The sequence below is a fragment of the Streptomyces sp. NPDC087420 genome (genome assembly GCF_044744165.1).
In the GTDB taxonomy this organism is placed as follows: Bacteria; Actinomycetota; Actinomycetes; order Streptomycetales; family Streptomycetaceae; genus Streptomyces.
Genome location: NZ_JBIUXU010000006.1, coordinates 397916 through 455586, shown reverse-complemented (window position 1 = coordinate 455586; position 57671 = coordinate 397916). Strand labels below are relative to the sequence as shown.

The following is a 57671-nucleotide window of genomic DNA, read 5'->3' as shown; positions in this document are numbered from 1 at the left end:
TGTCCCCGACCCGTCCACGGTGGACGGCCGGATGCGCAGCTCGGCCCGTGCCTTCCTGCTCAAACAGGGCGTCACTCAGGACGAGTTGGTCACCGAGCTGAGGGACTCGCTCGCACGCCGGCCCGAACGTGAGTTCCTCACCGACCGCGTCAGTGAGGTCGTCCTCACGGAAGTGTGGATCGTCTCGTACCTGCTCGGCTTCCTCGCCGCGGAGCTGGAGGGACAACGCGGCGCCTCCCTGGATCTCACCGGGCCGGTGGCCACCGCCGCGCTGGCCACGCTGGGGCCGGGCGCGATCCGCCGGGTCGTACCGTCCCGCTGGCTGCCGGCCGTGGGGGCGGTGCTCACGCCGCTGCTGCTCGACGCCGTACGCGCGGGAATGGCGCGGGCACCACTCGTACCGGCGGCATAAGGCCTGCCCGTACGGGAGAGGATGAAAGCGCAGGAGCGGCGGGCCGTGGGGACGGCCCGCCGCTCTCTGGTTCCCGGAGTGTCAGCGGTAGCTACGCGCTTGCAGGGAGAACAGATCCGCGTAGAGGCCCTCCAGGGCGAGGAGTTCGGCGTGGGCTCCGCTCTGCACGACCGATCCGCCTTCCAGGACAACGATCTGATCGGCCATCAGAACAGTGGAGAAACGGTGCGACACGAACAGCGTGACGCCTCCCCGGCTGCCCACCTCCCGCGCCGAACCGGCGTACCGCTCGAACACGGCGTGTTCGGCTGTCGCGTCGAGGGCGGAGGCCGGTTCGTCGAGGACCTGGAGCAGCGGGTGCTCACGCAGCGCCGCGCGTGCCAGGCCGAGCGACTGCCACTGGCCGCCGGAGAGTTCGGCGCCGTCGGTGTAGCCGCGCCCGAGCGGTCCGTCGAGCCCGTCGGGGACCCGCCGCAGGACACCTCCGGCCCCGGCCTTCTCCACGGCCGACAGGAGCGCCCCGTCGTCGTCGAGCCGTGCGAGGTCGCCCACGCCCACGTTCTCGCGCAGGGTCAACTCGAAGCGCGCGAAGTCCTGGAACAGCGTCGACACCCTCGCCTTCCACTCCCGCGGGGACACGTCCTTGAGGTCCACGCCGTCGACCAGGATGCGGCCGGAGGTCGGCTGGTACAGCCCGCACAGCAGCTTGACGAGGGTGCTCTTGCCCGCGCCGTTCTCGCCGACCAGCGCGACGGTGCGGCCGGCCGGCAGGTCGAGAGTGATGTCCCGCAGCACCGGCCGGTCGGTCCCTGGATAGGTGAACGTGACCCCTTCGAGCCGGATGCCGCGGTGCAAGCGCTCGGGCACGGAGGCGGTGACGGGGCGGCTCACGGACGAACGGGTCGGCCAGGACCGCAGGGCTTCGAGGCGGCGTACGGTATGGCCCGCGGTCTGGAGGGTGGAGAGCATGCTCAGGGCGGCCGCGACCTGCCCGTTGATCTGTACGGCGACGGTGATCACCAGGACCACGTCACCGATGGTGACGGCGCCGTCGGCCGCTCTGCGGAGGACGAGGTAGATGGCGGCGAAACAGGTGAGGGTGAAGGCGATCTGGCCGAGGGCGCGCAGCGCGGCGCCGGACAGCTGGCCGCGCCCGATGCGTGCCGTGGCCTGCTCCCAACTGCGGTCGTGCAGCCGGACCAGGGCGTCCTCCGCGCCGAACAGCCGCGCCTCCTTGGCGGATTGGGACGAGGTGGCGACGTGCAGGAGGTGGCGGGCCCGGCGGTTGTGCTCGGCCGCCACCGCCTTCCCGTGGTCGACCCTCCGTTGTGCGTACCGGCCCATGACGACGGGGGCCAGGGCGCCGACGGGCAGCAACAGCAGCCATGGTTCGAGGGAGCCCAGGATCGCGGTGGTCAGGGCGAGTTGCACCGTGAGTGCGGCGATCTGGAGCAGGGCCTCGATGTAGGCCCGCATCTTCTGGATCTCCTCGCGTACGAGGATCATGGTGTCGGCGAACTCGGAGCTGTCGAGGTGCTCCACGCCGTCGGTGCCGTTGGTGTGGCTGATCAGTTCCGAGTTGATCCGCCACTCGGCCTGTTCGCCGAGTTCGAAGTAGTAGAGGTGGGCGAAGTGCCCCATCATCAGTTCGGCGACGAGCGCCAGGGCGACCACGCCGCCGATGACGAGCGCGGTGGACAGGTCGTCGGCGAGGAGGTGGTCGGTGAACGCGCGCAGGCTGAGCGCGATGGCCGGGGGCGCGAGATAGCCGATCGACAGCAGGACGACCGCTTTGAGGAACCGGCGGCGGTCGGTGCTCCAGGCGATCGTGAGCAGCCAGCGAGCGGTATGGGTGAGGTTTCTCATGGGGCCACGTCCGTCATCGTCTTCGGTGCCGGGGTCTCGTTCTCGTCGGTGAACCGCTCCGCCTGGAGGCGGAACATCTCGGCGTACCGCCCGCCGGCCGCGACCAGTTGGTCGTGGGTGCCGCGCTCCGCGACGCGCCCGTGTTCGAGGACGACGATCTGGTCGGCGCGGCGCACGGTCGAGAAACGGTGCGAGATGATCACGGTGGTCAGGTCACGGGTGAGATCGAGGAACTGGTCGAAGAACTCGACTTCGGCGCGTACGTCGAGCTGCGCGGTCGGTTCGTCGAGGACCATCACCGAGGCGCCCGCCCGCACGGCGTACAGGGCCCGTGCGAGGCCGATCCTCTGCCACTGCCCGCCGGAGAGGTCGTACCCTCCGCTGTACTGGCGTGACAGGACCGTGCGCAGACCGTCGGGAAGGCGGTCCAGGACGTCCTCGGCGCTCGCGCGCCGGGCGGCCTCACGGATCGCCTCGTCGGTGGCCTCCATCCGGGGTGCGCCCAGGGAGATGTTGTCCGCGGCGCTGAGTTCGTAGCGTACGTAGTCCTGGAAGATCACGGCGAGCCGCTGTTGCCAGTCACGCACCTCGATGTCCGTCAGGGGGTGGCCGTCGACCGTGATCCTGCCTTCGGTGGGGTCGTACAGCCGGGTGAGGAGCTTGACCAGGGTGGTCTTGCCCGCGCCGTTGAGGCCGACCACGGCGGTGGACCTGCCGACGGGCAGTTCCAGGTCGAGGCCGTCGATGACGGCGGGACCGCCGGGGTGGTAGCGGAAGCCGACGTTCTCGAACCGGATGGAGCGGCGGGGCAGTTCGCCGGCCGGGAGCGACCGGCTCGGCGCGAGGGCGGGCAGCGAGCGCGCGCCGTCGCGGAAGGCCCGCATCGAGTCGAGCGCGATCAGCCCGTACTGCGTCTGCACGTCGCTCTCGGGGAAGTACACGCCGAAGCGCATCAGGATGAGGACGGCCTGGAGGGCGATCCCCAGGTCCAGCAGGTTCAGCCCGCCGCCCGCGCCGGCGAAGGCCGTCCGCGTGACGACGACGGACGCGCCGGCCAGGCCGACGAGGGCGAGCACGACAAACGGCCGGCCCAGCAGCCGCCGTCTGCCCTGCCACATGGCTTCCAGGTACGCCATGGTGTCGCGCCGGTGCCGGGCGCGCATCCAGTCGATCAGTCCGAGCAGCCGGATCTCCTTGGCCGCGTGGGTGCCGGTCGCGAGGTCCCTGATGTACGTCGCCTTGCGCTTCCCGGCGGTGAGTCCGTCGTAGAAGTCGCCGAACGTGCCGAGGGAGCCTCGCTGGCCGAACCGGATGACCATGGCCGTCGCGCCGATCACGACGGCGGCGGCCGGGCCCAGCGCGTAGCCCACCAGCGCCACGGCGCCGATGAGTTGGATGTACCGCGCGACCAGGGCCAGACCGCCCGCCGCCGCGTCGCCCGGTGAGGCGGACGCGCGGTCGAAGGCCTCGCGCGCCACGTCGAGCCGGTCCAGCAGACGCTGGTCGTCGAGCGCCATGGCAGGCGCGTCCGCCAGGGCCGCGCGCATCAGCTCGCCGCGGCAGCGCTGGTCGACCTGGCGGACGACCAGCTCACCGGCCGCCGCCTGGAAGGGCAGCAGGGCCTGCTGTACACCGAAGGCGACACCCGCGATGACCAGGACGGTCAGCAGAGCGGCCCAGGAGCCGGCGTCCTCGCCGCCGACCGCGCGCGGCACCCGTTCGAGCAGCACGCTCATGGCGACCACGAACGTGATCGGCAGCAGACCGAGCACGACGTTGAGCGACAGCGTCAACGCCCGGGTGCCCGGGGGTACATGGCGCAGCAGTCCCACGATGGCCAGCCAGCGCCGCGTACGCCGGCGCGCCTCTCCGATCAGTCTTGTCACAGGATCGTCCCTCGGGTGGCCGGATCAGAAAGCCCCTCGGACGGCCTGGACGGCATCGACAACGGGGGGCGTCTCAGATGTTGCCATTCCTGGCAACATTTGGCAACCTTTGGGCGTTGTCGGTGTCGGGTAGGTCGGCGTCGTCCGCCCGCGGTGCCTTCCCGCCCAGTTCCTCGAGTTGCCGGCGGCCTTCCTTCTCGTACCCCTCCACGATCAGCAGCCGGCCGTCGAGGATGCCCGCCCGGAGCCGGTCCCGGTGGGTCAGCCGCATCTCGTCCCGGTGCAGTTCGTCCAGGTGCGCGCGTGCGTCCGCGAACCGTGCCTCCTCGAAGGCGAGATGAGCCCTCAGCGTCAGCAACTCCTGGTTGAGCAGCGGCGTCCCCACATAGCCCAGCGCGGATTCCGCCTCCTTCAGGCGCGCGGCGGCCGGACCGGTCAGCGGCGGGCCGCTCTGGAGGTACAGCGAGGCGGCGGCCAGCCGCAGGCGTGCCCACAGGGTCACGTCGGCACGGCTGTCGAGCCCTTGGACCGCCCGCTCGATGTGATCCCGCGCCGCTTCCTGGTGGCCCTGGCGGAACCGTACGGTCGCCGCCGACCAGAGCGCCTCGGCCCTGAGCGTGGTGCCACCGCACTCCCCGACCAGCCCGACCAACTCGTCCACGTGTGCGCGGGCTTCGGGCAGCCGCCCCTCCTCGGCCTCCGCGGACACGAGCGCCATCAGGGCGGCGGCGGTGTCCGGCAGGGACAGCCCGGCCTCCCGCGCCAGCCGGACGGCCTCGCCCGCCACGTCGACCGCCCGGCCCGTCTCACCCGTGGAGCGCAGACATCGTGCGAGAGAGGCCCAGACCCGGCACCGCAGCTCGGGTAACCCCAAGGTGTCGGCGAGCCGGTCCAGCTCCTCCAGGCAGGCGAGTTCCTCGGCGGTGTCGCCGCGCTTCCGCCAGCTGCGGGCGATCAGCCACAGCGCCCGCCAGCGCAGCAGCGGGTCCCCGCCGTCGGGCTTGCCGAGGGCGGCCAGGAGACCCTCCACGGCCTCGTCGCCGTCCGTGGAGGACGCGATGCTCAACGCCCGAGCCAGTGCCGTACCGCTCGGCGGCGCCTCAAGGACACGCCGGTCGACTCCCAGCCGCCGCGCCACGTAGGCGATGACGCGCTCGGTGGGCTGCCGCGCCCCTGATTCCAGGCGGGACAGATATCCGGTGGAGAGCTCGTCGCCCGCGAGAGCGGCTTGAGAAAGTCCACGCGCACGTCTCAGTTCTCTGACGCGGCGGCCGAAGAGCGGTTGTTCCATCATCTGCATCCCAATATTCAGGGTGCGCGACGGCGTTGACCCCATCAGATGAGAATTCCCGCGGCACCAAGGGGCACGATCCCGCCGGGAGCATAGCCAAGGTCCCATATGGCAGGCAACCACTTGCCCACGCTCCCACCTGGCAAGGAGTCTTTCTGGATCCCGGAACGAGCAGTTTCGGTTGCCAGGGAATGACAAGCAGTTGCCATCAGTGTCCCGCACCCCTTACCGTGACAGTCGTCCCACGACCGGCCGCCCGCCGCACGGAGCGGGCCCACCCGCAGGAGCTGAGCTGTTCTTGGCAACCGAGGAAATCGCGGACACCCTGCCCGCGATCAATGCCGCGCTGGTGAGGGACCTGGTCGACACGCAGTTCCCGCAATGGGCCGCGCTGCCGCTGGAGTTGCTCGATCCGGCCGGCTCGGACCATGTGATCCACCGGCTGGGTGAGGAGCTGTCCGTACGGCTCCCCCGCCACGCGGGGGCCATCGGGCAGGCCAGGAAGGAGTCGGAGTGGCTGCCCCGGCTCGCTCCGCGCCTGCCGCTGGCCGTTCCGGTGCCGGTGGCCGTCGGACAGCCCGGCTTCGGCTATCCGTGGCCGTGGGCGGTGTCCCGCTGGCTGGACGGCGAGGTCGCGACGGTCGGGGCGCTGGCCGACTCGTCGGCGGCCGCCGTCGAACTGGCGGGGTTCCTGACCGCCCTTCAGCAGTTCGCACCCCGCCCCGACCTGGTCGAAGGCTCCCGCGACGGCCTCACCGGCCGGCCGCTGGCCGACCGGGACCGCGCGACGCGGACCGCCATCGCGCGGGTCGGCGACACGTTCGACACCACTGCCACGACCGCGCTGTGGGACGCGGCGCTGAACGCCCCGGCATGGGACCGCCCCCCGGTCTGGTTCCACGGCGACTTCCACACCGGCAACCTGCTGACCGTCGGCGGCCGCCTCAGCGCGGTCATCGACTTCGGCGAACTCGGCATCGGCGACCCGGCCCGCGACCTGACCATCGCCTTCACCCTGATGTCGGCGGACAGCCGGGCCGCCTTCCGCGCCGCCCTCGACGTGGACGACGCCACCTGGACCCGGGGCCGCGGCTGGGCCCTGGCCACCGGGCTGAACGCGTACACCTCCTACGCGGCCACCCACCCCCGGATCGCGGCGCAGACCACCCGCCAGATCACGGCGGCACTGATCGGCTAGGGCGTGTCCGGCGGCACCAATCGGCCGGCAAGGCTCCCCCCGGGGGCGAGCACCGGCTCCGCCTGGCCGGAACGTACGTATGTTGTATTGTCCCTCAAATTGTGGTGCCCCCTCCCGGGGGCTGGGGAGTGGGGGGGCGGGTGACTGGGTTCGTTCTGTTCCGGATCAGGGCGCACCGGCTGCTGCTCGCCGCGGCGTTTCTGGCCGTCCTGCTCACCACGTGCGTACTGACCGCCCTCGTGGCGCTGTCCGGTTCCGTCGGTGACGCCTCGCTGCGGCACGCTCTGGCCCGCGACCAGGGGGCGTCGACCGCGCTGGTCGTCACCGCCCATCTGCCCGGGGAGAAGCTGGACGCGGCGCAGGCGGCCGTGGTCCGCGGGGCGCGGCAGACCTTCGACGGACTGCCGACGACGGTGCGCAGGCTGGAGCGGTCGGGTGCGTACGCCCTGCCCCGCGCCCTCCAGGATCCGGCCGCGGACTCCACGTACCCCGATCTGACCCACTTCGCGGCGCTCGACCCGTCCAAGGTCGAGCTGACGGCCGGGACGCTGCCCGGTCCCACGACAGGGACCGCCTCCACGGCACGCGGTGGTGAACCACTGCCCGTCGCTCTCCCCCAGCTCGCCGCCCAGCAGTTGGGACTGCGGCCGGGCGCGCTGCTGACGCTCACCGACCGGGTGTCCGACAAACCCCTGACCGTACGGCTCACCGGCCTGTACCGGCCCCTCGACCAGGGCGATCCGTACTGGACGCTGGACAGCCTCGACGGTCGCGGCGTGAGCCACCTCGTCTTCACCACGTACGGACCGCTCCTCGCCGATCCCTCGGTGCTGGCGTCAGGGCGCACCAGCCGCGGCGACACGGGCTGGCTCGTGACCGCCGACTTCGCCGGGACGGGCGTCGGGGAGATCGGCGCGCTGCGTAGGGCGGCCACCGACGGGATCGCGGCGCTCGGCAAGGATCCCGCGCTCGTCGGTTCGGTGGACGTACGCGGCGACCTGGCCACGGTCCTCACGCGGGCCGAGCGCGCGCTGCTGGTCTCCCGCTCCACCCTGATGATCGTCGCGCTCCAGCTCGTCCTGCTGGCCGCGTACGCCCTGCTCCTGGTGGCCCGGCTCCTGACCACGGAACGGACCGCCGAGACCCAACTCCTGCGGGCCCGGGGGGCGTCCAGGGGGCGGCTGGCGGGCCTCGCGTCGCTGGAGGCGCTGCTGCTCTCCCTCCCCGCGGCGGTGGGCGCGCCGCTGCTGGCGGGTCCGCTGGTGCGGCTGATGACCCGGGGGTCCGTCCTCGGCCGGCTGGACCTGACGCTCGGCGGTGTCCCGCGAGCGGACGTCTGGCTCACGGCGGTTCTGGTCGCGGCGTGCTGCGCGGCGGCGGTGCTGGTGCCCGCGCTCGCCGGTTCGGCAGGTGCCCTGGGCCGGGCCGCCTCGCTGCCCGCGCCGGTGCGCGCGGGCGCCGACGTGGGCCTGCTGCTGGTGGCGGCCGTGGCGCTCTGGCAGCTGGCCCGGCGGACGGGCGGCGCTCTCACCGGCGACCAGGACGGCAACCTCGGTATCGATCCACTGCTGGTGGCGGCGCCGGCGCTGGCGCTGCTGGCCGGAACCGTCCTCACCCTGCGGCTGCTGCCGCCCGCCGCACGCCTGGCGGAGCGGCTCGCGGCACGCGGGCGGGGGCTGTCGGCGGCGCTGGCGGGGTGGCAGTTCAGCCGCCGGCTGCTGGGCAGCGCGGGGTCGGTGCTGCTGCTGGTCCTGGCGGTGGCGACCGGGATGCTGGCCATCGGCCAGAACGCCTCCTGGGAGCGGTCGCAGAACGACCAGGCGGACTTCGGCGCGGGGACGTCGGTCCGGGTCCTGTCCCACCAGGTCGTCACGCCCGGGGAGGCCGGACGCTACGCCGAGCTGCCGGGCGTACGGGCGGCGGCTCCCGCCCACCGTACGACCACGGCCCTGTCGGACGGCCGCACCGCCACCGTACTGGCGCTGGACACCGAGGACGCGCGGGACCGGTTGCTCCTTCGGGAGGACCTGGCGGAGAAGCAGGCTGACCGGCTGCTCACACCGCTCCGGCCCCGGGACACACCGCGCCCCGGCATCCCCCTGCCCGTGGACACACGCCGGCTCACCCTCGACGTCAGGATCGGCCAGGACGCCACCGGCAGGGACAGTGCCCGGGCGCACTTCGCGCCCAGGGTCACGGTCCTCGTCGAGGACGGGTACGGCCTCCTCTACAGCCTGCCCGCCGGGGAGGTGCCCGCCGACGGACGCGTCCGTTCCCTCTCCCTCGACCTGGACACCGGCCCCGAACGCGGCTCCTTTCACGGCGCGTTGACCCTCACCGGTCTGCACGCGGACGGACCGGTGCCCCCCGGCGCGCGGAGCGGTCAGCGGCTGGATGTCGTACGGGTCGGAGTCACGGACCGGGCGGGCGCGGCCCGAACCGTCCCCGTACCGGGGGGACTTCGCTGGCGCGGTGCCGCGACGACAACCCAGGACGCGGTGCCGGGGAAGCCGGCGGCACTGCGGCCCACCGCGACCGGTGAGGCGCCCATGTCCGTGCCGTACCGCCTCCGTTCGAGCGTGGGCGCGGACACCCCGTACCCGCCGGCCGAAAGCCTGGAGCTGCGCGTCGACGCCGTACGGTCACCCGTCCCCCAGCTGGTTCCGGGGATCGCCACGGACGGGTTCCTGCGCGCCACCGGGGCCGAGGAGGGGCAGCGCGTCGACGTGACCCTGGCGGGTGAGCGGATACAGGTCACCCTCATCCGCGCGGTGCGACAGCTCCCCACCACCGCTCCGGACGACACGGTGACGGCGGGAGCGGCCTCTGCGGCGAAGGGGCCGCCGGAAGCCGGGAACAGCGCGGACGGTGGGGCGTTGCTGCTCGATCTCCGTACCGTCAACAAGGTGCTCGCGCAGCGGGACGGCGGTTCGCTCGTGCCGAACGAGTGGTGGCTGAGCACGGACCCCGGCGCCGCCGGTCAGGTCGCGAAGGCCCTCCGCGCCGGTCCCGACGTCGACCCGGCGGATGTGCTGGTACGTGACGAGGCCGCCGACGAGCTGTTCAACGACCCGCTGGGCGCCGGACCCTACTCCGCGCTGCTGGCCGTCGCCGTGGCCGCCGCCGCGCTCGCCGCGGTGGGATTCGCCGTCACGGTGGTGGGCACACTGCGGGAGCGTTCGGCGGAACTGGCCGTCCTGCACGCCCTGGGCACACCGCGGCGCAAGCTGGTGGTGGCGGTCGCCGCCGAGCACAGTGTGCTGGTGGGCATCGCCCTGCTGGTGGGGCTCGCCCTGGGCGCCGCCCTGACCAGGACGGTCGTCCCGCTCATCGTTCTGACGAGCCGCGCCACCGCCCCCCTGCCGCCCGTGCTGGTCCAACTGCCGCTCCCGCAGGTGGCTCTGCTGATCGCCGGGGTCGCCGCCCTCCCCCTGCTGACCGTCGCCGTCGTCGCCGCCCGCGCGGCCGACCCCGCCGTGACACTGCGCCACCGAGGGGCGAACTGACATGACCAGCCGTACAGGCGGCACAAAGCACGAGAAACGCCAGGAGGGACGGGCCGGGCGCCGCCGTGAGCGCCCCGTCGCCCCCTGGGTCAGGACCCGGCTGCGCACCGCGCCGGGAACGGCCCTTGTCCTCGCCCTTCTTGTTGTCCTGACCGCGTTCCTCGCCGCCGCCTTCCCCCGCACCGTCGACACGTACGAGACCCGGGGGCTGCGCGACGCCGTCGCCGAGGCGTCGCCCGAGCGCCGGGTGCTGAACTTCCACTCGCCCGAGCGTTCTTTCCAACTCCCCCTGTCCGCACGGGAGGAGAAGCTGCGGCCGAGCGGTGTGGACGCCGTACAGCGCGAGGTGTCCGGCCTGCTCGCCGATCCGCTCCGCGCGGACACGGGCCAGTCCGCCCGGGGGGTGAGGACCGGCAGGACCCTGACCGGGATCGACCCCTGGCTGCCGCGCCACGACGGACTGCTCCCGGAGTTCGCCCTGGCCGCGCAGGCCGGTCTGGCGGGCCACTCCACCGTCAGAGGCGGCCGGCTGCCGACCACCGACGGGCGGGTGACAGCGGCGACGAGGAACGTGGAGGCGGCGGTGTCGTCCGCCACGGCGACCACACTGCACCTCTCCGTCGGCACGGTGCTGCACGTCGGCAGGGCGGGCAGCCCGACCCTCACCGTCCGGATCACCGGCATCGTCGACCCGGTCCGGCCGTCGGGGAGCTACTGGACGGCGGACAGCCTGCTGCGGACGCCTCACCTCAGCAGCACCGGCGCCAAACCACCGCAGTTCTACTGGGAGGCGGCGCTGCTGCTCGCCCCCGGGGCGGCACCGGCCCTGCTGGGTACGGCGGGTGAGCCCGAGCGCTACTGGCGGGTCGCACCGGACACGAGCCGCCTCACCGGACCGGAGGTGAGCGCGCTGTCGGAGCGCATCGCCTCGCTCCAGGACGGACCGGCCCTGTCGCGCCTGAGGTCGGCCGCCGGGGCCAACGCCTCCCTGGACACCGATCTGGACGAGATCCTCCACGCGTACGAGTCGCTGCGCTCGGCGATCACCCCCGTGGTCGCCGTCGCGGCCATCGGGATCGGTACGGTCGCCGTGGTGGTCCTGGCGCTGGCCGGCGGCCTGTCCGCGAGCCGCCGCCACACCGAACTGGTGCTGGTACGGGCCCGGGGCGGCTCCCTCGGGGGCATCGGCGGCCGACTGCTGGCGGAGACGGCCGTGGTCACCCTGCCCGCCGCCGTGCTCGGGCTGCTGGTGGCCGTCCTCCTCGTGCCCGGGGGCCGGACGGGCCCGGCCGTGCTCGCCGCGACGGCGGTCGCCGTGGTGGCCTGCGCCGCGCTCCCCCTCCGCGCGGTGCTGACCCACCGCACGCCGCAGGTGTACGGGGAGCGCGACGACCTCGTGCGCGGCCGGCCGAGCAGGCGCCGTACCGTCGCCGAACTGACCTTGCTGGTCCTGGCCGTGGGCGCGGTCACGGCGCTGCGGCAGCGCGGCACCACCGACTCCGGGGACCATCTCGTCAGCGCCGCGCCCGTGCTGATCGGGCTGATCACGGCGACCGTGCTCGTCCGGCTGTACCCGCTGCCGCTGCGCCTGGCCGCGCGCCCGGCGACACGCTTGCGCGGCCCGGTCGGGTTCCTGTCGCTGGCGCGGGCCGGCCGCGCGCCGGCGACGGGGACGCTGACCCTGCTCGTCCTCATCATCGCGCTCAGCACGGCCGCCTTCGGGCAGGCGGTCCTCGCGGGCACGGCGGACGCGCGGGACCGGGCGGCGCTGCTCGCCGTCCGCGCCGACGCGCGGATCTCCTCGCCCAACGACACACTCGTGGTGCCTGCCGGTACGGAGCGTGCGGTCCGGGACGTTCCCGGAGTGCGGTCGGTGATCGCCGTACGCATGGAGCACCAGGTGAACGTGGGGGCGCGGTCCGGCAGTTCGAACCCCCTCCACGCGACCCTGGCCGGCGTGGATCCCGATCCGTACGCGGGGCTGGCGCGCGACACGGACCTGGGCGGCTTCCCCGCGGGTGTGCTGGGCGCGGACACACCGTCCGGGCCGTCCGGGGGCGGGGTCCTGCCGGTGGTCGTCTCGCCGGGAGTCGCCGACGCCCTCGGCCGTACCCCACGGAAGATCACCACCCTCGCGGGTGTTCTCACGGTACGGGTCGTCGCGGTCCGTTCGCGGACGCCCGCGACGGCCTCCTCGGAGTTCCTGCTGGTCGACCGTGCCGGATTGCCGCAGCGCACGGCGACCACCCTGCTGGTCTCCGGCGGCGGTCCGGACGGGACGGCTCTGGACGGGAAGGCCCTGCGGGCCGCGGTGCGCGCGTCCGGTGCGGAACAGTCCGTACAGCTGCGCGGCGACATCCGGGCGCGGCTGGTCGACTCGCCGCTCCAGACCGGCGCCAAGCTGATCTACCACGCCTCCATCCTGGCGGGCGGTTGTTACATCGTGGTCGCCCTGCTGCTCTCGCTGGTGCACACGACGCCCGAGCGTGTCTCCCTCCTGGCTCTCCTGCGCACCCTCGGCCTCACGTCCCGGCAGGGGCGGCGGCTGCTCGCACTGGAGGCCTTGCCACAGGCGGTACTCGCCGCCGCGGGCGGCGCGCTCGCGGGCTGGGCGACGATCCTGCTGATCGCGCCCGGCGTCGACGTGACCCGGCTCGCCCTCGCCGCCGCGCCCGGTCTGGCCACCGGCCTCACCGCCGCCGGTGGTGCCGCGCTGCGGCCCGAGCCCTGGTCCCTCGCGCTCTCCGCGCTGGCCGTGGTGGTGCTCACCGGTACGGTGACCGCGGTGCAGGCCCGGTGGGCGGCCCGCCAAGGATCCGCAGACCGACTCAGGACAGGGGACGCCCGATGACGGACACCACGCTCGCGGAACTGGAGCGGCGCGCGACCGCCCGCCGTGACGCGGTGCGCGACGACCACGACGCGCTGATCGCCTGTGACCGCCTCGTCCGGATCTTCGCCACCGACGGGGTGGAGGTGCAGGCGCTCCAGGGGCTCGATCTCCGCGTCGAGAAGGGCGACCTGATCGCTCTCGTCGGGGCGTCGGGCAGCGGCAAGTCCACCCTGATGAACATCCTCGCGGGCCTGGACGTGCCCACCGCGGGCGCGGCCCGGGTCGGCGGCCACAACCTCCTCGCCATGGACGCCAAGGCGCGGCTGGGCTACCGGCGCGACGTGGTGGGCTTTGTGTGGCAGCAGACCGCGCGCAACCTGCTCCCGTACCTGACTGCTTCTCAGAACATCGCCCTGCCGATGCAGTTGCGGGGCCGCTCCCGCAAGAAGGCCGAGCGGGTGGAGTCCCTGCTGTCCATGCTGGAGATCACCGAGTGCCGGGACCGCCGTCCGTACCAGCTGTCCGGCGGCCAGCAGCAGCGGGTGGCCATCGCGGTGGCCCTGGCCAACTCCCCCTCCGTGGTGCTCGCCGACGAGCCGACGGGAGAGCTGGACTCGGCCACCGGCGAGCAGGTCTTCGCCGCGTTCCGCCGCGCCAACGACGAGCTCGGCACCACGATCGTCATCGTCACCCATGACCAGGCCGTGGCGAGCGAGGTCCGGCGCACCGTCGCCATCCGTGACGGCCGCACCTCCTCCGAGGTGCTGCGCCGCACGGAGATCGACGCCGAGGGCAGGGAGTCGGTGGTGTCACGGGAGTACGCGATGCTGGACCGCGCGGGACGGCTCCAGCTGCCCGCCGACCATCTCGCCGCGCTGGGCATGAGACACCGGGTCGCGCTGGAACTCGAACGGGACCACATCGGCGTCTGGCCGTCCGACGAACCGGAGCAGCGCGCGTCCGGCGACACCACCGACGGGGGTATGTGATGGCCGAGGCATCCGATCCGCGCCCCGCCGGCGCTTCGGTGGAGACGCTGATCCACGACCCGATGGTGCGGGTCGAGGGGCTGCGGCGCTCGTACGGCACCGGCGAGAACGCCGTCCACGCCCTGCGGGGCGTCTCGTTCACGGTCGGGCGCGGCGAACTGGTCGCGCTGAAGGGCCGGTCGGGCTCCGGAAAGACCACCCTGCTCAACCTGATCGGCGGTCTGGACACCCCGGACGGCGGGAGTGTCACCGTCGACGGGGTGGGCCTGGCCGGGCTGAACGAGTCGGGGCTGCTGCGGCTGCGCCGCGACCGGATCGGTTTTGTCTTCCAGTCCTTCGGACTCATCCCGATCCTCACGGCGGCCGAGAACGTCGGCATACCCCTGCGCATACGCGGGTCGGACCCCCGCGAGCGTGAGGAGCGGGTGGCGCTGCTGCTCTCGCTCGTCGGCCTCGACGGACACGCCGCCCAGCGCCCCGGCGAGCTGTCCGGCGGCCAGCAGCAGCGGGTCGCGATCGCCCGCGCGCTCGCCAACCGGCCGGCGCTGCTGATCGCCGACGAGCCGACGGGCCAACTCGACGCGGAGACGGGCATGGTGGTGATGAACCTGATCCGGGCGGTGGTACGGAGCGAGGGCGTGACGGCGCTGGTGGCGACACACGACGCCCAGTGGCTCGGGCTGGCGGACCGCGTCCTGGAACTGAACGACGGCGACATCACCGAGGAGCACGGCCCCCGGTGACGGGCGCGCGGAACGCCGTGCGGGAGGAAAACCGGTGGTCGCCGGTGGTCGCGTCGGGCGGTACGCCTAGAACGCGTTCGGATCGATCGTCCCGGTGACCAGTCCCGCGAGGAACCGCCGTATCGAGGAGCCCTGGGCGAGCCGCGCCCCGTCCTTGTCCCGCTCCCCGGCCGCCTCCTGGCCGGCGGAGGGAATGGCCTCGCCCGCCTTGACCTCGTACCGTACGGGCAGCGCGCGCAGTCCCCGTACGAACGGTGAGGAGCGCCAGGGGAGTTGATCCTCCGGTACGGCGAGTTCGAGGTGCGCGAACCTCTCGAACAGGCGCTCAAGCGCCAGCGTGGTGAGGACGGTGGAGAGTTCACGGGCCGGACACTGGCGTGGGCCCGCGCCCCAGGACAGGTGCGCGCGGGTACTGGCCGCCCGGCCCGCCGAGGCACCGCCCGCGAAGCGCGGGTCGGCGTGGGTGGCGGCCGTGGCGATCCACACCGGTTCGCCCGCGCGGATGACGTACTCGCCCAACCGTTCGTCCTTCAGCGGGAATCGCGGGACGAAGTTGGCCAACGGCGGCTTCCTGAGGGCGACATGGTTGACGGCCTCGCGGATCATTCCGGCGGACAGGCTGGCGCGTGCGCGGCCGTCGCCGGTGATGATCTCGACCACGGCGTTGGTGATGAGGATGCTCGCGTGGTCCGAGATCATCCCCATGAGCATGGTGAGTTCGTGGGCCAGCTCCGAGGTGGTCAGGTGGGGTCGCGCGGCGAGCAGGTAGGAGGGGAAGTCCTCGCCCGGCCGGTTCCGCCTCTCCTCGCCGAGTCTGCCCATGGCGGCCAGGACCCGCGCGGACGCGGCGGACGCGTCCGGTCCCGCGTCGAGGATCCGCCAGATGTCCATGAGCGCCTCGTCGCCCTGGGAGCCGGAGGCGCCCAGCAGTTCGCCGGCGACCATCAGGGGCAGCGGGCGCGAGAACTGCGCGGCCAGGTCCGCCGTACCCGAACGGCCCGCTCGTACAAGGAGGGTGATGAGTTCGTCCGCCGTCCTGCGGATGTTGTCCCTGAGCCTGCGGGCCTGCGGATGGCCCGGGTCCTGGAACGGCTTGAGCGCCGCGTCCCAGGCGGCCCGGTACCGGGCGTGGTCGGAGCCGCCGCGCGCCATCAGGTTCTCGGCCGTCAGCGCGGGAGCGAGCGGCCAGTCGGCGGGGACCCTGCCTTCGTTGCGGGCCCGCCAGTGCCGCATGCCCTTGGGCCACCGCTCGTCGTTCTGGAGGACGTACAGGGCCTCCGGATAGCCGAGCACCAGCCAGACGGGCACACCCAGCAAATCCACGGGGGCCACGGCGCCGTGCCGGCGGCGCAGGCGCTCGTGCACCACCTCCGGGTGGTCCTGGTACTCGCGCCCGAGCAGGGGCTCCGGGCTCAGTGACTCCAGGGTGAGGGCCCCGTCGCCCGTCCCGCCGGCTCGTTCCACGTCTGTCTCTCCCACGGTGTTCCCACCACCCCGGTGGGGCCGCTGATCACACAGTGCTCCGAGGGGGCCACGCGGCCAAGCCCGGCGACGTAAAAACCTTGGCCAACCTTCGCGGCGGGCCGGTGGGCGGCGACGCACCCGGCCCGTCGGAGATCGTTCGCGGCGCGGGGCCTTAAGCTCGCCGGATGGCGAAGTATTTCGATGTGCACCCAGAGAACCCCCAGCGACGCACCATCAGCGGTGTGGCGGACAGCATCCGGTCCGGCGCGCTCATCGCGTACCCCACCGACTCCTGCTACGCCCTGGGGAGCCAGCTGGGCAGCCGTGACGGCATCGACCGCATCCGGTCGATCAGGAACCTCGACGATCGTCACCACTTCACCCTGGTGTGCCAGAACTTCGCGCAACTGGGTCAGTTCGTGCACATCGACAACGACGTGTTCCGCGCGATCAAGGCGGCGACGCCCGGCAGTTACACCTTCATCCTGCCCGCGACGAGGGAGGTGCCGCGTCAGTTGCTGCACCCGAAGAAGAAGACGGTCGGGGTCCGGATCCCCGACCATGTCGTCGCCCAGGCCCTCCTCGCCGAACTGGGTGAGCCGCTGCTCTCCAGCACCCTGCTCCTGCCCGACGAGGAGGAGCCGCTGACCCAGGGCTGGGAGATCAAGGAGCGGCTCGACCATGTGGTGGACGTCGTGATCGACTCGGGCGACTGCGGCACCGAGCCGACGACGGTCATCGACTTCTCGGGCGACGAGATGGAGATCGTACGGCGCGGGGCGGGCGACACCGCGCGGTTCGAGTAGCCGGGGCGAGTGGCTGCCGGGGGGGCAGGAGCCCGGCACCCCGTTACGGTGGTCACCACATCCCATCCGCAGGGGGCTGCCGTGAAAGCGTCGTTCTGGACCGTCCTCGCCGTCCTCCTCGCCGCCCTCGCGGTCGGCAGCTTCGCGTCGGCGGGCCCGGGGACCGACGGGCCCGGCGAGGTCGGTGACCTGGTCGTCACCGCCGTGCTCGCGGTCGGGGCGTGGGCGAGCTGGAAGATGCGGCGGCGGCGATGACCCCCGTGATCAGGCGGGCGTCTTCGGCAGGTTCTTCTCCAGGTTCTTCAGGTAGGCGCCCATGAAGTGGTCGCGGATCCCGTCCGAGGTGGGGGCCAGGAGGTCGGCGGTCAGGCCCTTGGCCCGGTCGCGCAGCCCGGTCAACAGCGGCATCCTGTGGTGCAGTTCACCGTCGGCGTCGAAGTACCGGATGGCCTCGACGTGGGTGAACACCGGCTCCGGCGGGACCTGGGGCACGATGTCGTTGTTGTTGACGAACCGGTAGGTGCGGTTCTTGAGCGCGGTGTTGTGCGCGGCGGCCAGCAGGCGGTCGCAGGTGCGGGGCTGCCCGTACGTGTAGATGCCCTGCGGTACGACTCCGGGCCGGTCGAGGCACAGCCGGGTGCCGGCCAGCATGGCCAGCGCGCCGCCGAGACTGTGCCCGGTGAACCACACACTCTGCCCGTCGGCGCCGAACTCGGCCACGGTGTCGCGCACTTCGGGGTAGACCGAGGCGAGCGCCTGGTGGAAGCCGAAGTGCACGAAGCCCTTGCCGCCGGGGCCGGGGACGGGCGGGGTGCTGGTGTCGGAGAGCCAGTCCTTGATCTGCGTCGGCTCGGTGCCCCGGAACGCGACCACCACCATCCGGTCGCTGCCCGCCACGTAGGCCTGCGTGTCCTCCAGCGGGAAGGGCAGGGCGTGCGGCGACACGAAGTGCCGGAACCGGTCGAACCCCCAGGCGGCCGTCTCCTCCCGCGCCGCGTCGGCGTCGCTGTACGCCAGCTCGGCGGCTCTGGCCAGCCAGTACGCGTGCGTCAGGTCGTACCGGGTGACGGAATGGTCGATGGGGGTGATGGGCATGGGGCCTCCTGTGACTCGGCCGGGCGGGGCAGCTTGACGACGATGATCATCAGCCACGGGAGACGCGCCCGCACAGCGCGGCTCCACCCGATCGGTCGGCGCGCGGGAGCCCGCCGGGGCCACGGCCGCACGCCCTTCGTCCGCCCTCGCCGGGTCTCGGAGTGGACGGCTGCCGTCCGTCCGCCGGACGCCGGCTGAGAAGGTGCGCGTATGAGACTTCTTCCTTTCGCCACGGTCGACGCCGCCACGGTGGCGGGGTGGCCGACGTCGGCCGCAGAGGTCGCGATGTGGTGCGGGCGGCGGGAGTTCCCGGTGTCCCCGGGGACGGTCGACGGCTGGCAGCGGGACGACGACGTACAGGCTCACCTGCCGGTCGAGGCGAGCCTCGCCGAGGGCTGGAACGCCGCCCAGCCGGTCGCCTATGTGTGGCTGCGGCACGACGCGGCGGGTGCGGGTGGCTGAGCGGTCCGCGCGACCCGTACGCCGACAACAGCACCCGCGGCGCGCGACCCCCACGTCGTGAGCGTCCGCCTCAGGGCGACGGCCGCGTGCAGACAACGGCGAAGAGGTTCCGTGCCGTGGTGCCGTCCGGGAGGAGCCATTCGGCGGAGACGTACCCCAGCGGTTGTTCCGCGCGGGCGGCCACGTCACCCTCGCCCGGGCGCAGGACACGGTTCACCTGGACGGTCAGCTCGGCGTCCGGGCGGGTCCGTGGCCCGTCGGCGCCGGCGCCGGCGCCGGTCCGTACGAGGAGACGCGTACCGTACGTCCCGTCCGTCACGCTCGTGGACCTGATCGCCCCCAGCTCACCGCTCCCCCCGAAGAAGGTGGTGACCGTCGGGTCGGGGGTCTGGCTCACGCTCTGGTCCTGCGCCCGCGCCTCGCCCCGCACAAGGGCGAGCAGTTGGGCGACCACCACCGGGTCGTGGGTCCCGTCGTAGACCCATCGCCGTCCCAGCACCTCGTGCTCGGTGGTGCCGACGAGCGCGTGGTCCGCGCCGTCGAGCGGCGCGTCGCGATAGCTGAGCGGCACCTGGTACGAGACCGGCTCGTCGCCGGACCAGTCCGTCACCACGATGAACTCGATGCCGACCGCGCCGTCCGGGTCGTCGAGCCGGAAGCCGCCCACCTTGGCCAGTTCCGCCTCGTCGCCCTTGCCGACGTACCACGGCTGTCTGGGCAGCCACCCGGCGAGCAGCTCCAGCTTGCCGGGTTTCAGTGTGACGTGGTGGATGATCGCCATGCCTGATCTCGCTTCCCCTGAGCCGCGCGGGCCTCGCGATCATCTCACCGCACCCCGGGTCCTGCCGAACGATTTATCCCGGGGCCCGCGCGGCGGCCCGGTCAGGGGCGGTTCACCGGTCCGACCGGTCGGGGACCCGGCCGCAGAGCAGGTTGCCCGGCTCCGCCGGATCGTCGCTCATCCAGAACTGGCGCCACAGCAGGGCGAATTCCTCGCGGCTGAGATGCCCGTCGCCGTTCAGGTCGAGGAGCTCGAAGACGCCCGTCATGTCCACGGGCCGACCGTTCCAGGTCTCGACCAGCCGGCGGTGTTCCTCCGGAGAGATCACGCCGTCGCCGTTGGCGTCCACGGCGTCGAAGACGGTCTCGGCGGTCGCGGTGACATCCGCGACCATGGCGGGCAACTTGTCCACGAGGGCGAGCAGTTCGCCCATGTCGATGGCGCCGTCCCCGTTCGTGTCCCCGGTCTCCAGCAGCGCCGCCCACCATCCCATCAGCAGCGTCTCCACCCGGGCGCGCAGTTCCGTCCCCGGGTCCACTCCCGGAAGGCGGTTCCAGCGGGCGACCAGCGCCCTGAAGTCCTCCTCGCGCAGGTAGCCGTCGCTGTCCGCGTCGAACGCGGCGAACATCGTCCTGAGCTTGCGCTCCTGAAACGTACTGGCCATGAGCGGCCTCCCTCTCGGCGCGGAACCGGTCCACGAACCAGCGGCCACACCGCCGTCCCGCGAGGGACAACGGCGTCCGACTAACTGCTTGTCAGCCTAGGCCGAGAGGTGCCCCCACCCCCACGGGCACATGTGCGCGAAAGGTCACCCACAGGAGGAGGACTGCCCCGGGGATCCCGCAGGTGCGACAATGAACGAAGGCCACCGCGTGTTCGTGGAGGGACCGCACATCTCTCCAATAACACACGGTGGCCGCCCCCTCTGTCACAGCTGCGACCGGTCAGGTGGAGACCGGCCGGGCGGAGACCGTCAGAGCAGTTCGAGCCTGGTGATCTCCCGTCCCGCCGACCGGTCCATCACCATCCGCAGTCCGGCCGCCCGCGTCCTGTCGTACGCGGCCTCGTCCGTGACGCCCAGCTGGAACCAGACCGCCTTGGCCCCGAGCGCCACCGCCTGGTCGGCGACATCGCCCGCCAGGTCGGAGTTGACGAACACGTTCACCACGTCCACCGGGAACGGGATCTCCGCGAGCGAGGCGTACCCCTGCTCGCCCGCCACCGCCTCGGCCTTGGGGTGCACGGGCACCACCCTCTTGCCGATGCGCCGCAGCTTGTCGGCCACCCGATAGGCGGCCCGTTCCTCGTTGTTGGACAGGCCGACCACGGCCCAGGTGTCCCCCGTTCCGGTAAGAATGTCTCTTATCGTCTCATCATCGCCATAGATCGTCATGCGGGTTCAACGTCGGCGGCGGCGACGGCGTTCCAGAACCCGGCAGGCGGATCCGCGCCCCTCCGGGGCCCGCCTACCGCCGGTGGAGCCGGACGCCGATGCCGCGGATCGGGACCTTCAGGGTGACGGTGGTGCCTTCCCCGGGTGTCGACCGCACCGTGAGGTGCGCGTCCAGGAGGTCGGCGCGCTCACGCATGGCCGCCACGCCCATGCCGCCGCCGGAGCCGGTCGTACGGGGCGGGGCGCGGAGGGCCGCCGCGGCGGCGGGCGTCAGGCCGTCGCCGTCGTCGGTGACCTTCGTGGAGAGGGAGTGGCTGTCGTTGTCCAGGTCGACTTGGATCCGGGTCGGCCGGGCGTGCTTGACGGCGTTGGTCACCGCCTCCTGCACGATGCGGTAGACGTGGGCCTGCGCCTCGGGGCTCAGTTTCGCGCCGAGTTGGTCCCACCGCGTCCCCACGCGCAGTTCGGTGTCGATGCCGAAGTTGTCCGACGTACTCCGGCACAGCGCCTCCAGGGCCGGGCGCAGGCCGAGTTGGTCGAGGGCGACCGGGCGCAGTTCGGCGATGAGGTGGCGCAACGAGGTGATCTGGTTGCCGACCAGGCGCCGCGCCTGGTCGATGGCTTCCTTCATGGCGCCGGGGCGGTCGCTCGCGGACGCCGAGGTGAGCACGATCTGCACGGCGCCCAGTTCCTGGAGGGTGTCGTCGTGCAGTTCGCGGGCCCAGTGCCGCCGCTCCCGTTCCTCCCCGTCCCGGCGGGCCTGGATCCACTCCCGGTCGAGGCTGCGGTGGCGCAGGGCGGACCGGCGTCCTATCGCCGCGGCGAAGGCGATCAGGGTGAGGGGGACGAGGTGCAGACCGTTGAGCAGGGGCGCCTCGACCATACGGACCAGGAGCGCGACGGCGATCACGTACGAGATCCCGCTGATGACCGCGAGCCAGGGCCGCCGGGCTTCGGGGCTCAGCACCGCGGCCGCCAGGAAGGACGTGCCGGCGGCGAGGCAGAGCGCGAATTCGACGGTCAGCGAGTGATGGGCGACCTCGAACGCGAGCGTGATCAGGAGCAGGAACGAACCGGCCGCCTCGGCGACCGTGCCGGCCCGTGCCCGCGACAGGTGGATCATGCCAGCAGCCCACGCTCACGGGCCGCGGTGACCAGGTCCGCCTTGGTCTCGGCCCCCAGCTTCTCCCGGATCCTGGCGCGGTGCGTCTCCACCGTCCGTACGGACACGTGCTCGTGCCAGGCGATTTCCTGGTTGGTGTGGCCCTGGGCGAGCAGGGACAGCACCTCCACCTCGCGCGCCGTCAGGGCGCCGTCGTGCCCCGTGCCGGGGAGGTCGGGGCCGGTGACGGCCAGGCGGGCGCCCAGCGAGGGCTGTACGTACGTGTCTCCCGCGCCGACCTGGCGGGCGGCCCCCAGAAGCTCCTCGGCGGCCGCCTCCTTCAGCAGGTAGCCGGTGGCCCCGGCGCGCAGCGCCTCGCGGGCGAACGCGGGATCCTCCTGCATGGTGAGGACGAGGATGCGGGTACGGGGTGAGGCGGCCAGCAGGTCGGGGATCGACCCCAGGCTGGACTGCCTGGCCAGGGTCAGGTCGAGGACCAGGACGGAGGGGTGGTGCCGGGCCACGGCCGCGAAGGTTTCCGGCAGCGTGGCGCTCTCCGCGACGATCTCGAACGCGGGGTCCTGGGCCAGGAGGAGCCGCATGCCCGCGCGGACCACGAGGTGGTCGTCCGCGAGCACCACGCTCAGGCGTGGCGACGGATTCCCACCGGTGACGCGGTCGACGTCGTCCATGCCCCAACCGTAGATCGCGGGACCGCTCCACGAGAACTCGGCGATCAAGGATGCGGGGAACCCGCACCGGCCGTGCGGTGACCGTGCGGGCCGGCGGGGACAAGCCCGCACCCGGCGGCACGGAAGGCGGAAAAAAGCGTGCGGGGCAGTGCCGACGCCGCGGGGCCGCCCGGGCGGCAGGCTCGTAGGTGACAGGTTCGGCATCTCCTCCCAGGATGAACACGATGACCTCCCGCCCCACCGCCCGCAGGACCGCGGTCCCGTCCGCGCTCTCCTCCCCGACCCCCTCGGCAGTCCTCTCCCGGAAACTCTTCCAGGCGGCCCAGAACCTCACGGGCGCCGCGGTCCCCACGCTGGCCGACGCGTCCTCCGTGGACGTGCTCGAACAGCTGCTGCGCGGTGAGGTGCCGCCGCCCGGACCCGTGCACGGGAGCGAACAGTTCCGGTGCGCGGCCTTCGCCACCACACGGGAGGACGTCGCCCGGAGCGCGTACGCGGTGGGCGGGACGAGCCACGTCCCGCACGCGACGCCGTTCCGGCAGAGCCTGTCCGATCTGCGTCCGCGCCTGATCCGCCATCTGAGCCACAGCAGCCGGTGGCTCGCCCGCGACCCGGGGCGCGCACGCCTGATCCGCGAGGCGGGGGCCCATTCCCTGATCGTCCTTCCGCTGACGGTCCGGGGCGTGGTCCTCGGCCTGTTCGTCCTGTACCGGCTGGCCGGGTCGAACCCGTTCGGCGAGGACAGCCTCCAGGAGGCCGCGCGGCTCGCGAACCGCGCCGCGCTGACCCTGGACACCGTCCGCCGCCGGATCGAGGAGGACGCGCTCGCCCGGCTCCTGCGCCACTCCCCCGAGGCGGAGGAACCGCCGGCGGTCAGCGCGCTCGAAGCGGCCCACGGACGCGGGCCGGCCGAGGCCTCCGCCGCGCATTGGTACGACGTGCTCCCGCTGTCCGGCGCGCGGGTGGCCCTGGTGGTGGGCACGGCGACGGGGCGGGGGGTGCCCGCCGCGGTCGCCATGCACCAGCTCAGAGCGGTGATCACCGCGCTGTCGGCACTCGACCTGCCGCCCGACGAGCTGTTGGCCCGCCTGGACGACGTCGTGACGCGCCTGGACCGGCGGCGGCCTGCCCCGTACCGGCAGCCCCTGGACCGCAACCAGCCCGGTACGAGCTGCCTCTACGTGATCTACGACCCCACCACCGAGCGCTGCGTCGCGGCCCGGGCGGGCGATCCGTCGGTCCTGGTCGCCGACCCGGACGGCGAGGTCACCACCCCGCGCCTCGCTCCGCACAGCGCCCTCGGAACGGGCGACGAGCCCTTCGAGACCACCGAGTTCGAGACGCCGGCGGGGAGCACCCTGCTGCTGAGGGGTGGCAGCACCGGTATCCGAGAACAACACGAACCGCACCCGCCGCAGTGCGCCGGCGCCGACGACGACGCCGACGACCCGACCACGGAACGGCTCCGGGAAGCCATGATCCACTCCGCACCGCACCTGCCCCGACTCGCCGACCGCGTCCTGCGCCACCTGCCTCTCGACCGGAGGCCTCCCGTCCTGCTGGCCCGTACCAGGGCCCTGGACCCCGAGGATGTCGCCGCCGTGACCCTGCCGCCGGACCCCGCCACCGTCTCCACGGCCCGCGCCTGGGCCGGCCGCCAGCTGGCGGCGTGGCTGCTGGACGACCTCGCGTACGACACCGCCCTGGTGGTCAGCGAACTGGTGACGAACGCCGTCCGCTACTCCGGCGGGCCCATCGGTCTGCGTCTGATCCGCGACGAGCGCGTACTGATCTGTGAGGTCTCCGACACCAGCGGGGCGGGCCCGCACCCGTACCGTCCGCGCGCGACCGACGAGGGCGGGCGGGGCCTGACGATCGTCGGCCGGCTCACCCAGCACCAGGGCACCCGGTACACGTCCTCGGGCAAGACGGTCTGGACCGAACAGTCCCTGCCGGAGTGAGTCCGGTGTTACGGGAGCGGGGCCGGCGCGTCCGGCTCCACGGGGCTCACGGAGAACGCGAGTCCCCCCGTCAGCGCCACGATGGCGTCGTCCTTCAGGTACACCTGGGGCGGCCCCGCCTCGGCCCGGGGGACGGCGCCTTCCCGGGCGGGGGTGCGCCACACCTCGTCGCCGCCGGCCTTCTCCAGGGCCAGCAGTCCTCCGTAGCCGGTGACGAAGTACAGCTCGTCGTACGTCTCCGACCACACCGGCGCGGACAGGTTCTGCACCTCCGTGGCCCGGCGCCACCGCTCCTCGCCGGTGCGCGCGGACATCGCGGAGACCGTGCCGTCGGCCCGCGCCGCGTAGAGGGTTCCGCCGATCAGCCGTATCGCGTCGTCCTTCGCGATCCGGCTCCGCTTCGGCAGCGGTACCCGGCGGGTGGTGCCGGTCGTGGTGTCCACCCGTACCACCGAGGAGTACGCGAGGGGCTCGCCGTTGGGGTCGACCGGATACTCCAGCAGCACCAGGTCGGACCCGTCGACCCCCGCCGGCCGCGCGTGGAACGGGACGGCGCCCACTTCGTGCGGGTCGCCGTTCGCCGGGTCGAAGCGCCACAGCGTACCCGTGTCGGACTGTGCGTCCGCCGCGTAGCACAACGCGTACAGGGCGTCGTCGCCCGTCCAGGGGTCGCAGTACGCGCCGGCCGGGACCGGGAAGCGCCAGGCCTCGGTACCGTCGGCCGCGTTCATGGCGATCAGGTTCCGCTCGTCCGCCGACAGGACCACGACCCACGTCCCGAACGCCGCCGCCCGCGCGCCGTCGGCGACGGAATGGGTCCACCGCGCCTTTCCGTCGTCGGTGCCCAGCCCGGTCACCCACTGCCGTGTGTCGGTCGACCACGCGGGACCCTCGTGGTCGTTCACCACGACGACGCCGTCCCGCGCCAGCACCGGCGTGGACGATTCGACGCCCGCGGAGAACCGCCACGCGGTCTTGCCGGTGGCGGCGTCGAGCCGGGCGGCGGTGAAGCCCTCACCACCGCAGTAGAGCGCCTCGCCCGAGACGAGACACCCGCTGCCGGAGTCGCCGGACCCGTACAGGGGTGTTTTTGTCCGTAGCGTCGTCTGCCAGGGCTGCCACCCCTTCGGGAGGGTCGGTGCGGGGGCGCCCGAGTCGTCCGAGCCCGTCGGGGCCCCGGCCGCCACGTCACCGGTCCCCGTCCCGCCGGTCCCGCCGTACCAGTCGACCGCCACCGCGCCGAGTCCCGCCAGGGCCAGGCCCGCGGCCAAGGAGGCCAGCAGCACCCGGCGTCGTGGTGCCCGCCGCGGGCGCGTGGCGGGCCGGCGCGCGGGATCCCACGTGGTCGCGACGGGCGCGGCCACCCGCCACGTACCCGTCGCACCGCCTCCCGGAAGCCCCTGGAGCAGGGGCAGCAACTCGCCCAGCCCCGGCCGCCGTCGGGGGTCCTTCTCCAGGCAGCGCGTGACGATCGACCGCAGAGGCTCCGCCACGTCGTCCAGCGTCGGCGGCAGATGCACCACGTTGTACGCCGTCAGGTACGCGCTCTCCGCGTCGAACGGCCCCCGCCCGCAGGCCGCGAACACCAGGACGGCGGCCAGGGAGAACACGTCCGAGGCGGGACCGGCACCGCGCGTCGAGTTCATCTGCTCGGGAGACATGAAGGGCGGCGTGCCGAAGACGCGGCCGGTGGTGGTGAGCGCCTGGCTGTCGGCGGCGCGGGAGATCCCGAAGTCGATGACACGCGGCCCGTCCTCGGCCAGCAGGACGTTCGCGGGCTTCAGGTCGCGGTGCACCACGCCGGCCTGGTGGATGTCCCGCAGGGCTTCGCCCAGGCCGAGGGCCAGCGTCCGCAACTCCGCGCCGGCGAGGGGCCCGGCCTCCGTCACCCGGTCGGCGAGCGTCGGCCCCGGCACGTACAGCGTCGCCATCCACGGACGCTCCGCCTCCGGGTCCGCGTCCACCACGGGCGCGGTGTAAGCACCGCTCACCCGCCGGGCCGCCGCGATCTCCTGCCGGAAGCGCACCCGGAACTCGTCGTTCTCCGCGAACTGCGCGTGCACCAGCTTCACGGCCACCTCGCGGCCGGACGCCGACCGGGCCAGATAGACCATTCCCATGCCGCCGGAACCGAGCCGGTCGACCAGGGTGTAGCCCCCCACCGTCGCCGGGTCAGAACCAATCAACGGCACAGACCTCAGCTCCCCCACCACATCAGTCACATCAGTCACATCGGCGCGACCCGTGCGACCACACCTTAGAGGAGAGCGTCCGGCGTCCCGGCGACGGGCGGGACCGTCAGCGGCTTGGCGTAGCAGAGGCTCAGTTCGTGGAAGCGGTAGTGGCCGAACTTGGCGCAGGGTTCGTAGCCGCTGGACGCGTAGAGCGACAGCGCCTCGGGCTGCTTGGTGCCGGTCTCCAGCACCATACGGATACGGCCCGCGGCCCGGGCGTCGTCCTCCAGGGCGGTCAGCACGAGCCGGGCCAGGCCGCGCCCGCGCGCCTCCGGGGTCACGTACATGCGCTTGATCTCCGCGTCCCCGTCGGAGTAGCCGTCCTCGTTCTTGTCCTGGCTGCGCCAGCCGCCGGTGGCGACCGGGACGCCCAGGTCGTCGTAGACGATCAGGTACCGGCCGCGCGGCGGGTCGAACATGTCCGGCGCGAGAGGGGTGACGTCGCCTTCGTCGCCGTACCGCTCGCCGTATTCGAGCTGTACACGATCGTTGAGCCGGACGGCGTCGGGGTGACCGAAGGAAACAGTGCGTATATCCATCGAAATGATTGTAGTTCCATGCATCGCAGCGATGTGCCACCCCCCGCCACCTCTCGGACGGGCGCGGGCCGGAGATCACACCTACAGTGAATCGAACGGCATGAGGGAAGGTGCGACATGGCCAGGACCAACGGCGCACAAGCGACGACGGACCCTACCAGCGCGCTGGACACGCTGGTCATCTTCGGCATCACCGGGGATCTCGGCCGCAAGATGACACTCCGGTCCCTCTACCGTCTGGAGCGGCGGGGCCTGCTCGACTGCCGCATCATCGGGGTGGCGTCCACGGACATGAGCACCGCGCAGCTCGCGGCGTACGCACGCGACGCGATCACCGCCACCGGGGAGCCGGTGGAGGACGCGGTCTTCCAGCGGTTCGCCGAACGGCTGACGTACCTGCCCGGCGATGTCATGGACGACGCGCTCTACGACCGGCTGGCGCGGGAGATCGGGTCGGGACACCGCCCCCTGTTCTACCTGGAGATGCCCCCGTCGCTGTTCGCGCCCATCGTCGAGCGGCTCGGCAGGGCGGACATCCTGAGGAACGCCGCCGTCGCGGTGGAGAAGCCCTTCGGGAACGACCTGGAGTCCGCGCGTGAGCTCAACGCGCGGCTGCGCGCGGTGCTGGACGAGAACCAGCTGCTGCGGGTCGACCACTTCCTCGGCAAGGAACCGGTCATCGAGCTGGAGTACCTGCGGTTCGCGAACCCGGCGCTGGCCGGCCTCTGGGACCGGAACAGTGTGTCGGCCGTCCAGATCACCATGGCGGAGGACTTCGGCGTCGAGGACCGCGGAAAGTTCTACGACTCCGTGGGCGCGCTCCGTGACGTCGTACAGAATCATCTCCTCCAGGTGCTCGCGCTGGTCACGATGGACCCGCCGACCCGCTCCGACGCGGACAGCGTGCGCGACAAGAAGGCCGAGATCCTGAGCGTCGTCCGCGCCGCCGATCCGGCGCACTGCGTCCGGGGCCAGTACGAGGGGTACGCGGACGTCCCCGGGGTGTCGGCGGGCTCCACCACCGAGACGTTCACCGCCCTGCGCCTGGAGGTGGAGAACTGGCGGTGGACCGACGTCCCGTTCTTCCTGCGGGCGGGGAAGAAGCTGCCGCTGCGGGCGACCGAGGTACGGCTCCTGCTGCGCCGCGCGCCACGGCTGGCCTGCCTTCCCGCGCCGACGCAGGCGGAACAGAACCAGATCGTGCTGCGCATCGACCCCGATCCCGGTCTGCGGCTCCAGCTGGTCGGGCAGGGCGACGACGCGTCCTGGCAGCCGATCAACCTCAGCGCCTCGTTCGCCCCGGACGTCGGTGAGCCCTTCGACCCGTACGAGCGGCTGCTGCACAGCGCCCTGACGGGTGATCACCGGCTGTTCACGCGCGAGGACAGCGTCGAGGAGTCCTGGCGGATCGTGCAGCCCCTGCTCGACGACCCGCCCGAGGTGCACGCGTACCAGCCGGGTTCGTGGGGTCCGGAGGAGGCGAAGAAGCTGGTGCGCGGCCATCCCTCGTGGCGCGAGCCCTGGACGGGCCCGGCCCGCTGAGACCCGCTCCCGCGATGCGGTTTTGAAGTGTGCGCGGTGTGCGCTACGGTTGATCTTGAGCTTGCGGCCGACACACCGGATCGCGGGCCCGGCGTTGGTGGTCCAAGGAAAGACGCCCCGCTTCCTGCGGGGAGATGCAGGTGCAAGGCCTGCCCAGCGCTCCATGACAGGCCCCGGACTCTCCGTCAGAGTCCGGGGCCTTCTGCGTTCTCCGGTTTCTCCAGTGCCGTCGCGACCTCGCGGGTGCGGGGGTGGTCCTTGCCGTGGACCCGGGTCATGTCGGTCAGCAGGGTGGTGAGGAGCGCGGCGGAGCCGGTGTGGTCACCGGCGCGTGCCAGGACTTCGGCGTGCTGTTGGCGGGTGCGCAGGGCGCGCGGGTGGTCGGGGCCCAGCACCTTGTCGACGGTCGGGCGCAGTGAGGCCAGTTCGGCCGTGGCCGCGGCCGTGTCCCCGGAAAGGCCGCGCCAGTAGGCGAGGTTGACCCGGTATGTGAGCGTCGTCGGATGGCCGGGGCCGAGGGCCCGTTCGGCGTCCTGGGCCGCGACGGTGAACTCCTCGACGGCGAGGGCCCGTTGGCCTGCCAGGCCGCGCCAGTATGCGAGGTTGTGGCGGGCGATCAGGGTGTCCCGGTGGAGCCGGCCGACCGCGGCCTCCAGCCCGGCCACCGCCCGGACGTACGTGGCGACCGCTTCGTGCGGGTCGCCCGCCTCGCCCTCGTACCGCCCCAGATCGGTGAGGACGCTCAGGGTCACGGGGTGGCCGGGGCCGAACCGCCGTTCCACGGCGGTGGCGATCGCGGCGCAGGTGTCCCGCGCGCCGACGGCGTCCCCGGTCAGGCTGCGGCAGAGAGCGGCGTTCCGCCGCGCGTCCGTCACCAGGGAGTGGTCCGCGCCGAGCACGGTGGCCGCCCGGCCGGCGAGTTCGGTGAAGTCGTCCAGGGCCTCGGCCACCGCCCCGGCCTCCATGCGGAAGCGTGCCTCGTGGAGCCGTACGGTCAGTGTGTCGGGGTCCGAGGGTCCCAGGGTCCTCTCGGCCTCCCGCCGGATCTCCACCAGGGAGGCGAGCGCGGTCGCCGCCTCTCCCAACTCGCCGGTGGCGCGGGCGACCTGGCCGCGCAGCACCAGGACGTCACGGTGTCCGTCGCCGAGGGTGGCGCGGGCCTGGGCGAGCAGTTCCCTGCAGACGTCCCGCTCCGCCGCGTCGCGCCCCAGTTCGGCGAGGTACGGACCGACGCGGCGCAGGACCGGGTGCATGCGCCCGTTCCGGAGCAGACCGCCGGGCGCGGTCCGGCGCAGGGACTCGACACCGCGGTAGAGGGCCGCCTCGGTGTCGGGCCCGTACGGGGACTCCGCCGTGCCCGACCAGAGTTCCTCGATCGCGTCGGCGGCGGCGCCCGCGAGGCCGGGCAGGGCGTGGGCGGGTACGGTCTCGCGCGTCGCGCGCTGCACCAGGGCGTGCGTCTCGACCGAGGCGGGGGTGCGGGACGGTTCGTGGGTGATCAGGCTGAGCCGGTGCAGGGCCCGCAGGGCGAGGAGGACGGCGCGCTCGGCGGAACGGGGGTCGGGGCCGGGGTCGGTCCGCGCGCTGTCCCGGTATGCGGTCATGGCCGCTTCGATCCAGCCTCGGGCCGCCGTGGTGTGCAGCACCGCCTCCGGGATGCCGTCCGGGGCGAGCATCGACACGAGTTCGAGCGTCGCCCGGGCACTTCCGGCCGGTGCGAGGGCCTCCGCCCGGTCCAGGGCCAGCTTCCACGCGGTCTCCACCGTGTCGCTGTGTTCGTCGGCCGGGGAGGTCGCGGGCAGCAGGTCGGACAGTGTTTCCCGCCGGTCGTCGAACAGCCGGCGGTAGGTCGTCAGGGGCATGCCGGTGTCGATGAGGAACGCCGCCGCCTGGGACAGCGCGAGCGGGAAATGGCCGAGGGTGTGGGCGAGGGCGCCCAGTTCGCCGTCCTTCTCCCCGTCCCCGTGTATGTCCGAGTCCGTGTTCACCGCGAGCCGTGAGCGGAGGTAGCCGACGGCCTCCTCGGGCGCGAACATGCCGACCCGTACGACCCGGGACGACGACCGGATCAGTGCCGCGTCCCGGCGGCGGGTGGTCGTCACCGTCTTGCCCCGGTCCCCGACGGGGCGGATCCCCCGCAGGTCGGCGGGGTCGTCCACATCGTCCAGCACGACGAGCCAGGGCCGTGGTGCGGTGCGCAGCCAGGCGATGAACAGGTCGGCCTGGGTCTCGTCGTCCCATCCGCGCCCGCCAACCTCGCCCGAGACGACCCGCCAGGCGCGGGCGTACGCCGTGAGCACCGACTGGCGTGAGGACGCGGGCACCCAGACCCGTACCCCTCCCGGGCGCCGGGCCCGGTGGAAGGTGGCGGCGGCGAGCTGGGACTTCCCGGCGCCGCCGGGTCCGGTCAGGACGACGTCCCGTACCGAGTCGTCCAGCAGGGCCGCCTCGACGGCGTCCGACAGGGCCGGCCGCTGCCGTAACGACGCGGCGTCGCTGGGCGGCCGGCCGACCACCACGTCGTCGGGGGTCGCCGCCGCGCGGTTGTCGTACGCCGCGCGCCACAGTCGCTCCCACTCGGCGATCGACGTCCGGGAGCCGCCGGGGTCGACGGCGGACTCGACGGCCCGTACGACCGCCACCACGGCGTGGAAGTCCCTCGGCACCGAGCGCCCGCTGAGCCACTCGCCCAGACGGCGGGCGTTGACGGTGATCCGGCGCCCGGACGGCAGGGCCGTACGGCTCACCCGTGCCGCGAGCATCTCGTCGGACAGGTGGGGCAGTTGGCGCCTGAGCCGGGTCAACGCGGCGGCGAACAACGCTCTTGGCGGGTCCTCGGGCCGGGACTCCTCGGGCTCCGCTTCTTCCATCCGGCCAACTCTAGGCGGACCGGGGTGTTTTGGGGACGGTCACGCCTGACCCCCGGTCCGGCCCGGTCCGGGGACTTCTTACCGACGTCCCGGCCCGCCCCGACCTGGCCTTTCGCCGTCGGCTGCGTCTCGCGCCCGCCGGGGCGCGGGGCGTGAGGGCTACGTTCTCGCTCCGTCGGCAGGTGGGCGGACAAGAAGCGAACGACGGAGAGAAGAGGAGACACCGGACATGGCACAGGGACAGGGGCAAGAGGACGCGGGGAACGGCCACGTGGGGTGGGCGGTGCTGGTGCTCGCCGGTTCGAGCGGCAGCGCCGTCGGACTCATCGGCGGGGTGCCGGGACTCACGTTGGTGGCGGGGTTCCTCACGATCATCGGCGTGATCGGCCTGACGGCCGCGCGCCGCAAGCAGCGGTCCTGAGGGTCGGCGAACGTGACGGCGGCGGTCCTGAGGGTGGGCGAACGTGACGGCGGCTGACGGCCGGCCGCCGCGGCCGGACTGACGCCGCGATCGCGCCTGGTCGCGCGGGGCGACCGTGGGGGGGCCGGGGTGGCGGGGGGGGCCACCAGGGGGCTGCCACGGGGCGCGGGCAGCGGGGAGGTGCCGCGCGGCGGGGGGCCGGCAATCGGGGGCGGGGGCCGTGGGCCTGCTGTAGGGAGCAGGCCCATCGTCGGGGGGCGGCTACGGGGCCAGCCTCAGCGGGGGGGCTGCCCAGCGGGGGGGCGGGGGCGGCCAACTGCGGGGCCGGTTGGCCGTCCAGGCGTCCGCGACAGGCAACTGGCCACGTGGGCTGCGGCAGGGGGCCCGGCAAGGAGGGTGCCCGGGGAGCGGAGCCGTCAGGGGGGAGCGACCCAACGTCGGGGTGCGGCCACAGGGGCCCGGCCCAGCCCTGCCGGTGGCGGCCGACCGCGAGGGCCGACTGCCGGAGGGGTGGAACCGGAGGGCTGTCGGCCAGAGAGGCCATCTGCCGGAAGGGTTGGATCCAGAAGGCTGTCGGCTGGGGGGGCGGCCAGGAAGGAGCGGCCAGTTACGGGCGCTGCCCGCGCAGCCGGGAGCGGGAGCGGGGGCGGGAGCGGGAGCGGGAGAGGAATGTGATCGGCCGAGCCCGAGGCGCGACGCGGCAGAGCCGCCGACAGGCGTGGCCTCGTCCCGGCGAGGGGCGAACAGTCGACCGCCCCGAGGGGCGTAGCCTCCTCCCGGCCAACGGCCGGACGCGGTCGACCGACGCGACGCACACGGCGAAGGCACACCCTCCCCGCGAGCGGGGGAATCCGGTCAGCCGGGGCGGCGCGCGATGCGGCCGACACGCCAGAGACGGGGCCGCCGCAGGCGGGTCAGTGCCCGCCTGAGCGGTGCAGGTCGCGGAGCAGGGCGATCTCGGCTCCGTGGTGGAGCACTTCCTGGTTGACCCACCACACGATGTCGACGAACGGCTCTTCGGCGTCGCTGCCGTGCGGGTAGGTGCAGTACCCCACGGTGTCGAGCGCCGCGTCGTCCACGGCCGCCAGTGCCTTGCGCCAGGCCGCCGCGCCTTCCTCGAAGGCCGCGACCGCGCCCGCCGCGTCGCCGCTGACGGGGTGGTCGTCGCGGGTCAGGACGTGCCGGCCGGCCGTGTGGTCGGCGCGGAGTGTCAGCATCTCGGTGAGGTGGCTCAGCCGCCAGGCGAGGGTGGTGAAGGGCGGGGGCCACGGGTGGGGGTGCGGCGCGGCGTCACGCCCCCACGCGCCCGCGGCCGCCAGGAGGGTCGCGCGTGCGCCCGGGCCGTCCGCGCGCCGCCGGACCGACCAGCAGTCGGGCACCGGCTCCCAGAGGTACTCCGCGTCCGTCAGGGGGCCGACCTCGGTCTCCGCGCCGTCGCCGCTGTCCATGACGGGGCCGGCCAGACGGCCGACGAGGCGCTCGCACGCGAAGTCGAATTGTTCCAGCAGAGGGACCAGCCGCGGGGGGATCACTGAACGCTCCCATGCTCGACGGAAGGAGAGAAAGAGAGAGGGACGGGGAGGAGAGGGAAGGTTGGCGCGTCCGCCAGCTTGGCACGGCCCCCACCTCACCGCACCTCCCTCAACTCCCTCACCGCTTTCGCGTGTCCGCCAGGCCCGGCTCCGATGGCAGCTCCCCACCCGAACGTGCCGTTCCTCCGCCGAGCGGGGTCCGGTGGACGCGGAAGGTGCTCCGGTAGGTGTCCGGCGGCACACCGAGGGCGCGGTGGAAGTGCCGGCGCAAGGTGGCGGCGGTCCCCATGCCCGTGCGGGCGGCGATGAGTTCGACGCTGTCGTCGGTGGTTTCGAGGAGTTCCTGGGCGCGGTGGACGCGCTGGGTGTGCAGCCAGCGCAGGGGGGTGACACCGGTGGCGGCGGTGAAGCGGCGGGTCAGGTTGCGGGTGCTCATGTTCGCCCGGCGGGCCAGGTCGGGCACGGTCAGCGGCTGGTGCAGCCGCCCGCTCGCCCAGTCCAGCAGGTCCGCGAGCGCGTGGCCGGTGTCGGCCGGGGCGGGGACGGCGACGAACTGGGCCTGGCCGCCCGCGCGTCGGGCGGGCACCACCAGGCGGCGCGCCAGCGCGTTGGCGACCGCCGCGCCGTGGTCGAGTGTGACGAGGTGCAGGCACAGATCCATCCCGGCGGCCTTGCCCGCCGAGGTCAGGACCGTACCCTCGTCGACGTAGAGGACGTCCGGGTCGACCTGGACCCGGGGATGGCGCGCCGCGAGTGTGGCGGCGTGTTCCCAGTGGGTGGTGGCGCGGCGGCCGTCCAGCACTCCGGCGGCGGCCAGGACAAACGCCCCGGTGCACAGGGACACGACCCGGGCGCCCCGCGCGTGCGCCGCGCGCACGGCGTCCACCAACTCGCCCGGCAGGTCGGCCTCGACGTCACCACAGGCCGCGACGACGACGGTGTCCGCGTCCGCCAGGGCCTCGTACCCGTGCGGGGTGTCGACGCGCAGCCAGCCGCCGAGCCGCGCCTGCCGGGGGCCGCAGACGCGGAAGTCGTACCACGGCTCGGCCAGGCCCCGGTCGATGCCGAACACCTCGCAGGCCGCGGCGGCTTCGAACAACAGGGCCCCGTCGTACAGCGCCAGCACCACAGAGGTCGTGTCCGACGAGGTCATGTCCGAAAGTGTACGCATCTCGTCGTTTCAGCCACTCGTAGCCGCTGCCCCCGGCCGTGATCATGGCTGAATGAACAGACAACAGCGGGCAGTTGCGGTCGTCGGCGCCTATGGCCACACCGCCGCCTTCGTCCTCGCCGAACTGCGCCGGCGCGGCTTCGCTCCCCTGCTCGTCGGCCGCGACGCCGCCAGGCTGCGCGCCGCCGCCCGACCGTACCCAGGAGCGGACCCCCGGGTCGCGTCGATCGCGGATCCGCCGTCTCTGGACCGCGCGCTGGCGGGCGCGGCGGCGGTCATCAACTGCGCGGGTCCCTTCGCCGACACGGCGGCCCCCGTGATCGACGCGGCGCTGCGCGCCGGCATCCCCTACCTGGACGTGGCCGCCGAGCAGGCCGTCGCCCTGGAGACGTTCGAGCGGTACGCCCTCCGGGCCCGCGACGCCGGGGTGGTGGTCGCCCCGTCGGTGGCGTTCTACGGCGGGCTCGGCGACCTGTTGGCCTGCGCGGCGATGGGCGACTGGCCGGACGCGGACGACCTCACGATCGCGATCGCCCTCGACAGCTGGCTGCCGACCCGGGGCACCCGCGAGACCGTACGGCGCAACGCGGGCCGCCACCTGGTCTTCACCGGCGGCCGGCTCACCCCGCCGCCCCCGCCGCCCCCGGGCCCTCCATGGACGGACACCTGGCCGTTCCCGCGCCCGCTGGGCGTCCAGGAGGTCACCGAGCTTTCCACGGCCGACCAGGTCACCATCTCCCGCCACCTGCGGGTGCCGGAGATCCGCGTCCGTATCAACCGGGCACCCCTGCGCGACCTGGGCGATCCCGGGACTCCCCCGCCCACGGCGGCCGACAGCTCCGGACGCTCGGCCCAGACCTTCGTGGTCGACGTGGTCGCGCGCCGGGCCGGGGAGGAGCGCCGCGCGACGGCGTCCGGACGTGACATCTACGCGGTCACCGCGCCCCTCGTGGTGGAGGCGGCGGTACGGATCCTCGACGGCCGGGTCCGTACGGTCGGGGTGGCCGCCGCCGGAGAGCTCTTCGACGCCCCGGACTTCCTGCGGGCGCTCGATCCCGCCCACCTCACCTACACCGCGCCCGGCGCGCACCGGCCCTGACCCGCGCTGGTCGCCCCCGGCCTCTCCATGGCACGCTTTCCGGGTGACCAGCAGACCCACCCCGGAGCAGCACCTGCTCGACCTCGCGCGGCTGCGCCGCGTCCGCGACCGGATCGACCGGGAGTACGCGCGGCCGCTCAACGTGGAGGCGCTCGCCCGCGGGGCACACATGTCGGCCGGGCACCTCAGCCGCGCGTTCCGCCTCGCGTACGGCGAGTCACCGTACGCGTACCTGATGACCCGCCGTATCGAGCGCGCGATGGCGCTCCTGCGGCGGGGGGACCTCAGCGTCACCGAGGTGTGTTTCGCGGTCGGCTGTTCGTCGCTGGGCACCTTCAGCACACGCTTCACCGAGCTGGTCGGAGTGCCGCCCAGCACCTATCGGCGCCGCACGGCGGGCGCGACGGCGGAGATGCCGTCGTGTGTCGCGAAACAGGTGACGAGACCGGTCAGGAATCGAGAAGCGCGGGCCTCGGGCCGCACCTAGTGTGACCGGCATGGACCTCACGATTCACACCACGTTCCTCCCGCACGTCGACGCGGACGCGTCGCTGGCCTTCTACCGCGACATCCTCGGCTTCGAGGTGCGCAACGACGTCGGATACGGCGGGATGCGCTGGATCACCGTCGGCCCCGTCGGCCTGCCCGGCACGTCCATCGTCCTGGAGCCGCCGGCCGGCGACCCCGGCACCACGGACGACGAGCGCCGTACCATCGTCGAGATGATGGCCAAGGGCACCTACGTCCGTATCATTCTCGCCACCGCCGACGTCGACTCCACCTTCGCCGAGCTCCAGGCCGCCGGTGCGGAGGTCGTCCAGGAGCCGACCGACCAGCCCTACGGTGTACGGGACTGCGCCTTCCGCGATCCCGCGGGCAACCTGATCCGGATCAACGAGGTGCGTTGAGCGAGCGGTCCGGGGCGACAGACAGCGCGGCAGACAGCGCGGCAGGAAAACAGATGGAGACACGATGAGCAGGCCCACCAGGGCGGACGCGCAGCCGCCCGCGCCGCACGTCGCCGACAGCCACGAGCTGATCCGCGTGCACGGCGCGCGCGTGAACAACCTCCAGGACGTCAGCATCGAGATCCCGAAGCGGCGGCTGACCGTGTTCACCGGCGTCTCGGGATCGGGCAAGAGCTCGCTCGTGTTCCACACGATCGCCGCCGAGTCGCAGCGGCTGATCAACGAGACGTACAGCGCGTTCGTGCAGGGCTTCATGCCGACGCTGGCACGGCCCGAGGTGGACGTACTCGAAGGGCTGACCACCGCGATCATCGTGGACCAGCAGCGGATGGGCGCCGACCCCCGCTCCACGGTCGGCACCGCCACCGACGCCAACGCGATGCTGCGCATCCTCTTCAGCCGGCTCGGACAGCCGCACATCGGCCCGCCCGGCGCGTACGCCTTCAACGTGCCCTCGGTCCGGGCGAGCGGCGCCATCACCGTCGAGCGCGGCGACAAGAAGACGGTGAAGGCGACCTTCAACCGCACCGGCGGCATGTGTACCCGCTGCGAGGGCCGGGGTGCCGTCTCCGACATCGACCTCAGCCAGCTCTACGACGACTCCAAGTCGATCGCGGAGGGCGCGTTCACCATCCCCGGGTGGAAGTCCGACAGTTTCTGGACCGTGCGGGTCTACGCCGAGTCGGGCTTCCTCGACCCGCACAAGCCGATCCGCGAGTTCACCAAGAAGGAGATGGAGGACTTCCTCCACCGGGAGCCGACCAAGGTCAAGGTCGAGGGCGTGAACCTCACCTACGAGGGGCTGATCCCCAAGATCCAGAAGTCGATGCTCTCGAAGGACAAGGAGGCGCTCCAGCCGCACATCCGCGCGTTCGTGGAGCGGGCGGTCACGTTCACCACCTGCCCGGAGTGCGACGGTACGCGGCTGAGCGAGGGGGCCCGCTCCTCGAAGATCGAGCGGATCAGCATCGCCGACGCCTGCGCGATGCAGATCAGCGACCTGGCGGACTGGGTCCGCGATCTGGACGAGCCGTCGGTGGCGCCGCTGCTCACCACACTGCGGCAGACCCTCGACTCGTTCGTGGAGATCGGTCTCGGCTACCTCTCGCTCGACCGGTCGTCGGGCACGCTGTCGGGCGGCGAGGCGCAGCGCGTCAAGATGATCCGGCACCTGGGGTCCTCGCTCACCGACACCACGTACGTGTTCGACGAGCCGACCGCCGGGCTGCACCCCCATGACATCCAGCGGATGAACGACCTGCTCCTGCGGCTGCGGGACAAGGGCAACACGGTGCTCGTCGTGGAGCACAAGCCGGAGACGATAGCGATCGCCGACCACGTGGTCGACCTCGGGCCCGGAGCGGGAAGCGCGGGCGGCACCGTCTGTTTCGAGGGCACCGTCGAGGGGTTGCGGACCGGCGGCACGCTGACCGGGCGCCATTTCGACGACCGGGCCGCCGTCAAGGAGACGGTACGGACCCCCACCGGCACGCTGGAGATCCGTGGCGCGACGGCGCACAACCTGCGGGACGTCGACGTCGACATCCCGCTCGGGGTCCTCGCCGTCGTGACCGGTGTCGCCGGTTCCGGCAAGAGCTCGCTGATCCACGGTTCGGTGTCCGGGCGGGACGGGGTGGTGTCGATCGACCAGAGCGCGATCCGCGGCTCGCGGCGCAGCAACCCGGCGACGTACACGGGGCTGCTCGATCCGATCCGCAAGGCGTTCGCGAAGGCCAACGGGGTGAAGCCGGCGCTGTTCAGCCCCAACTCCGAGGGTGCCTGCCCGACGTGCAACGGTGCCGGGGTCACGTACATCGACCTGGCGATGATGGCCGGTGTCGCCTCTCCCTGCGAGGAGTGCGAGGGGAAGCGGTTCCAGGCGTCGGTTCTGGACTACCACTTCGGCGGCCGTGACATCAGCGAGGTGCTCGCGATGTCGGTGAGCGAGGCGGAGAAGTTCTTCGGCGCGGGTGAGGCGCGTACGCCTGCCGCGCACACGATTCTCGACCGGCTGGCCGACGTCGGGCTCGGCTACCTCAGCCTCGGACAGCCGCTCACCACCCTCTCCGGCGGGGAGCGGCAGCGGCTCAAGCTGGCGACCCACATGACGGAGAAGGGCGGTGTGTACGTCCTCGACGAGCCGACCACCGGCCTCCACCTCGCCGACGTCGAGCAGTTGCTCGGGCTGCTGGACCGGCTCGTGGACTCCGGGAAGTCGGTCGTTGTCATCGAGCACCACCAGGCGGTCATGGCGCACGCGGACTGGATCATCGACCTGGGCCCGGGCGCGGGCCATGACGGCGGACGGATCGTCTTCGAGGGCACGCCGGCGGACCTGGTCGCGGACCGCACGACCCTCACGGGCGAGCACCTCGCGGCGTATGTCGGCGGCTGACGAAGGTCGCCCCGCCGCCGGTGTGACCTCGGCGGCGGGGCGTACGCAGTTCTCGATACGGTCAGCGTGCCGACAGGTCGTCCAGCTCGGCGGCGAAGAGCAGGCCGCTGTCGAAGCCCATCCCGGCGAAGTGGCCCGCGAGTTCGAGGGACAGCACGCCGTGCAGCCGGGTCCAGAAGATCAGGCCCCGGTGGAGGGCCACGGCTGAGGCCGGGTGGTCGCCCGCCCACTGCCGGTGGTCTTCGAGATGCGTCTCGAACGGCGTCGCGGGGCTCTCCGACGGCAGGGGGGCGAAGGCGTCGAGCACGGTCGTCATGATCTCGGACGCGATGGCGGTGATGTCGTCGGGCGCGTGGTAACCCGGGACGGGGGTGCCGTAGATGAGGAAGTACCGGTGGGGGTCCGCCAGGGCCCAGCCGCGCATGGCGTGGGCCGGCGCGGCCAGGTCGGCGCTGGACGCGGCGGCCGTGCGGAAGGCGTCGGCGAGGCTTCGGTACGCGTCCCGGATGAGTTCGGTGATCAGGTCGTCGCGGCTGGCGAAGTACCGGTAGAGCGCGGGTCCGCTCATGCCCATCCGCTTGGCGATCGCGTTGAGGGAGAGCGCGGACGCCCCGGCCGTGGCGATCTGCTCCCACGCGTGTTCCTTGACCTCCGCGCGCACCTGGGTCCGGTAGCGCTCGCGGGGGGTCGTGGTGCCCGCCTCTGCCATGGCCTGCCGCCTTTCCACGCCTGAGCGTCTACAGTCTCAAGATATAGTTAGAGGCTATCACGAGACCCGATCTCCTGGATCAGCTCCGCGGTCTCCATGATCATGCCCGCCGGTCCTGAGGGATTGACGTAGAGCGCGTACCCCTCGGGAAGCCGCTCGACCAGTTCGGCCACCGGGACGATCCGGGCCGCGAAGGCCCCGAAGGCGTCGTGGTACGCGGGCGAGGTGAAGACCGGGATCACCGGTTCGCCTTCCGCCGACCGCACGGCCAGCGCACCGCCGTCGGCGGCCGTGAGGACGGCGACCTTGGCGGCGGCCAGCGTCCGCACGACATCCTCGGTGGGCCCGTACCCCGTCACGGCGAGCTGGATGGCGGACTCGACCGGATCGGTGGGTGCGGGCCAGCCGAGGGCCTCCGGGGAGGGGCGGTACTCCTCGTTGTCCTCCCACGCCACGATCGCGCCGGTGGGGCCGGCCCGCCAGCGGCCGGGGATCGCCCAGTCCGGCGGCGCGTCCGCGTCCCGACCCTGGTCCGTGTCCTCGTCCCCGTCCCCGTCCTCGTCGGCGCCCGACCACGCCGGATCGGGGAGGCTGAGCCACTGGTCGGGCAGGTGCCGGGCGGCCTCGATGATCTCCACCGGCGGCTCGGGTATCTCCGGGTCGAACCCGTCGTCAATCTCTGCCATGCGAGTCCCTCACATCAGTCCGGCTGTTTCCGGGGTGTCGAGTGGTGTCCAGTGACACGACGGGCCCATCGGGCGGCCCGAGAAGGAGGCGGCCCCCGGCCGCGTCCAACAGCGCGAGCCGGATGCCCAGTTCGTACGCCGTGAGGGCCGCCAGCGCCTCGATGAAGGCGGCGCCCGCCGCGTCGGCGTCGAGCCGGGCGAGGAGCAGCCGGAACTGCTGAATCCGTGTCAGACCGGCCGCGCGGACGGAGAGTCGGTCACCCTGAAGGGACGCCTCCGCGTACTTGTCGAGGGCCAACGGAATGCGGAGGGCCGCCAATTGACCGATTGCGACCATCTCGTACGGTGACAGCAGCGGCTCCGTACCGGCGATCCGGTCCTCCGCGTCCGGGACGTCCCCCGCCAGCCGGCTGTCCAGCCACGCTGTCAGCGCCTCGGGGGTGGCCGGTCCGGGGCCCGCGCCCAGCAGTTCGGGGACGTCCCGTTCCAGCGCGGCGACAAGCAGGCGCGTGAACGCACCCGCGTCGGCGGAGGGCAGGGCCAGCAGCACCGGCGCGGGTCCGGGGACGGGCGCCCGGGCGGGAACCTGCGTGGGGGGAGACGCCGGGGAAGGATCCCGCAGCGGCCCGGGCCGGAAAGTGAACCAGTCCGGCCGTTGCGGTATCGGTGTCCCCCTCAGGACAACAACCGCCTCGCGCAGAGCGGGATCGAAGACCAGCTGCGTCCCCTCGCGGGCAACCAGCGTCTTCCTCGCGGTACTCGACCGGCCGGTGATACCCATGGCCACCTCCACCGGCGGCTCACCTCCGTCGGACCCGATCAGGACGACGGAGGTGGCAAGGGGCATCGCGCCCAGCCGCTGGTCGTACCTGAGCAGAGCGGCGATCTCGTCGTCCGGCACCCCGGGGACGGTGCCCGACGGCAGGTGCAGGTCGAGTTTCCCGTCGGAACCGTCGGCGACCACGAAGTAGGGGGCGGCGGGCTGTCCCGAACCCGGCGCGGGCTTCCACGGGGAGGGATGGGAGACCCCGTTGGCGACCGAGCCGTCGGGCGACACCAGGTAGGTGTCCGTGACGATCTCCCCACGGACCGGCCGCCCCCTCCAGTTGCGCCCCGGCACGGCTCCGCGCTTCGCCGACACGATGAGCGTGCTGTCGCTCAACGCGCCCTGCCGCATGAGGTGATACGCGGCGAGCTCCGCCGGATCGCGCGGATCGAGCCCGATGACCGCGGCGCCGGCCGCCAGCCGGAGCAGGTCCGACCCCCGGGTCAGGTCCACCGCCGGCCTCGGACCGCCCCCGGGGTTCACCGGGCCCAGATGCAGGACCTTCTCCTCCAGGGCCCGCAGTTCCCCAGGGGTCCGCTCCCCGAGCGCCTCGCGCGCCTTGACCGTCCCCCAGAACAGCTTCACCCGGTCCGTGGCCCCCAGTCCCCAGAAGACCTCGCCCCGCGCCCGCGTGGCCAGGTCGTCGAGGTTCTCGTCCTTGAGCAGGGCCACCGCCCGCTCCACCGAGGGCAGCGGGACAAACGAGCGCAGCGGCGACGGCGTTCCGTCGGCCCGGGTGGACCCGGCGGCCTCCGCCGCGTACAGCATCGCCTTGATGTCGGCCGGCTCGACGTCGGCCCGCGGGGGTTTGGGCCGCCCTTCACGCTCCAGGTGCGCGCGGGTGACACGGTCCAGCAGGTCCAGGCTGAACGAGCCGCCGAGCGCGGCCAGTTCGGGATCCGCCCGTCGCATCCGCTCCAGCGCCCCGATCCCGCGCAGCAGCCGCTGGTACTCGCCCGAGGGGTCTTCCTTGTCCGCCTCGATCCACACACCGAGCGTCCAGCGTAGTGCCCGGACCAGCCGCAGGGTCTCCCGTCGTGTCTTCCCCCGGGAGACGCCCCCGCCCGCGGACAGTCCGGCCCATCCCGCCAACCGGTCCAGTTCCGCGTCCTCCGGGTCCGGCCACAGTTCGCGCCAGGAGCCCTTCACCCCTCGCACGGTGGCCGCGGTCCCGTGCTGGTACGTCCCGTCCATGGCCTTGCCCAGATAGTGCAGCCGGTTGGGCGCGAAGACCGGCTGCCCGCTTCCGTTGGAAGCCGCCTGCGCCATGGACAGCATGGGGAGCGGATCGAAGACGAACGGTGAGGCGGTGCCTTCGTCCAGGTCGACATCACTGTCCGCGAGTGTGTCGGCCCAGCACGACGGAAGGACGATCGCGGGCTTGCGGCCGGCCTTCAGCGCCTCGCCGCGGAGCTTCCGGAAACTCGGACGCCGCTTGATGAAGCCGCCCAACTGGCCACCCCGTACGGGCAGGACACGGCCGTCGACGTGCTCCAGCTCCGCCCGCAGCGGTTTGCCGTGCGCGTGGAAGTAGTACACCGGCCGGCCGGCCCACCCCACGGGGTCCGCGTCGCCGAACCAGTGGCCGGTGACCGGGTCGAGGTGCCCGCTGGTCGGCATCTCCGGCAGCCGGCGGTGCAGTTCGTCCCTGGTGGCCAGGTCACGGTCCCTCATGGAGACACGTCCGATCGGCCGGTGATGGTGGAGGAGGGTGACGGTCTTGACCCGGCGGTCCGCGACGAGCCCGACGTCCTCCACGTACAGCTCGTCGTGCGGCTCCTCCCGCGCGCCTTCCCCCTCGGACCCGTCGACCCCTCCGAGGCCGGCCGGGTCCCGGTCCTCCGGCAGGCTGAGGGCCCAGTCACCGAGCGCTCTTCGCGGGCGAAGGTCCGGGACTTCGATCCTGACCTCGTGGTCGGCAGGGTCGTCGGCGACCAGGTGAGTGGCCCGGCCGGTGTGGGTCCAGACCTTTTTGCCGGTCTTGAACGCGCTCAGGCCGGGCAGGTCCAGGCCCTGGCCACCGGCGTCCGGCACGAGCAGCAGCACCGGCACCTCGTCGCCGAGAGCGGCCAACTCGGGATCCATGGCGAGAAGTTCGGCGAACTCCTGCCAGGAAATCCTGAGGGGGACACCGTTCAACGGCACCATGACGTGGTCATGGCCTCCGTCGGCCACGACGGCGTACGGTTCCGGCTGTCCCTGCTCGCCCGGCCGGAGCCACGGCGACGGCTTCGGCGCTCCGACGACCTGCCCGGGCCGGGTCTCGACGTAGGTGTCCGTCACCACGTTCGTGATCGGGTCGCGCGTCAGGTTGCGGCCTCCCACCCGGCCGTCGGGCCCGACGATGCGGCTCGCCGCGCCCAGCACGCCGCTCCTGCTGAGGTGGTACGCGGCCAGCGCCTCCACACTCGTCGCGTGCCCGGCCTTCATCGCGTCCGCCGTCAGCTCGTAGAGCTCGGTGAGCGTGGTGTCGTCGATGACGGCGTCCTCGTCCAGATGCAGGATCCGGGCGGCCAGCACGTCCGGCTCGAAGAAGTCCACCAGCGTGGCCAGTTGCCTGAGGGCGGCGGCGCGGGGCGGCAGTCCGACCTCGACCGTCACCTTCTGCCGCCCCGGCCGCCCGTGGGTGCCGCTGTCCCGGCCACGGCTGTCCACGACGATGCCGAAGCCACCGATCAAGTGCTCCTGCCGCAAACGCTTCAGGGCTTTGCGCAGATGCTCGTCGAAGACCGCCTCCACCGCCTCCGCACGTGTCTGTCCGGTACGGCGGGCACTCGCCGCCCGCCTCAACCCCAGCCGGCCGTTGCCGTACCCGGTGATGCGCACGGTGACGGCCATGTCGGGGGTCGGTATCAGCGCCTGGGCACTGAGGTGCCCGGCCCAGGCGACCTGGCGGGCCAGTTCCGCGATCTGCCGCTCCGCCGCCTCGTCCGGCGACTTGGCTTCCTCGTCAAAACGAATCACCGTCGAAGGGGACGGCAACGGGGCGTTCGCGGGAGTGGGATACCGGTCCGAATCGGACCAGCCATCAGCGTCGTGGCCGAGGTCGATCATGACCTCGTCGTCCGATTCCGAACCGGCGTCCACGTATGCGGCGTCGGAGTCGTCCTCGGCGTTTTCCTCGGCGTTTTCCTCGGCGTCGGAGCGGGCCCCGTCTCCCGGCGCGGCCGGCTGGGAGAACGCGGGTACGGTCCCCGGCCCCGACGAGGCGGCCCGGGTGACGTCGGCCCGGTGGTCCCGGTCCGCCGCCCGCTGCCGGATCAGCAGCTGCTGCTCGGCGCGGCTGAGGTCGGCGTCCGCCACCGACAGCGGTGTGGCACCACCGAGCAGGGCGGCGTGGATCTGCCTCGCGCCGGTCAACTCGATCCCGGCCCGGGCGAGTTCGTCGGTGGTGACCGGCTCCCGCGGGTCCAGCGGGGGTACGTCCGCCGGTGTGTCGTCCTCCGGTGTGTCGTCCTCCGCCTCGGCAGACCGGTCGCCGGAGCCGGGCACCTCGCGCAGCACCTCCGGTGCCGCGTCGCTGCCCTCGTAGTGGTTGAAGCCGTTGTAGTAGACCTCGATGTGCCGTACGGCGCCGTCGGGCCCCGCGACACCGCCGAGCCGCCGGTACCCCGCCCCCACCGGCCGTACCACGTCGACCCGTACGTCGAACGCGTGGGCCAGGAGCGGCAGGAAGATCTCTCCCGCCTCCGTCTCCCAGCGGCTCTCCCAGTTCTCCACCGCGTCCAGGAGCCTGGCCAACTCCTCGCTTTCCAGCGGCGCGTGGCTCTGTGGATACACCGCGCGCAGCAGGCGCCGCAGTTGTTCGTCCGTCAGGGCGTCCAGACGCGGAAGCCGGCCCTGCTCCTCCACATGGGCGAACATCCGGCCCGGCGCCAGGCCGCCGGCCCGTGCCTCCTCCACGGCTCGGGCGTCGTCCGCGGACAGGCCCTCCCGGGCGGGTTCCGACGCCAGGCGGGCGTCGACGTAGAGGCGGAGCAGCTCGCCTGGATCGAACGCCTCCGGCAGGGAGACGCGATCGACACCGTGGTGGGCGAGGTGGCCGAGCAGCTCGGCCCGGTCCATTCGCTCGGCACGGTGGGCGAACGCGTCCGTCACCGTCCTGCGGAACTGGCCCGTGATTTGCGCATCGAGGACACCGTCGCTGCGGCCCACGTACTCCGCCACGAGGCCCCGCACGGCCTTGATGACGGCGTTCCATGGGCCGCGGGGGCGCCAGGTGGTGGCGTGGCTCCTCAGGTCCCGGTGGACCGTACCCGGATCCCCGAGCCAGTCGTGCGCGGCCCGGTCGACGGAGGCGAGGCCGAGGCGCTCGCGCAGGCGCTCGGGATCGCTGGCCATGAAGGAGTAGAGCAGGCACTCACCGTTGCGGGGGACCCGTACGGCGCGGCCCCGGGCGGAGGCGCTGCGGTCGGTGGGGAGCGGGTCCGTGCCGGGAGCCGGGGGTGTGGTCGGGGGCGGGGTGACAACACCCGCGGTGGTCTCGATGACCGGCGGCACGGGAGGCAGGGGCACGGCGGGCGGCGGTACGGGGGGTGGTGTGGCCGGAGGCGGCGTGCCGGGAGGGGGCGTCACGGTGGTGTCGACCGACAGGCCGGGGTCGGTGGTCGGCAACGCGGGGTCAGCGGCCGACGACCCCGGATCAGTGGCCGGCGGCGGCACCGGTGGCGTCGTTGTGCCCGACCGCGTCGACTCCACCGGCGGCACGGCCAGTTGATAGTGGCGGTCGTCAAGGCTCAGCACCACATGCGGGAGATCACTGTCGGCGTCCTCCACCAAGCCCTGGAGGTTGCCTCCGCCCGCCCGGCCCCCGGGCGTGAAGTGCTGGAAGCTGCCGTCGCCCCCGACCACGGTGATCCGTACCCCGAACGTCCGCGCGGCGAGCAGCGGCAGCAGGTCCCCGGCGGAGTGGTTCCAGCCGGTCTCGGCGTCGGCGTCGCCCCGCCGCAGGAGCTGCGCTTCCGCCAGACCCGCCCGGACCTCCGGGCTCAGGTCTGCGGCGTACGGCATGAGCCCGCCCAGGGCGTCGAACTCACGGCGGGCCGGGGTGTCCGCTCCGAGGTCGAGCCCCGCGTCGTCGATCTCACCGTCGCTGAAGACGTCGGTGTCGTCGGGCGCGACAAAGGCCAGCAGATCCGCGTCCGCCGGATCGGTCAGCCGGGCGGCCAACCGCCGCCGCAGCAGGGGCATCGCCCGGGGGTCGGTGAGGTCGATGCCGACGGCCGCCAGCAGCGCCGGGTCGGCCCGGTCGAGGCCCTCGGCGAGCGCGCGGAGGAAAGACTCGCCGTCCCTCGGCACGTCGTGGAGCGTGTACGTCTCCTGCTCGGGCGAGGTGAGCACGGTGTCGGGGCCGGTGCCGGTCCTCGTGTAGCGAGGAGGGTCCGGAGGCGCGGGCGGGGCCGGTTTGGGCGGGGCCTGGTACGTCACCGGCGGCGGCTCCTCCAGGCCGTCGAGCTGCCGTACGCCCTCCTCGGTGGCCGCCAGCCGGTGCCAGCGGGTGAGCTGGTCGGCCCCTGCCCGTACCCGGTGGTACTCCGCCGCCGCCCGGTCCGCCGCCTCCCTGAGCCCGCGCAGCTCGGTGGCCGCCGCCTCGAAATCGTCCCGCGCGGTGTCCCGGCGGGCGGTGGCGGCCGTGAGCCGCAAGGCGGCCTCGTCGGCGGGCCGTTGGAGCGCGGCGAGCCGGTCGGCGGCCTGCGTCCGTCCCGTACGAGCGGCTGCGAGCCGCAGACCGGCCGCCGTGCGCAGTGCGGCGGCGGCCGTCACGGCCGCCGCCAACCGGGCCCGGGAGGCGTCGTGTTCGTCCCGGAGGAGCCGTGCCCAGCCGTCGTGTTCCGGTTCGGCCTCCGCCTGGTACCGGGCGTGGGCGTCCACCTCGGCCCGGGCCGCCTCGACCCCGTCCCGCGCGATGCCGTCGTCCCGGGTGGCCTCGTCCTGGGCCTGTCGCAGCGCGGTGTCCGCCGCGTCGAGGGCCGTGCGGGCGGGGCCGAGCGGAAGGCCCGCGAGACGGGCGGCCTCACCGGCTTCGCCCAGGGCGTCCCGCGCGGTGTCGAGGGCCTCGCGCAGACCGGCGGCGCCCCGCCGCTTCTTCCAGTACGCCTTGTCCCCGTCGACCCACCCCTTACTCGCGCTGCCGACCGCGTCCCACGCCGTGCCGACCCGCTCGGGGAAGTTCGTGTCGGTGATCAGCATCAGTTCGCGGGCGACGTCTTCCCGTATCCAGGCGATGACGTACGCCTCGGACGTCATCGCCTGGGGACCCGACCGTGCCTGGCTGAAGGTGCCGCCCCGAATCCGGTTCGCGGCCCGGGAGTCCACGATGTTGCGGTGTACGTCACCGACGCTCAGCCAGGAGCCGGGCACGGCGAACAGGAACGAGCGTCCGGTCTTCGGCTTGAGGTTGCGCGAGGTCAGGTGGTCGTCGCCGACCGGCATCCCCGTACCGTCCACGTCGTTGGGGCCGGGGAGGGTCAGCCCCACCTGGTTGAGGCCCACGCCGTTCGGAGAGTCGTAGAGGAACGCGCCGCCGAGATTCCCGGACTGGGTGTGCTCGTCGGCGGAGGAGGTGCCCGCGATCTCCCCGTACCGCCTGAGCACCTCCAGCTTCTTGCCGTCGGCGACCGTCAGCAGCAGCGCGCGGGAGAAGTCGGGTGTCGAGCGGAGGGAGAGCTGTCCGGTGTCGGTCCCCAGGAACGACTTCTCGCTCAGCCCGGCCAGTTGGTAGGCCTCGGGCTCCAGGGTGCGCGGGTAGAACGAGGTGACCGCCATGGTGCTGGTGCCGTCCTCCAGCGCCTGGGCGGAGCCGGTGCCGACCCGGGTCAGGCCGGTCCGCCTGGTCGTACGGAGGAGTTCGGTCAGGGCGGCGGCGGAGGGACCGTCGTCGGTCTCCAGGTCACGGAGGGAGAAGCCGGCGTCGTAGGCGCGGGTGAGAAGGAGGTCGTTCGCGACGTGGATGTTCTCCAGACCGATGATGCCCCGTGCGTGGAAGCCGTTCTCGGGGAAGGTGAACGACCGCTCGACGCCGTCTCCGTAACGGACCGTCAGTTCCGTTGGCACCGCAGGAACGGGCACCGGCCGGGGCGCCCTGCCCCGGGCGAGAACGGCCCTCGGGTCGGGTGCGGGCAGGCGCCTGTCGGCGCGCGACGGACCGCTGCCGGTCGGCGAGGGCTCCATCAGGCTCAGCGGTACGTGCTCACGCAGGCCGCCGATGCCGTCCTCCTCGACGATCCGGTCCCTGCCCCGGAAACGGTCGAAGGCCGTGACCGCCTTGTCCTGCCCGTCCCCGGATTCCGACGCCGACCCCGGATCCGGCGAACGGAGCGCCGGGGCCCCCGTGTTGGGGGTGTCGTCCGCCTCCAGGGTGATCCGCATCCGGTACGGGGTGACGATCTCCGCGTGCGGTTCGGTGGACGCCGCCCGGTAGATCGTGACGGTGGTGGTCGAGTGACCCGACGCCACGGTCTTCCGGTGGGAGCCGCTTTCGGTGTACGTGACGCCGGCGCCCGGGACGTGGGTGTCGCCGGTGTGCAGCATCTGGCTGGTCAGGATCCCGAGGTCCGGCCCGGACGAGATCTCCGAGTTCTTCTGTACGGTCTCGATGGCCCGCCGGTTCTCCTCCAGCTCCGCGCTGTGGTCGAGCCCCTCGAACACGGGTGTCCCCGGGATCAGTTCGACCCGCGCCCTGACCCACCGGTCGCCGATGCGCACCCTGCCCCAGCCCCAGCCTCCGACGGTGACCAGGGTGGAGGGGCCCGTGGACGTCATCTCGCCCTTCAGGGCCCGGGTGGCACGGGCCGTCACCAGCTGCCGGATCCTCTCCCGGCTCGCGTCGTCCAGGCCCAGTCGCGCGATCCGCCGCTCGAACGCGCGCAGCACCGCGGTCGGGTCGAGCGTGTTCACCGCGTACGTACCGAATCCGGCGCCGCCCAACCAGGGCTGCGCGGACCAGAGTTGGTCCGTGTACCGGGGGACGTCGCCCAGTCCGTCGTCGAGCAGCCCCAGCCGGTGCGCGCTCTTCTCCGGCAGGTGCCCCAGCAGGCCGCCCGGGGTCGTCAGCGCCGTACCCGCCGCTCCCGCGAGGCGCCGCGGCACCAGGGAACTGCCCGCCGCCGCTCTCCCGACCGAGCCCATTCCGACCCGGCCGGCCGTCAGCGCGAACAGGTGGTGGACGTCCCCGGCGACCAGCACCTGGTGGGTGAAGCCCTTGCGGTTCATGTCCGCGACGACGGTCCGTACGACGTTGAGGCTCTGCGCGGCCGACCGCGAGAGGGGGTTGGCGACCACTCCGTACGCGCTCATGAGACCGTGCCCGGGAGCCTGGCCGTGGGAGAAGATCACCTGGCCGCCGAAGACCAGGCTCGTGCTCTTGCTGATCTTGCCGGCCGCCTGCCGGGTGCCGCCGAGGATCATCTCGGTGTCCATGGCCATCGACGGGGTCAGGGCGGTCATGTCGCCCACCGAGGTGGCGTAACGGAACGTCCCCCACAGTTCGCCGAAGGGGCCCTTGCCCAGCAGGCCGGTGCCCGGCATCCCCAGGGGCCCGGAGCTCTGGTCGAAGCCCGCCGCCATGTACTGGGGTGTGAAGGTGCGGACGATCGCCTCCCGGGTCGGGGCGCCCTCCTTCACCAGCTGCCAGGCGCCTCCCGACGCCGCCTCCAGGACCCGGTTCACCTCCGAGGTCAGGAGGGGTGACAGCACCACACTCACGATCACGAACGGGTGCTGCTGGAACGCGTGGAACCAGTCCGATCCCCGCGCGGTGTGCGGCCCCCCGCCGTCCCCGGGCGGCATGAGGTCGCCCTTGGCCAGAGCGAGCGCCCGTTCCGTCGTCAGGGGTACGGGGGCGGGCTCGACGGCCTTGTAGAGGTTGAGCGCGCCGTCCGCGTGCGGGTCGGCGGCAGGGGTGTGCTGGACGGGGACGCTGATCAACACCTGCCCGGTCACCGCGCCGCCACCGTGCAGCTGGAACCGGTCCCCCACCGGGGTCCGGCCGAAGAGCACGTTGCGCGGCTCGTCCAGGACGAGCAGTCCCGGCAGGCCCAGGCCCAGACCGCGGATCATGCCACGGGGCCGCCAGTAGCCGCCCATCGCGGCGGTGAGCGCGAGGTCGTAGCGGTACAGGTGGGTGGGTTCGTTGCTCACCGACATCGGCTCGTTGGTGACGGTCGAGCCGAAGGCGGTCTCCGCGTCCCCCTGCCACCCCTTGCGCATGCCCAGGGTGACCCCGAGCGTGTTCTTGGGCAGGTCCGCGCTGTCGACACTGTGGTCACGGCCCGAGAACGTGCCTTCGAAGCCCAGTTCCGTGCCGTGTTTCGCGCTCGTCTGGCCGTCCAGCCGGTCGATGCCCTGGGCGCTGAAACGCATCCCCTCGTTGATGTCCTTGCCCTCGTACCGCCGCCCGGTCAGCGTCCCGTGCACCCACAGCTCGTAGTAGGTCTGCCCGATCGTGTCCGGGTCGGTGAGCCTGATGCGCAGGCCGATGGTGCTCAGGGCCTCCAGGTTGGCGGTGACGTTCTGCGCGGAGATCACACCGAGGATCTGGAGGGTGTTCTGGAGCGCCGTGTGGTACTTCGCGCGGCTGGACCACTGGGGCGGTACGGGCAGGGTCCTGGCCGCGTCCAGCACCTCGTCGGGGTGGCGCCTCAGCAGGTCGTCGAAGCGGGCGCGCCAGCTCTTCGGCAGGCCGGGCGGCAGGAGGTGGTCGAGCGGCGCCACCAGTCCCCGGCGCCGGGCCGCGACGGCGTTCACGACGCTGTCGGCGAAGGCGTCGAGCAGCGTACGGCCCACGTCGTCCGCGTCGACCCGGGTGCGCAGGCCGTCGTCGAAGGTGAACTCCTTCACCCGGTGCATGCCCAGAGTGCGCGGCTTGTCCTCGGACAGGTACGCCGGGACGAACGGCGTGGAACCGTGGCGCAGGACCAGCCCCGTCCCGTCGTCCCAGCCGGCCAGCCGGCGCGCCTCGGCGCTGGTCATCCGGTCCAGGCTCCAGGTGAGGAACCGCGCCGGCGGGCCGGTGTCCCCCGCCCGCCGTACGCGGACCGACTTCACGACCAGGTAGAGGGCGGTCCTGGGGCCCTTGACCTGTCCGGCCGACTTGAGGGTCCCGGCGCCGCCCAGTCCGGCCGTGTAGGTCCGCGAGTGCCCGTACTGGGCGCTCGGCCCGAACAGGAGCCGCAGGTCGAACGGCACCGGGACCATGTCGCGGAAGTTGAACGCGGGTCCGGCGGCGGCCTGGAGCAGCAGGTTCCTGCCCTGCGCCCGGCTCCGCTCGCTGCGGACCGTCGACGTGTTGATGTCCCGCATCTCGGCCTTGTCGGTCTCCCCGACGAGCACGGCGGCGCGGGGGATCAGCTCCTCCACCACGAAGACACCGAGGGGTGACTTCCGGTCGTCGTCGGCGAAGAGGGGCGGGGTGGTGACCCGGCCGCGCGCCATCATGCCGCCGTGCCGCTGGAAGCTGTCCCCGGAGAAGAACGTGTCCAGCTCGGCGTAGGCGGTGCTGCCCGGCAGCGCTCCGACGCGCCCGGCCGCCCAGTCGCGGATCGCCGCCACGGGGCCGAACCCCTCGATCCGGACCAGGCGGTACTGGGAGTTGCGGTCCAGGCTGATCGACGCCGGGATCCGGCCGGGCTTGGAGCTCTTGAGCACGCTGTCGGGCAGGCGCACCAGCAGCCCGTTGCGGACGGCGAAGCCGAAGCGTTCCGGTGTGGCCCGGCCGGCGCCGGGGTCGAGCACGGCGCCGGTGACGCGTGCCTCGAAGTAGGCGTCGTCCAGGTACGACCGGGAGTCGTCGAGCGTACGGGTCTCCATCTGGTTCATCCGCGCGTTCGTCAGCGTGTATCCGACCTTGTTGACAAACCCGAACCGGAAGGCGAGGCGGCCGAAGCCGCTGAACGCGGCGGTGCTCGCGGGGCCGAGCGGAGCGCCGAGGCCGTAGTTGTAGTTGGCCTGCATGTTCTTGGTCAGGCCGAAGGTCGCGGCACCGCGGTGCATGCTGTCGATCTTCGAGGCGTGCCCGAAGCCGTCCTCGAAAGGCATCCAGTGGGCGTAGTGGCGCGCCTTGAGATGGAAGACCCGGATCTTTCCCTTCGCGTTGACGTACGGGAAGGGGCGCCCGGCCTCCGTTCCCAGCGTCTTCGGCTTCTCGCGGAGCGTCTGCCTGATGTCGGAGAGCAGTTGGGTGTCGCCGTCGGGCAGCCGGTCGTCCGGCCGGCTCCTCAGTTCTTCCTCGATCGTCCGCACGATCTCGTCGATGCCGCGCAGGACGACGGTGCTCTGCCCGAAGGTGCCGGGGTTGGCGAGGAGTTCGTCCACCTCGTTCTTGGTGAGGCCGCCCGGCAGCAGCGACCCGAGGTGGTCGACGTAGGCGGGCATCCGCCTGCCGTCGGCGAAAGTGACGGGGGCGGTGGGGCTCCCCGAGGGCGGGGGGAGGGTGCGGTCGACCACGGGCGGGCGTGTGGGGTCGTCGGGGTCGGGGGCGGGATCGGAGTTGTGGGCCTCGATCCGGATCAGGTCCGTGGCGGGGTCCGGGGCCGGGTCGGGATCCGGACCCGCGAAGACGATCCCGGCGTCGTCGCCGTCGCCGGGAGGCGCGGCGGCGTCCTCCGGGAGCAGGTCGCGCGGCCGGACGGCCGCCCAGTCGGCGGCCGCCGGACTTCCCGGCACGAGGGGGAGCATGGAGGGTACGTACAGATTCGGCTGGGCCTCCACCAGGCTCGCGCCGCCCCGTGAGGCCCACACCCCCCGGCCGGTCGCCGCGCTGACCACGGCGCGCGGGTCGGGGTGCGGGGCGGCGGTGGCCGCCGGTCCCTGTGCCGGTCCCGCCGAGGTCGCGGGGACCACGGGGGCGACGGGGGCGACGGGGACCACGGGAGCCACGGGGGCGACCTTCGAGGCGGTCAGCACCACGTCCACGTCCAGGGGGCGGCCGGACAGGTCCGGGTCTCGCGACAGCAGTTCGGCGATCTCGTCGTACGGCACCGGGCGGTTGAACCCGCCGGGCAGGGTGAGGGTCAGGCCGCCCTCCGCGCCGCCCGCCCACACCAGGTACGGCGCGGGCCGGCCGGGGGCGGTCCAGGGCGAGGCCTCCGTGCTGACGGGACGGTAGCCACCGTCCTGGGTCGGGGTGGCGACGACGGCACGGTCCGCCGCCACCTTGGCGTGTGTCACCCCGTTGGCGTTCGGCGCCGGCTTGGCCCAGTTCCGGCCGGTCGGCACGCCCTTGGGATCGACCAGCCGGGTCTCCGGGCCGAGGGCTCCGAGCACTTCGAGATGGAACGCGGCCAGCTCCGTCGGCTTGTACGGATCACGTCCCGCGGCCGCCGCCCGGGCGACCAGCAGGAACAACTCGTCGCGCCGGGCGGGGTCCGGCCGGTCCAGATGGAGGACCTTGGCGGTGAGCGCGTCCGGGTCGGGGGTCCGGCTCTCCCATTCCAGGGCCTTCACCGTCGCCCAGAACAGCCGTGCCCGCTCCGGCTCCCCGACGGCCGCCGGGCCGCCGGCCAGGCCCAGGATCCTCACTGCCTCGGCGTCCAGGTCCGCGAGGCCGTTCAACCGCCGGGCCGTGCCGGTGACGTGCGGCAGGTCGGCGAAGTCACCGAGGGCGAGACCGGGTTGCCTGTGCGCGGCCCCGGCGGCCTCGGCCAGCAGGTGGCGGTAGTCGTCCGGGCCCAGGTCACCGTCCGCCGCGCCGGACCGCCGCGCCCGGGTCGCGCGGGCGGCCCGCTCGAACAGGTCGAGCGAGAACGGCCCGAAGCCGCCGAGCACCGGATCGGCGGCGCGCAGGGCCTCCAGCGCCCCGATGCCGCCGAGCAGATCCCCGTACCCGCTCTCGTCCTCGACGGCCGGCCCGAACGTCAGGCGCAGGGCACGGACCAGCCGCAGCGTCCGGTCCCGGACCGCGTCCGGGGCGGGCCCGGGGCCGTGGTGCAGACCGGCCGCCCGGGCGCGGTCGTCGAGGGCGTCCCCGGTGGGCTCAGGACGGTGCTCCACCCACGTGCCGCGCCGCCCTCGCGCGTCGGCGTACATGACGTGGACGTAGCCCTTTTCCGGCGTCCACCGGAGCCCGACGGCCCGGCTGCCCGCGTACACCACCCGGCCGGTGTCGTTGGCCACGCGCTGGGCGTCGCTGACGACCGCCAGCGGATCCGGCACGAACGGGGCACGAACGTCCCCGCGCGTGCGGGTCACTCCCTCCGCCGCGCCGAGCCAGCATGCCTCCAGCAGCACCGCGTGGTTCTTGGGGAGTTCCGCCAGGCTCCGGCGCCGCTTGAGGAAACCGCCGAGTTCCCCGCGCCGGGCCCTCTTGACGGAAGCGCCTTCCAACGGCAGGTGCGTCTCGTCCGGCCAGGCATGCGCGGCGAAGGTGTACACCGGCTTCCCCGCGAACGGCACCGGCTTGTCGTCCTTGATCAGGACTCCGGTGGCCGGCTCCTTGTGCCACAGTTCCGTCGCACTGGCGGCGTGCCGGAGACGCTCCACCACCAGGGGCGCCTCCGTGTCGTCGAACACGACGCGGCCGACGGGCCTGCCCTCCGTGACGACGGTCTGGGTCAGGACCTCGCGTTCCCACTCCGGGGTGCTCTCGTACGGGTCGGGGCCGGGCGCCCGACGCGGCTCCGCGTAGAGCCAGTCGCCCGTCACCGTGTGCGGGCCGCCCAGCAGGGAGACGGTGTGGGGCAGGGCCGGATCCGGCTGCGGGGACAGATGGACGGTACCGGTGGCCGACCAGACGCCCCGGCCGAGCCGGTCCGCCGTCCGGTACGGCAGGTCCCGCCCCCTGGCGCCCGCCCCGGAGACGAGGAGCAGCACGGGGACGTCCGGCGGGAGCCCGGCCAGCGCGGGGTCGATGGCGAGCAACTCGGCGAACACATCGATCGGCACCCGCCGGGGCGCGCCGTCGAAGCCGCGCACCATGACGTGGTCGTGCGCGCCCTGCGCCACGACCACGTACGGCTCCGGGCCGCCCGGCCGGTGCCAGAGCGCGGAATCGGCCTCGTACGCCGGACTGCCGTCGGGGTGACGCGTGAGCCTTTCGGCGGTCGCCAGGTCCAGGTCGGGCACCGCGACGCCCGTCCAGTTGCGGCCCTGGAAGCCACCGGGGTCGGACACCGCGCGGGTCGGGGACAGGACGCCCCTGAGCTGGAGGTGGAACGCGGCGAGGGCGGCCAGGCTGCCCGCCGACTCGACCGCCTCGTCCATCGCCACCCGGAACAGCTCGCCGTGGTGGGCGCCGGTCACGGGGGTCGCGGGGTCCAGGAGGAGCACGCGGCGGGCCAGGGCGTCCAGATCGAGGGGGCCGTCCCGCAGGGCGGGATCGGCCCGGCGCAGGTGGTCGAGGTGGTCGAGGGCGGCGCGGAGGGCGGGGTAGAGGCGGCTCGACCCGATGGCGGAGCCGAACACGCCGACCAGCAGGGGGTGGTGGACCTCCTCGGTGCCGGTGCCGGTGCCGGTGTCGGTAGCGGTGCCGGTGTCGGTAGCGGTGCCGGTGTCGGTAGCGGTGCCGGTGTCGGTAGCGGTACTGGTGCCGGTAGCGGTACTGGTGCCGGTAGCGGTACTGGTGCCGGTGATCGGCGTCGGTGACGGCGCGAAGGTGACGGTGTCGGGCCTGACGGTGCCGTCCGCGGCTCCGCCGCCGCCGGCCGAGGTCACCCGGCGGGCGGCGGAGAACACCCCCCGGTCCTTGAGGCGGGACGCGGCCAGGGCCGCCAGGCCGGCGGCCCGCCCGGAGTCCGCCTCCGCCCCGGCCCGCTCGATCACCTCGCGCCGCTGCGCGCGGGACACCGGGCTCCCGTCGTCCAGCAGGAGCACCCGCCGGACGACGGCGTCGAGGTCCAACGGGCCGTCGCTCAGGTCCGGATCGTCCAGTCGCAGGGCGTCCAGCAGTACGAGACCGGCGTGCGAATCCTCGTAGTCCGGGCGGGAGAGGCCGGGCCCGAAGACGTCCTCCAGGATGCGGTCCTCGGGGGTCGCGGGTACGGGACCGGCGGGCCCGCTGAGGGACACGACGTCCTCCGGGGCCACGCGCGGGGCGGCGGGGGCCGGGGTTTCCTGGGACGAGGTGGCCGGGACGTCCTGGGACGAGGTGACCGGTACGGGCTCCCCCGGGGTGCGCGCGTCGGACGCCGGTGAGCCGCCCTCGGGCCGGCCGAGGGTGTGGGCCGGGGCACCGCCCGGTCCTCGGGGGCGCAGTCCTAGGCCGTGCCGGAGGCGTCCGGCGACGTGCACGGCCGTACGGTGGTCCGCGCCCTCCGTCGCCAGGTGAGCGGCGACCTGCCGTACCGCGTCGCGGTACTCGTCCCCGGCGTAGCGGGAGTCCGCGAGCACGGGGTGCAGCTCCAGGGGCAGCACGAGGCCGACGGCCGTGTCCCAGGCGCGGGCGGCGGCCGTGTCCCTCCCTGACTCCGATTCCGCCTCCGATTCCGCCTCCGACTCCGTGCCGTCGGCCGGATCCGTGCCCTCGAACTCCGCGGAGGCCGTGCGCCAGATCCGCCGCGACGCCGTGGCCGCGATGGTGTCGAGGGCGGTGGGCCAGGAACCGGAACGCACCATCAGCAGGCGCACCTGGTCGACAGGGGCCAATCGGCCAGCGTTCAGGGGAAGTTGATCCGGTGTGATGCCCGCGGCGTCCAGCTCGGCCGTGGTGACGGTGTCGGCGTTGTCGAGAGCGGGCGGGGTCTCGGGCAGGTCCTCGGCCGTCACGTGCTGGGCGATCCAGTGGCGCGCCGCCTCGTCGCGCCGGACGACGGGCACCTGGTCCGCGCTGCCGAAGCCGCGCCTCGGGCCGGGGTCGTAGGGGTCGGCGCCCAGCTGGATCAGCCGTGCCTCGGCGTCCTCCAGGCGGCCGCGCGCGTGCTGCTCCCGCTCCGTGGCCGTCTGGAGCGCGGTGGTGTCGGAACCGGTCGCCGCGTCCGGCGGGAGCTGTCTGATGCTCTCGGCTTCACGGTTCGCGTCGGCGAAGGTGCGCAGGGCGTCGTCGTGCTCGTCCCGTGCGTCGGCGATGGCGTCTTCGTCCAGGCTCTCGGGAAAGCTCTCGGGCAGGCTTCCGGGCAGGCTTCCGGGCAGGTCGCTCAGGAGCGGTGCCCTGCCCTTGCCCTTGCCGTCGGCGTGGGAGTCTGCATCGGCATCGGCACCGGCATCCACGTCGGTATCCCGGTCCGTATCGGCCGTCGGCTCGTAGGTGTCCTGGGACTCGGTCGGAACGG

Annotated in this window: 34 protein-coding genes (2 of these 34 running past the window's edge); 16 read left to right on the top strand and 18 right to left on the bottom strand. The window is 73.1% G+C overall.

The window, feature by feature from the left end:
- On the top strand, nucleotides 1–412 hold the final stretch of the coding sequence (locus ACIO1C_RS15155) for a hypothetical protein (RefSeq protein ID WP_401863036.1). The gene continues 713 nt to the left of window position 1, outside the view; 412 of the gene's 1125 nt are visible here — the last part of the coding sequence; its start codon lies beyond the left edge, outside the window; its stop codon occupies nucleotides 410–412.
- 81 nt (nucleotides 413–493) lie between these two features.
- Here the strand turns inward: ACIO1C_RS15155 and ACIO1C_RS15150 are convergent, their stop codons facing one another.
- The 3 genes from ACIO1C_RS15150 to ACIO1C_RS15140 all read right to left on the bottom strand — a co-directional run bounded on the left by ACIO1C_RS15150 (nucleotide 494) and on the right by ACIO1C_RS15140 (nucleotide 5464).
- Nucleotides 494–2278 carry an ABC transporter ATP-binding protein gene (locus ACIO1C_RS15150; RefSeq protein ID WP_401863033.1) on the bottom strand — a complete coding sequence of 595 codons (1785 nt, stop codon included), beginning with the start codon at nucleotides 2276–2278 and terminating at the stop codon, nucleotides 494–496.
- Nucleotides 2275–4164 (bottom strand): ABC transporter ATP-binding protein, encoded by a 1890-nt coding sequence (locus tag ACIO1C_RS15145; protein ID WP_401863030.1) that lies wholly within the window; start codon nucleotides 4162–4164, stop codon nucleotides 2275–2277. Before ACIO1C_RS15145 ends, ACIO1C_RS15150 begins: the two co-directional genes overlap by 4 nt.
- Before the next feature lie 73 nt (nucleotides 4165–4237).
- Complete coding sequence (locus ACIO1C_RS15140; protein ID WP_401863027.1) at nucleotides 4238–5464, bottom strand: helix-turn-helix domain-containing protein; 1227 nt, start codon at nucleotides 5462–5464, stop codon at nucleotides 4238–4240.
- A 289-nt stretch (nucleotides 5465–5753) separates the two neighbouring features.
- Here ACIO1C_RS15140 and ACIO1C_RS15135 point away from each other — a divergent pair, with 289 nt between their 5' ends.
- The 5 genes from ACIO1C_RS15135 (at nucleotide 5754) to ACIO1C_RS15115 (ending at nucleotide 14724) form a co-directional block, all read left to right on the top strand.
- Nucleotides 5754–6653 (top strand): aminoglycoside phosphotransferase family protein, encoded by a 900-nt coding sequence (locus ACIO1C_RS15135; protein WP_401863024.1) that lies wholly within the window; start codon nucleotides 5754–5756, stop codon nucleotides 6651–6653.
- 140 nt (nucleotides 6654–6793) lie between these two features.
- Nucleotides 6794–10159, top strand: coding sequence for an FtsX-like permease family protein (locus ACIO1C_RS15130; RefSeq protein ID WP_401863022.1), 3366 nt, complete (start codon nucleotides 6794–6796; stop codon nucleotides 10157–10159).
- A gap of 1 nt (nucleotide 10160) precedes the next feature.
- Nucleotides 10161–13010, top strand: a complete 2850-nt coding sequence (locus ACIO1C_RS15125; protein WP_401863019.1) for an FtsX-like permease family protein — start codon at nucleotides 10161–10163, stop codon at nucleotides 13008–13010.
- On the top strand, nucleotides 13007–13981 hold the full coding sequence (locus ACIO1C_RS15120) for an ABC transporter ATP-binding protein (protein WP_401863016.1): 975 nt from the start codon (nucleotides 13007–13009) through the stop codon (nucleotides 13979–13981). Before ACIO1C_RS15125 ends, ACIO1C_RS15120 begins: the two co-directional genes overlap by 4 nt.
- A 62-nt stretch (nucleotides 13982–14043) precedes the next feature.
- A complete protein-coding gene (locus ACIO1C_RS15115; protein WP_401863213.1) occupies nucleotides 14044–14724 on the top strand; it encodes an ABC transporter ATP-binding protein in 681 nt (226 codons plus the stop codon).
- Between the two features lie 66 nt (nucleotides 14725–14790).
- Here the strand turns inward: ACIO1C_RS15115 and ACIO1C_RS15110 are convergent, their stop codons facing one another.
- Nucleotides 14791–16203, bottom strand: coding sequence for a cytochrome P450 (locus ACIO1C_RS15110; protein ID WP_401863014.1), 1413 nt, complete (start codon nucleotides 16201–16203; stop codon nucleotides 14791–14793).
- Nucleotides 16204–16373: 170 nt separating this feature from the next.
- On the opposite strand from ACIO1C_RS15110, the gene ACIO1C_RS15105 reads away from it, so the two are divergent.
- Nucleotides 16374–16994: an L-threonylcarbamoyladenylate synthase gene (locus tag ACIO1C_RS15105; RefSeq protein ID WP_167034923.1), complete on the top strand. Its 621-nt coding sequence runs from the start codon at nucleotides 16374–16376 to the stop codon at nucleotides 16992–16994.
- Between the two features lie 81 nt (nucleotides 16995–17075).
- A complete protein-coding gene (locus tag ACIO1C_RS15100; protein ID WP_401863011.1) occupies nucleotides 17076–17249 on the top strand; it encodes a hypothetical protein in 174 nt (57 codons plus the stop codon).
- 9 nt (nucleotides 17250–17258) lie between these two features.
- On the opposite strand, the gene ACIO1C_RS15095 is transcribed toward ACIO1C_RS15100, so the two are convergent.
- On the bottom strand, nucleotides 17259–18089 hold the full coding sequence (locus tag ACIO1C_RS15095) for a lipase family protein (RefSeq protein WP_401863009.1): 831 nt from the start codon (nucleotides 18087–18089) through the stop codon (nucleotides 17259–17261).
- 210 nt (nucleotides 18090–18299) lie between these two features.
- Here ACIO1C_RS15095 and ACIO1C_RS15090 point away from each other — a divergent pair, with 210 nt between their 5' ends.
- Nucleotides 18300–18551, top strand: coding sequence for a hypothetical protein (locus ACIO1C_RS15090; protein ID WP_401863006.1), 252 nt, complete (start codon nucleotides 18300–18302; stop codon nucleotides 18549–18551).
- Nucleotides 18552–18621: 70 nt separating this feature from the next.
- On the opposite strand, the gene ACIO1C_RS15085 is transcribed toward ACIO1C_RS15090, so the two are convergent.
- The 5 genes from ACIO1C_RS15085 to ACIO1C_RS15065 all read right to left on the bottom strand — a co-directional run bounded on the left by ACIO1C_RS15085 (nucleotide 18622) and on the right by ACIO1C_RS15065 (nucleotide 22519).
- The gene (locus ACIO1C_RS15085) at nucleotides 18622–19332 is read right to left on the bottom strand and encodes a 1,4-alpha-glucan branching protein (protein WP_401863004.1); all 711 of its coding nucleotides are present in this window, start codon (nucleotides 19330–19332) and stop codon (nucleotides 18622–18624) included.
- Between the two features lie 112 nt (nucleotides 19333–19444).
- Entirely contained in the window at nucleotides 19445–19996 is a 552-nt protein-coding gene (locus ACIO1C_RS15080; protein WP_401863002.1) for an EF-hand domain-containing protein, read from the bottom strand.
- Nucleotides 19997–20305: 309 nt separating this feature from the next.
- A complete protein-coding gene (locus tag ACIO1C_RS15075) occupies nucleotides 20306–20719 on the bottom strand; it encodes a CoA-binding protein (RefSeq protein ID WP_401863211.1) in 414 nt (137 codons plus the stop codon).
- Nucleotides 20720–20798: 79 nt separating this feature from the next.
- Complete coding sequence (locus tag ACIO1C_RS15070) at nucleotides 20799–21848, bottom strand: sensor histidine kinase (protein WP_401862999.1); 1050 nt, start codon at nucleotides 21846–21848, stop codon at nucleotides 20799–20801.
- Nucleotides 21845–22519 carry a response regulator gene (locus ACIO1C_RS15065; protein WP_401862996.1) on the bottom strand — a complete coding sequence of 225 codons (675 nt, stop codon included), beginning with the start codon at nucleotides 22517–22519 and terminating at the stop codon, nucleotides 21845–21847. The genes ACIO1C_RS15070 and ACIO1C_RS15065 overlap by 4 nt, the downstream gene beginning before the upstream one ends.
- 215 nt (nucleotides 22520–22734) lie before the next feature.
- On the opposite strand from ACIO1C_RS15065, the gene ACIO1C_RS15060 reads away from it, so the two are divergent.
- A complete protein-coding gene (locus ACIO1C_RS15060; protein ID WP_401862993.1) occupies nucleotides 22735–24480 on the top strand; it encodes a SpoIIE family protein phosphatase in 1746 nt (581 codons plus the stop codon).
- Between the two features lie 8 nt (nucleotides 24481–24488).
- Here the strand turns inward: ACIO1C_RS15060 and ACIO1C_RS15055 are convergent, their stop codons facing one another.
- Nucleotides 24489–26672, bottom strand: a complete 2184-nt coding sequence (locus ACIO1C_RS15055; RefSeq protein WP_401862990.1) for a PQQ-binding-like beta-propeller repeat protein — start codon at nucleotides 26670–26672, stop codon at nucleotides 24489–24491.
- 65 nt (nucleotides 26673–26737) lie between these two features.
- The gene (locus ACIO1C_RS15050; protein WP_401862987.1) at nucleotides 26738–27253 is read right to left on the bottom strand and encodes a GNAT family N-acetyltransferase; all 516 of its coding nucleotides are present in this window, start codon (nucleotides 27251–27253) and stop codon (nucleotides 26738–26740) included.
- A 117-nt stretch (nucleotides 27254–27370) separates the two neighbouring features.
- On the opposite strand from ACIO1C_RS15050, the gene ACIO1C_RS15045 reads away from it, so the two are divergent.
- Complete coding sequence (locus ACIO1C_RS15045) at nucleotides 27371–28795, top strand: glucose-6-phosphate dehydrogenase (protein WP_401862986.1); 1425 nt, start codon at nucleotides 27371–27373, stop codon at nucleotides 28793–28795.
- Nucleotides 28796–28980: 185 nt separating this feature from the next.
- On the opposite strand, the gene ACIO1C_RS15040 is transcribed toward ACIO1C_RS15045, so the two are convergent.
- Nucleotides 28981–31665, bottom strand: coding sequence for a tetratricopeptide repeat protein (locus tag ACIO1C_RS15040; protein WP_401862984.1), 2685 nt, complete (start codon nucleotides 31663–31665; stop codon nucleotides 28981–28983).
- 229 nt (nucleotides 31666–31894) lie between these two features.
- On the opposite strand from ACIO1C_RS15040, the gene ACIO1C_RS15035 reads away from it, so the two are divergent.
- Nucleotides 31895–32086: a hypothetical protein gene (locus ACIO1C_RS15035; protein ID WP_401862982.1), complete on the top strand. Its 192-nt coding sequence runs from the start codon at nucleotides 31895–31897 to the stop codon at nucleotides 32084–32086.
- A 914-nt stretch (nucleotides 32087–33000) separates the two neighbouring features.
- Here ACIO1C_RS15035 and ACIO1C_RS15030 read toward each other — a convergent pair.
- Together ACIO1C_RS15030 and ACIO1C_RS15025 are read right to left on the bottom strand one after the other, a co-directional pair.
- Complete coding sequence (locus ACIO1C_RS15030; protein WP_401862979.1) at nucleotides 33001–33618, bottom strand: DinB family protein; 618 nt, start codon at nucleotides 33616–33618, stop codon at nucleotides 33001–33003.
- Between the two features lie 118 nt (nucleotides 33619–33736).
- On the bottom strand, nucleotides 33737–34771 hold the full coding sequence (locus ACIO1C_RS15025) for a helix-turn-helix domain-containing protein (protein WP_401862976.1): 1035 nt from the start codon (nucleotides 34769–34771) through the stop codon (nucleotides 33737–33739).
- 70 nt (nucleotides 34772–34841) lie between these two features.
- Here ACIO1C_RS15025 and ACIO1C_RS15020 point away from each other — a divergent pair, with 70 nt between their 5' ends.
- The 4 genes from ACIO1C_RS15020 (at nucleotide 34842) to ACIO1C_RS15005 (ending at nucleotide 39251) form a co-directional block, all read left to right on the top strand.
- Nucleotides 34842–35888: a saccharopine dehydrogenase family protein gene (locus ACIO1C_RS15020; protein WP_401862973.1), complete on the top strand. Its 1047-nt coding sequence runs from the start codon at nucleotides 34842–34844 to the stop codon at nucleotides 35886–35888.
- A gap of 43 nt (nucleotides 35889–35931) precedes the next feature.
- Nucleotides 35932–36375 (top strand): helix-turn-helix transcriptional regulator, encoded by a 444-nt coding sequence (locus ACIO1C_RS15015; protein ID WP_401862971.1) that lies wholly within the window; start codon nucleotides 35932–35934, stop codon nucleotides 36373–36375.
- 10 nt (nucleotides 36376–36385) lie between these two features.
- Nucleotides 36386–36796, top strand: a complete 411-nt coding sequence (locus tag ACIO1C_RS15010; RefSeq protein ID WP_401862969.1) for a VOC family protein — start codon at nucleotides 36386–36388, stop codon at nucleotides 36794–36796.
- Between the two features lie 64 nt (nucleotides 36797–36860).
- Complete coding sequence (locus ACIO1C_RS15005) at nucleotides 36861–39251, top strand: ATP-binding cassette domain-containing protein (RefSeq protein WP_401862966.1); 2391 nt, start codon at nucleotides 36861–36863, stop codon at nucleotides 39249–39251.
- 61 nt (nucleotides 39252–39312) lie between these two features.
- Here ACIO1C_RS15005 and ACIO1C_RS15000 read toward each other — a convergent pair whose 3' ends face one another.
- The 3 genes in view from ACIO1C_RS15000 to ACIO1C_RS14990 are tightly spaced (at most 47 nt apart) and all read right to left on the bottom strand, a layout consistent with a single transcriptional unit that may run on beyond the window.
- Complete coding sequence (locus ACIO1C_RS15000) at nucleotides 39313–39960, bottom strand: TetR/AcrR family transcriptional regulator (protein WP_401862964.1); 648 nt, start codon at nucleotides 39958–39960, stop codon at nucleotides 39313–39315.
- A gap of 47 nt (nucleotides 39961–40007) precedes the next feature.
- On the bottom strand, nucleotides 40008–40646 hold the full coding sequence (locus tag ACIO1C_RS14995; protein ID WP_401862962.1) for a type VII secretion system-associated protein: 639 nt from the start codon (nucleotides 40644–40646) through the stop codon (nucleotides 40008–40010).
- Nucleotides 40633–57671, bottom strand: partial view of a lonely Cys domain-containing protein gene (locus ACIO1C_RS14990; RefSeq protein WP_401862960.1) — the 3' portion only. The gene runs 1840 nt beyond the window's last position; 17039 of the gene's 18879 nt are visible here — the last part of the coding sequence; its start codon lies beyond the right edge, outside the window; the stop codon is at nucleotides 40633–40635. Before ACIO1C_RS14990 ends, ACIO1C_RS14995 begins: the two co-directional genes overlap by 14 nt.

Bases quoted from the DNA above. Each gene is read 5' to 3' on its own strand.
- ACIO1C_RS15150 (WP_401863033.1), bottom strand. From the start codon at position 2,278: ATGAGAAACCTCACCCATACCGCTCGCTGGCTGCTCACGATCGCCTGG.
- ACIO1C_RS15140 (WP_401863027.1), bottom strand. From the start codon at position 5,464: ATGCAGATGATGGAACAACCGCTCTTCGGCCGCCGCGTCAGAGAACTG.
- ACIO1C_RS15125 (WP_401863019.1), top strand. From the start codon at position 10,161: ATGACCAGCCGTACAGGCGGCACAAAGCACGAGAAACGCCAGGAGGGA.
- ACIO1C_RS15120 (WP_401863016.1), top strand. From the start codon at position 13,007: ATGACGGACACCACGCTCGCGGAACTGGAGCGGCGCGCGACCGCCCGC.
- ACIO1C_RS15115 (WP_401863213.1), top strand. From the start codon at position 14,044: ATGGTGCGGGTCGAGGGGCTGCGGCGCTCGTACGGCACCGGCGAGAAC.
- ACIO1C_RS15105 (WP_167034923.1), top strand. From the start codon at position 16,374: ATGGCGAAGTATTTCGATGTGCACCCAGAGAACCCCCAGCGACGCACC.
- ACIO1C_RS15095 (WP_401863009.1), bottom strand. From the start codon at position 18,089: ATGCCCATCACCCCCATCGACCATTCCGTCACCCGGTACGACCTGACG.
- ACIO1C_RS15090 (WP_401863006.1), top strand. From the start codon at position 18,300: ATGAGACTTCTTCCTTTCGCCACGGTCGACGCCGCCACGGTGGCGGGG.
- ACIO1C_RS15085 (WP_401863004.1), bottom strand. From the start codon at position 19,332: ATGGCGATCATCCACCACGTCACACTGAAACCCGGCAAGCTGGAGCTG.
- ACIO1C_RS15080 (WP_401863002.1), bottom strand. From the start codon at position 19,996: ATGGCCAGTACGTTTCAGGAGCGCAAGCTCAGGACGATGTTCGCCGCG.
- ACIO1C_RS15070 (WP_401862999.1), bottom strand. From the start codon at position 21,848: ATGATCCACCTGTCGCGGGCACGGGCCGGCACGGTCGCCGAGGCGGCC.
- ACIO1C_RS15065 (WP_401862996.1), bottom strand. From the start codon at position 22,519: ATGGACGACGTCGACCGCGTCACCGGTGGGAATCCGTCGCCACGCCTG.
- ACIO1C_RS15060 (WP_401862993.1), top strand. From the start codon at position 22,735: ATGAACACGATGACCTCCCGCCCCACCGCCCGCAGGACCGCGGTCCCG.
- ACIO1C_RS15050 (WP_401862987.1), bottom strand. From the start codon at position 27,253: ATGGATATACGCACTGTTTCCTTCGGTCACCCCGACGCCGTCCGGCTC.
- ACIO1C_RS15045 (WP_401862986.1), top strand. From the start codon at position 27,371: ATGGCCAGGACCAACGGCGCACAAGCGACGACGGACCCTACCAGCGCG.
- ACIO1C_RS15040 (WP_401862984.1), bottom strand. From the start codon at position 31,665: ATGGAAGAAGCGGAGCCCGAGGAGTCCCGGCCCGAGGACCCGCCAAGA.
- ACIO1C_RS15035 (WP_401862982.1), top strand. From the start codon at position 31,895: ATGGCACAGGGACAGGGGCAAGAGGACGCGGGGAACGGCCACGTGGGG.
- ACIO1C_RS15025 (WP_401862976.1), bottom strand. From the start codon at position 34,771: ATGACCTCGTCGGACACGACCTCTGTGGTGCTGGCGCTGTACGACGGG.
- ACIO1C_RS15020 (WP_401862973.1), top strand. From the start codon at position 34,842: ATGAACAGACAACAGCGGGCAGTTGCGGTCGTCGGCGCCTATGGCCAC.
- ACIO1C_RS15010 (WP_401862969.1), top strand. From the start codon at position 36,386: ATGGACCTCACGATTCACACCACGTTCCTCCCGCACGTCGACGCGGAC.
- ACIO1C_RS15005 (WP_401862966.1), top strand. From the start codon at position 36,861: ATGAGCAGGCCCACCAGGGCGGACGCGCAGCCGCCCGCGCCGCACGTC.
- ACIO1C_RS15000 (WP_401862964.1), bottom strand. From the start codon at position 39,960: ATGGCAGAGGCGGGCACCACGACCCCCCGCGAGCGCTACCGGACCCAG.
- ACIO1C_RS14995 (WP_401862962.1), bottom strand. From the start codon at position 40,646: ATGGCAGAGATTGACGACGGGTTCGACCCGGAGATACCCGAGCCGCCG.